At 66.6% G+C, this 57,671-nt stretch carries 56 protein-coding genes (1 of these 56 running past the window's edge); 20 read left to right on the top strand and 36 right to left on the bottom strand.

The window, feature by feature from the left end:
• The 4 genes from DMB37_RS30365 to recO all read right to left on the bottom strand — a co-directional run.
• A protein-coding gene (locus DMB37_RS30365; RefSeq protein WP_135235596.1) for an ABC transporter ATP-binding protein crosses the window boundary here: on the bottom strand, positions 1-559 show its 5' portion. It extends 407 nt beyond the left edge of the window; only the first 559 of its 966 coding nucleotides appear in the window; it begins with the start codon at positions 557-559; its stop codon lies beyond the left edge, outside the window.
• A gap of 81 nt (positions 560-640) precedes the next feature.
• Entirely contained in the window at positions 641-1,051 is a 411-nt protein-coding gene (locus tag DMB37_RS30360; RefSeq protein ID WP_167768983.1) for a hypothetical protein, read from the bottom strand.
• A gap of 14 nt (positions 1,052-1,065) precedes the next feature.
• Positions 1,066-1,875 carry an isoprenyl transferase gene (locus tag DMB37_RS30355; protein WP_135235595.1) on the bottom strand — a complete coding sequence of 270 codons (810 nt, stop codon included), beginning with the start codon at positions 1,873-1,875 and terminating at the stop codon, positions 1,066-1,068.
• 59 nt (positions 1,876-1,934) lie between these two features.
• A complete protein-coding gene (gene recO, locus DMB37_RS30350; RefSeq protein ID WP_135235594.1) occupies positions 1,935-2,687 on the bottom strand; it encodes a DNA repair protein RecO in 753 nt (250 codons plus the stop codon).
• A 141-nt stretch (positions 2,688-2,828) separates the two neighbouring features.
• Here recO and DMB37_RS30345 point away from each other — a divergent pair, with 141 nt between their 5' ends.
• Positions 2,829-3,209, top strand: coding sequence for a DUF1870 family protein (locus DMB37_RS30345; RefSeq protein WP_159080204.1), 381 nt, complete (start codon positions 2,829-2,831; stop codon positions 3,207-3,209).
• Between the two features lie 14 nt (positions 3,210-3,223).
• Here the strand turns inward: DMB37_RS30345 and DMB37_RS30340 are convergent, their stop codons facing one another.
• Both DMB37_RS30340 and DMB37_RS30335 read right to left on the bottom strand, forming a co-directional pair.
• Positions 3,224-3,823, bottom strand: coding sequence for a TetR/AcrR family transcriptional regulator (locus tag DMB37_RS30340; protein WP_135235593.1), 600 nt, complete (start codon positions 3,821-3,823; stop codon positions 3,224-3,226).
• Entirely contained in the window at positions 3,810-4,676 is an 867-nt protein-coding gene (locus DMB37_RS30335; RefSeq protein ID WP_135235592.1) for an alpha/beta fold hydrolase, read from the bottom strand. The genes DMB37_RS30340 and DMB37_RS30335 overlap by 14 nt, the downstream gene beginning before the upstream one ends.
• Positions 4,677-4,899: 223 nt before the next feature.
• Between DMB37_RS30335 and DMB37_RS30330 the strand changes: the two genes are divergently transcribed.
• Both DMB37_RS30330 and DMB37_RS30325 read left to right on the top strand, forming a co-directional pair.
• Positions 4,900-6,345: an amidase gene (locus tag DMB37_RS30330; RefSeq protein ID WP_135235591.1), complete on the top strand. Its 1,446-nt coding sequence runs from the start codon at positions 4,900-4,902 to the stop codon at positions 6,343-6,345.
• A gap of 213 nt (positions 6,346-6,558) precedes the next feature.
• Positions 6,559-9,735 (top strand): NACHT domain-containing NTPase, encoded by a 3,177-nt coding sequence (locus DMB37_RS30325; RefSeq protein WP_206055037.1) that lies wholly within the window; start codon positions 6,559-6,561, stop codon positions 9,733-9,735.
• Between the two features lie 32 nt (positions 9,736-9,767).
• Here the strand turns inward: DMB37_RS30325 and era are convergent, their stop codons facing one another.
• From era to DMB37_RS30295, 6 genes are all read right to left on the bottom strand, one after another.
• On the bottom strand, positions 9,768-10,685 hold the full coding sequence (era, locus tag DMB37_RS30320; protein ID WP_107654903.1) for a GTPase Era: 918 nt from the start codon (positions 10,683-10,685) through the stop codon (positions 9,768-9,770).
• Entirely contained in the window at positions 10,678-11,055 is a 378-nt protein-coding gene (locus tag DMB37_RS30315) for a cytidine deaminase (protein ID WP_135235590.1), read from the bottom strand. The genes era and DMB37_RS30315 overlap by 8 nt, the downstream gene beginning before the upstream one ends.
• Positions 11,052-12,410 (bottom strand): hemolysin family protein, encoded by a 1,359-nt coding sequence (locus DMB37_RS30310; protein WP_135235589.1) that lies wholly within the window; start codon positions 12,408-12,410, stop codon positions 11,052-11,054. The genes DMB37_RS30315 and DMB37_RS30310 overlap by 4 nt, the downstream gene beginning before the upstream one ends.
• Positions 12,407-12,961, bottom strand: a complete 555-nt coding sequence (ybeY, locus tag DMB37_RS30305; protein ID WP_135235588.1) for an rRNA maturation RNase YbeY — start codon at positions 12,959-12,961, stop codon at positions 12,407-12,409. Before ybeY ends, DMB37_RS30310 begins: the two co-directional genes overlap by 4 nt.
• 85 nt (positions 12,962-13,046) lie before the next feature.
• A complete protein-coding gene (locus DMB37_RS30300; protein ID WP_370465429.1) occupies positions 13,047-14,138 on the bottom strand; it encodes a PhoH family protein in 1,092 nt (363 codons plus the stop codon).
• Between the two features lie 129 nt (positions 14,139-14,267).
• Positions 14,268-15,203 carry a LysR family transcriptional regulator gene (locus tag DMB37_RS30295; protein WP_135235587.1) on the bottom strand — a complete coding sequence of 312 codons (936 nt, stop codon included), beginning with the start codon at positions 15,201-15,203 and terminating at the stop codon, positions 14,268-14,270.
• A gap of 141 nt (positions 15,204-15,344) precedes the next feature.
• Here DMB37_RS30295 and DMB37_RS30290 point away from each other — a divergent pair, with 141 nt between their 5' ends.
• Positions 15,345-16,562: an MFS transporter gene (locus DMB37_RS30290; RefSeq protein WP_135235586.1), complete on the top strand. Its 1,218-nt coding sequence runs from the start codon at positions 15,345-15,347 to the stop codon at positions 16,560-16,562.
• A 9-nt stretch (positions 16,563-16,571) separates the two neighbouring features.
• Here the strand turns inward: DMB37_RS30290 and DMB37_RS30285 are convergent, their stop codons facing one another.
• The 7 genes from DMB37_RS30285 to DMB37_RS30255 form a co-directional block, all read right to left on the bottom strand.
• Entirely contained in the window at positions 16,572-17,312 is a 741-nt protein-coding gene (locus DMB37_RS30285) for a 16S rRNA (uracil(1498)-N(3))-methyltransferase (RefSeq protein ID WP_135235585.1), read from the bottom strand.
• Positions 17,313-18,464 carry a molecular chaperone DnaJ gene (gene dnaJ, locus DMB37_RS30280; protein WP_107654897.1) on the bottom strand — a complete coding sequence of 384 codons (1,152 nt, stop codon included), beginning with the start codon at positions 18,462-18,464 and terminating at the stop codon, positions 17,313-17,315. It abuts the gene before it with no gap.
• A 141-nt stretch (positions 18,465-18,605) separates the two neighbouring features.
• On the bottom strand, positions 18,606-19,637 hold the full coding sequence (gene hrcA / locus DMB37_RS30275) for a heat-inducible transcriptional repressor HrcA (protein ID WP_107660156.1): 1,032 nt from the start codon (positions 19,635-19,637) through the stop codon (positions 18,606-18,608).
• A gap of 504 nt (positions 19,638-20,141) precedes the next feature.
• Positions 20,142-20,762: a hypothetical protein gene (locus tag DMB37_RS30270; RefSeq protein ID WP_135235584.1), complete on the bottom strand. Its 621-nt coding sequence runs from the start codon at positions 20,760-20,762 to the stop codon at positions 20,142-20,144.
• Between the two features lie 314 nt (positions 20,763-21,076).
• On the bottom strand, positions 21,077-22,216 hold the full coding sequence (locus tag DMB37_RS30265) for a DUF3558 family protein (RefSeq protein ID WP_167768982.1): 1,140 nt from the start codon (positions 22,214-22,216) through the stop codon (positions 21,077-21,079).
• Between the two features lie 170 nt (positions 22,217-22,386).
• Positions 22,387-22,812 (bottom strand): DUF4254 domain-containing protein, encoded by a 426-nt coding sequence (locus DMB37_RS30260; RefSeq protein WP_240771722.1) that lies wholly within the window; start codon positions 22,810-22,812, stop codon positions 22,387-22,389.
• 166 nt (positions 22,813-22,978) lie between these two features.
• Complete coding sequence (locus tag DMB37_RS30255) at positions 22,979-23,437, bottom strand: DNA-directed RNA polymerase subunit beta (protein ID WP_135235581.1); 459 nt, start codon at positions 23,435-23,437, stop codon at positions 22,979-22,981.
• A gap of 255 nt (positions 23,438-23,692) precedes the next feature.
• Between DMB37_RS30255 and DMB37_RS30250 the strand changes: the two genes are divergently transcribed.
• The 6 genes from DMB37_RS30250 (at position 23,693) to DMB37_RS30225 (ending at position 28,248) form a co-directional block, all read left to right on the top strand.
• On the top strand, positions 23,693-24,574 hold the full coding sequence (locus DMB37_RS30250) for a helix-turn-helix transcriptional regulator (protein ID WP_135235580.1): 882 nt from the start codon (positions 23,693-23,695) through the stop codon (positions 24,572-24,574).
• Positions 24,571-24,768, top strand: a complete 198-nt coding sequence (locus DMB37_RS30245) for a DUF397 domain-containing protein (protein WP_135235579.1) — start codon at positions 24,571-24,573, stop codon at positions 24,766-24,768. The genes DMB37_RS30250 and DMB37_RS30245 overlap by 4 nt, the downstream gene beginning before the upstream one ends.
• A gap of 229 nt (positions 24,769-24,997) precedes the next feature.
• A complete protein-coding gene (locus tag DMB37_RS30240; RefSeq protein ID WP_135235578.1) occupies positions 24,998-25,579 on the top strand; it encodes a DUF3558 domain-containing protein in 582 nt (193 codons plus the stop codon).
• Between the two features lie 41 nt (positions 25,580-25,620).
• Positions 25,621-26,100 carry a hypothetical protein gene (locus tag DMB37_RS30235; protein WP_240771721.1) on the top strand — a complete coding sequence of 160 codons (480 nt, stop codon included), beginning with the start codon at positions 25,621-25,623 and terminating at the stop codon, positions 26,098-26,100.
• A complete protein-coding gene (locus DMB37_RS30230; protein ID WP_135235577.1) occupies positions 26,097-27,308 on the top strand; it encodes a hypothetical protein in 1,212 nt (403 codons plus the stop codon). Before DMB37_RS30235 ends, DMB37_RS30230 begins: the two co-directional genes overlap by 4 nt.
• A 172-nt stretch (positions 27,309-27,480) precedes the next feature.
• Complete coding sequence (locus DMB37_RS30225) at positions 27,481-28,248, top strand: ESX secretion-associated protein EspG (RefSeq protein ID WP_135235576.1); 768 nt, start codon at positions 27,481-27,483, stop codon at positions 28,246-28,248.
• Positions 28,249-28,541: 293 nt separating this feature from the next.
• Here DMB37_RS30225 and DMB37_RS30220 read toward each other — a convergent pair whose 3' ends face one another.
• Positions 28,542-29,597, bottom strand: coding sequence for a DMT family transporter (locus tag DMB37_RS30220; RefSeq protein ID WP_135235575.1), 1,056 nt, complete (start codon positions 29,595-29,597; stop codon positions 28,542-28,544).
• 235 nt (positions 29,598-29,832) lie between these two features.
• A complete protein-coding gene (locus tag DMB37_RS30215) occupies positions 29,833-30,126 on the bottom strand; it encodes a hypothetical protein (RefSeq protein WP_135235574.1) in 294 nt (97 codons plus the stop codon).
• 182 nt (positions 30,127-30,308) lie between these two features.
• On the opposite strand from DMB37_RS30215, the gene DMB37_RS30210 reads away from it, so the two are divergent.
• Positions 30,309-31,586, top strand: a complete 1,278-nt coding sequence (locus DMB37_RS30210; protein WP_135235573.1) for a helix-turn-helix domain-containing protein — start codon at positions 30,309-30,311, stop codon at positions 31,584-31,586.
• 37 nt (positions 31,587-31,623) lie between these two features.
• On the opposite strand, the gene DMB37_RS30205 is transcribed toward DMB37_RS30210, so the two are convergent.
• From DMB37_RS30205 to DMB37_RS30190, 4 genes are all read right to left on the bottom strand, one after another.
• Positions 31,624-32,370, bottom strand: coding sequence for a histidine phosphatase family protein (locus DMB37_RS30205; protein WP_135235572.1), 747 nt, complete (start codon positions 32,368-32,370; stop codon positions 31,624-31,626).
• 604 nt (positions 32,371-32,974) lie between these two features.
• Complete coding sequence (locus DMB37_RS30200) at positions 32,975-33,184, bottom strand: hypothetical protein (protein ID WP_107654883.1); 210 nt, start codon at positions 33,182-33,184, stop codon at positions 32,975-32,977.
• 409 nt (positions 33,185-33,593) lie between these two features.
• On the bottom strand, positions 33,594-34,805 hold the full coding sequence (gene hemW, locus DMB37_RS30195; protein WP_206055036.1) for a radical SAM family heme chaperone HemW: 1,212 nt from the start codon (positions 34,803-34,805) through the stop codon (positions 33,594-33,596).
• Between the two features lie 125 nt (positions 34,806-34,930).
• Complete coding sequence (locus DMB37_RS30190; RefSeq protein WP_135235571.1) at positions 34,931-35,332, bottom strand: SgcJ/EcaC family oxidoreductase; 402 nt, start codon at positions 35,330-35,332, stop codon at positions 34,931-34,933.
• A gap of 330 nt (positions 35,333-35,662) precedes the next feature.
• On the opposite strand from DMB37_RS30190, the gene DMB37_RS42015 reads away from it, so the two are divergent.
• The 6 genes from DMB37_RS42015 to DMB37_RS30165 all read left to right on the top strand — a co-directional run bounded on the left by DMB37_RS42015 (position 35,663) and on the right by DMB37_RS30165 (position 41,848).
• Positions 35,663-35,755: an Ms4527A family Cys-rich leader peptide gene (locus tag DMB37_RS42015; protein WP_370465231.1), complete on the top strand. Its 93-nt coding sequence runs from the start codon at positions 35,663-35,665 to the stop codon at positions 35,753-35,755.
• Positions 35,756-35,890: 135 nt separating this feature from the next.
• Positions 35,891-37,702: a nitrite/sulfite reductase gene (locus tag DMB37_RS30185; protein WP_240771718.1), complete on the top strand. Its 1,812-nt coding sequence runs from the start codon at positions 35,891-35,893 to the stop codon at positions 37,700-37,702.
• A gap of 45 nt (positions 37,703-37,747) precedes the next feature.
• The gene (locus tag DMB37_RS30180) at positions 37,748-38,494 is read left to right on the top strand and encodes a phosphoadenylyl-sulfate reductase (RefSeq protein ID WP_135235570.1); all 747 of its coding nucleotides are present in this window, start codon (positions 37,748-37,750) and stop codon (positions 38,492-38,494) included.
• Positions 38,491-39,450, top strand: a complete 960-nt coding sequence (cysD, locus tag DMB37_RS30175) for a sulfate adenylyltransferase subunit CysD (RefSeq protein ID WP_228542176.1) — start codon at positions 38,491-38,493, stop codon at positions 39,448-39,450. The genes DMB37_RS30180 and cysD overlap by 4 nt, the downstream gene beginning before the upstream one ends.
• Positions 39,451-39,540: 90 nt before the next feature.
• Positions 39,541-40,836, top strand: a complete 1,296-nt coding sequence (locus DMB37_RS30170) for a sulfate adenylyltransferase subunit 1 (RefSeq protein WP_135235569.1) — start codon at positions 39,541-39,543, stop codon at positions 40,834-40,836.
• A 325-nt stretch (positions 40,837-41,161) separates the two neighbouring features.
• Positions 41,162-41,848, top strand: coding sequence for a sirohydrochlorin chelatase (locus DMB37_RS30165; RefSeq protein ID WP_135237909.1), 687 nt, complete (start codon positions 41,162-41,164; stop codon positions 41,846-41,848).
• Positions 41,849-41,870: 22 nt separating this feature from the next.
• Here DMB37_RS30165 and DMB37_RS30160 read toward each other — a convergent pair whose 3' ends face one another.
• Both DMB37_RS30160 and DMB37_RS30155 read right to left on the bottom strand, forming a co-directional pair.
• Positions 41,871-42,494, bottom strand: a complete 624-nt coding sequence (locus DMB37_RS30160) for a TetR/AcrR family transcriptional regulator (RefSeq protein ID WP_135235568.1) — start codon at positions 42,492-42,494, stop codon at positions 41,871-41,873.
• Between the two features lie 249 nt (positions 42,495-42,743).
• Positions 42,744-43,688: a YafY family protein gene (locus tag DMB37_RS30155; protein ID WP_135235567.1), complete on the bottom strand. Its 945-nt coding sequence runs from the start codon at positions 43,686-43,688 to the stop codon at positions 42,744-42,746.
• Between the two features lie 97 nt (positions 43,689-43,785).
• Here DMB37_RS30155 and DMB37_RS30150 point away from each other — a divergent pair, with 97 nt between their 5' ends.
• Together DMB37_RS30150 and DMB37_RS30140 are read left to right on the top strand one after the other, a co-directional pair.
• Positions 43,786-44,193, top strand: a complete 408-nt coding sequence (locus DMB37_RS30150) for a VOC family protein (protein ID WP_135235566.1) — start codon at positions 43,786-43,788, stop codon at positions 44,191-44,193.
• A gap of 483 nt (positions 44,194-44,676) precedes the next feature.
• Positions 44,677-44,883 carry a hypothetical protein gene (locus tag DMB37_RS30140; RefSeq protein WP_135235565.1) on the top strand — a complete coding sequence of 69 codons (207 nt, stop codon included), beginning with the start codon at positions 44,677-44,679 and terminating at the stop codon, positions 44,881-44,883.
• Positions 44,884-44,952: 69 nt separating this feature from the next.
• On the opposite strand, the gene DMB37_RS30135 is transcribed toward DMB37_RS30140, so the two are convergent.
• The gene (locus tag DMB37_RS30135; RefSeq protein WP_240771717.1) at positions 44,953-45,747 is read right to left on the bottom strand and encodes an HAD family hydrolase; all 795 of its coding nucleotides are present in this window, start codon (positions 45,745-45,747) and stop codon (positions 44,953-44,955) included.
• 164 nt (positions 45,748-45,911) lie between these two features.
• The gene (locus tag DMB37_RS30130) at positions 45,912-47,831 is read right to left on the bottom strand and encodes an Hsp70 family protein (RefSeq protein WP_167768977.1); all 1,920 of its coding nucleotides are present in this window, start codon (positions 47,829-47,831) and stop codon (positions 45,912-45,914) included.
• Between the two features lie 553 nt (positions 47,832-48,384).
• Between DMB37_RS30130 and DMB37_RS30125 the strand changes: the two genes are divergently transcribed.
• Positions 48,385-49,155, top strand: coding sequence for a glucose 1-dehydrogenase (locus tag DMB37_RS30125; RefSeq protein WP_240771716.1), 771 nt, complete (start codon positions 48,385-48,387; stop codon positions 49,153-49,155).
• 78 nt (positions 49,156-49,233) lie between these two features.
• Here the strand turns inward: DMB37_RS30125 and DMB37_RS30120 are convergent, their stop codons facing one another.
• From DMB37_RS30120 to cysT, 7 genes are all read right to left on the bottom strand, one after another.
• A complete protein-coding gene (locus tag DMB37_RS30120; protein ID WP_135235563.1) occupies positions 49,234-49,611 on the bottom strand; it encodes a hypothetical protein in 378 nt (125 codons plus the stop codon).
• A gap of 805 nt (positions 49,612-50,416) precedes the next feature.
• Positions 50,417-52,000 (bottom strand): FAD-dependent oxidoreductase, encoded by a 1,584-nt coding sequence (locus DMB37_RS30115; RefSeq protein WP_135235562.1) that lies wholly within the window; start codon positions 51,998-52,000, stop codon positions 50,417-50,419.
• A gap of 1 nt (position 52,001) precedes the next feature.
• The gene (locus DMB37_RS30110) at positions 52,002-53,006 is read right to left on the bottom strand and encodes a diiron oxygenase (protein WP_135235561.1); all 1,005 of its coding nucleotides are present in this window, start codon (positions 53,004-53,006) and stop codon (positions 52,002-52,004) included.
• Positions 53,007-53,247: 241 nt separating this feature from the next.
• Complete coding sequence (locus tag DMB37_RS30105) at positions 53,248-54,417, bottom strand: Hsp70 family protein (RefSeq protein ID WP_135235560.1); 1,170 nt, start codon at positions 54,415-54,417, stop codon at positions 53,248-53,250.
• Between the two features lie 568 nt (positions 54,418-54,985).
• Positions 54,986-55,981 carry a sulfate/molybdate ABC transporter ATP-binding protein gene (locus tag DMB37_RS30100; RefSeq protein WP_135235559.1) on the bottom strand — a complete coding sequence of 332 codons (996 nt, stop codon included), beginning with the start codon at positions 55,979-55,981 and terminating at the stop codon, positions 54,986-54,988.
• Positions 55,978-56,784, bottom strand: coding sequence for a sulfate ABC transporter permease subunit CysW (cysW, locus tag DMB37_RS30095; protein ID WP_135235558.1), 807 nt, complete (start codon positions 56,782-56,784; stop codon positions 55,978-55,980). Before cysW ends, DMB37_RS30100 begins: the two co-directional genes overlap by 4 nt.
• A complete protein-coding gene (cysT, locus tag DMB37_RS30090) occupies positions 56,781-57,641 on the bottom strand; it encodes a sulfate ABC transporter permease subunit CysT (protein WP_370465428.1) in 861 nt (286 codons plus the stop codon). The genes cysW and cysT overlap by 4 nt, the downstream gene beginning before the upstream one ends.
• Positions 57,642-57,671 lie beyond the last annotated feature (30 nt).

Raw genomic sequence — 57,671 nt, 5'->3', positions numbered from 1 at the left:
CCATGCCGGTGGTCGGCTCGTCGAGCACGATGAGGTCGGGATTCGGCAGCAGCGCGAGCGCGAACCGCAGGCGTTGGCGCTGCCCGCCGGAGCATTTGCCGACCATGCGGCCCGCGATCTCGGCGATGCCCGCCCTGGCCAGCACCTCGTCCACCGGACGCGCGCTCGCGTGCAACGCGGCGACCATCCGCACGGTTTCGCCGACGGTGAGATCCGGTAGCAGCCCGCCGGATTGCAGCACTGCCGAGATCCGGCCTACCGCAAGCGCTGCCGCGGGCGAGCCACCGAACACCTCGACCGTGCCGGAGTCCGGCATCGCCAACCCGAGGATCATGTCGAGGGTCGTGGTCTTACCGGCCCCGTTGGGCCCGAGGAACGCGACGATCTCGCCCGGCTCGATGACGAGATCGAGCCCGTCGACAGCCCGGACCGCGCCGCCATTCGGTACCGAGAAACTCTTACGCAGATCGTGCAGTTCGATCGCCGGCGTCGCCGCGCGCCTGGGCCGCGAACCGCCGGCCGCGGCGAAGACGGCCGCGGTTGTCAGTGCTGATGTCATGCCCTAACGTTCGCGCACCAGCGCTCCGAAAACCCCGCACGCATGTCACGAGAATCCCATGACAGTTGTCATGGGGCGGGGTCAGGGCAGCAGACCCTGGCGAGCCCGCCCGGCGCCGGACAGCACGAGAACCAGCATGGTGGCCAGCGCTTGGTCATCGAGTCCGGCGGCGGGGAAGGTGTAGCGCAGGATGATGTCGGCGAGTTTGTCGTGCGCGATGACGGTGAGCGAGCCGAACTGCAGCGCGTTGTTCCGTTCGGCGACCCGCTTGTGCAGCTGCGGTTTGATCGGGCGGTCCCAGGCGAGCACGCAGGTGAGCGTGAGCACGTCCAGGCCGGGCGCGAGGCTCACCGCGCGCAGCGAGCACAGCGCACCCTCGTACTCGAACCCGATCGAGCCTTCGGGGTCGACGCGCACGTCGATGTCGTAGAGCGACAGGCAGGCGCCTGCGCGGGCTTGCAGTTCGTGCTCCGGGGTCACCGATGATTCCATGTCCGCGCCGCCGTTCATTTCGTGCCGCCGAAGCGGCGGTCCCGCGAAGCGTACTCGAGGCACGCGGCCCACAGGTTGCGCCGGTCGAAATCGGGAAACAGGGTGTCCTGGTAAACGTATTCGGCGTAGGCGGACTGCCAGATGAGGAAGTTCGAGCTGCGGAACTCACCGGAGGGACGCAGGAACAGATCCACGTCCGGCATGTCCGGCTCGTCCATGTACTTCGCCAGCGTCGCCTCGGTGACCTTCTCCGGGTCGAGCTCTCCCGCCGCCACCCGTCGCGCGATTTCCCTTGCCGCGTCGGCGATTTCGGCGCGCCCACCGTAGTTGACGCACATGGTGAGGGTCATCACGGTGTTGTCCTTGGTCAGCTCCTCGGCGACCTCGAGTTCGTTGATCACGCTGCGCCACAACCGAGGTCGCCGCCCGGCCCAGCGCACCCGCACGCCCATCTCGTTCATCTCGTCGCGGCGGCGCCGGATCACGTCACGGTTGAAGCCCATGAGGAAGCGCACCTCCTCGGGGCTGCGCCGCCAGTTCTCGGTGGAGAAGGCGTAGGCCGAGAGCCACTTCACGCCGATCTCGATACACCCCTCGACGGTGTCCATCAGCACGGCCTCGCCGCGTTCGTGGCCCGCGGTGCGCGGCAGTCCGCGTTCCTGTGCCCACCGGCCGTTGCCGTCCATCACCAGCGCGACATGGTTGGGCACCAGCACGGCCGGAATTTCCGGCGGACGCGCGCCCGAGGGGTGCTGCGAGGGCGGACGAACAGTGCGGGGTGCGCCCGACTTGGTCGCGGTGGAGGAGTCTCGGCGGAGGATCACGGCCCCTATCCTGCCTGATGGTTGTGGAGGCCTTGTGAAGGTCTCCGCCCACCCGGGGATCAGGCGGGCGAGCGCACCGGGCTCGACCGCTCGATCAGCGGCAACGTCCGCAACTGCCGTTCCAGGTGCCATTGCAGATGCGCGGCGACCAGGCCGCTGGCCTGCCTGCGCACCCCGTCGGGCACCGTCTCGATGTAGGCCCATTCCCCGCGCAGCAGCGCGACGAGCAGATCGAGCACCCCCGCGGCCGGTGTCGCCGCACCCGGCGGGCGGCAGTGAACGCACACCGCTCCCCCGGCCGCGACATGGAACGCCCGATGCGGGCCCGGCGTCGCGCACTTGGCGCATTCGTCCAGCGCGGGCGCCCAGCCCGCGAAACCCATGGCGCGCAACAGGAATGCGTCCAGGATCAGCTCATGGGGCCGTTGCTTGGCGGCAATGGCGCGCAACGCGCTCGCGGTGAGCGCGTGCAGTCGCGGCGCCGGGGCGCGCTCTTCGCCTGCCAGCCGTTCGGCGGTTTCCAGCACCGCGCAGGCCGTGGTGTAGCGCCCGTAGTCGTCGATGATGTCGGCGGCGAACGCCTCCACGGTGTGTACCTGGGTTACCACGTCCAGCGTGCGTCCCGGATGCAGCTGCACGTCGATGTAGGCGAACGGCTCCAGTCTGGCCCCGAACCTCGATTTGGTGCGGCGCACCCCCTTGGCCACCGCGCGCACCAATCCGTGCTGGCGCGTCAGCAACGTGACAATGCGGTCCGCCTCGCCCAGCTTGTGCTGGCGTACCACCACCGCCACATCTCGATACAAACGCACGCCTCATCCTCGCACGAGGACCCGACAGCCTTCGGCAGGCGCGGCATCACCTCTGCCACTTCCCCGACGAATCCCCCATGCTGCTCGGCGCACTGACCTATTCTTTTTCTCTACCGCACTGCTGGGGAGGGGTTTTCGGATTTGGACGACCTACTTGGTACCGGAACCGCCGCCGGGTTCCGGGCCACTCGCGAACTACTCGGTCTGCCGGTGCCCTGGTGCGCCCGGCTCTTCGCCGTCGCCGAACGCACCGTGGAACGGTGGGAACGGGGCGCCTTCCAGATCCCGGACACGGCGGCCCGCGAGCTGGCCGAGATTGCCGACGAGACCGAACAGGTGGTCGAGGCGATGGTCGACGCCATCGGCGCCGGCGAGATCTCCCCGCGCCTGCACACCTATCGGACCAACGACGACTACTGCAGGCACGAGCCGGACACCCGCTATCCGGCCACCTGGCATCGGGCCGTCTGCGCCCGGGTCATGGTCGAATTACCGCAGGTAGAACTACAGTTCGTGGAGTAGAACGCGGTGCGGATTCAGGTCTGCACGATGCCGGAGATGAGCAGCAGCACCGACTGCTGGGCTTCGGCGCGGGCACGGTCCGGGTCGTCGGCGTGCGCGACGATCAAAGCCGACTCGGTGAGCGCGCTGAGCAATAGCTGAGCAAGAACCTGAATGGGAACGTCGGCGATCAAGCCCGCGGCGCGAGCGCGTGCCAACTGCGCGGTGATCATGCCGAGGCCGTGCTGATTCTCGAATTCACGCCAGGCCTGCCAGCCCATCACCGCGGGCGCGTCGGTGAGCGCGATACGCAGCATGGCGGGGCGCTGGCAGATCTCCAGGAAGACGCTGAGGCCCACTGCCATCCCGGCCATCACATCGTCGGGATCGACTGCTGCGATGGCTTTTTCGATCTCCTCGGTGGTCTCCACCTCGATCTGTTCCAGTACCGCGAGGAACAGTCCGCGCTTGTCGCCGTAGTGATGGTGCAGCGCGCCGCGGGTGACCCCGGCCTCGGTGACGAGTTCCTCCGCCGAGGTGGCCGCGAAGCCGCGCTCGGTGAACAGGCGCCGTCCGGCCTGTTCGAGCGCGGCCCTGGTGGTACGGGAGCGATCCTCCTGGCTACGGCGTGGCATGCAGCCGAGTGAACTCCAGGATCGACTCGGTGAGCAACTCGGGCTGGTCTTCCGGCAGGAAGGTGTACGAGTCGTCGATGACCTTCAGCGTCGCGTGCGGCAGGTCCCTGGCCAGGCGTTCGGCGTAGGACATCGGGAAGATCTTGTCCTCGCGCGCCCACACCAGCAGCACCGGGATATCGACCGACGGAAAGCGGGACGCGGCTTCCAGCGTGTAGCGCCGGTGCGCGTTCTTCAGGAACAGCCGCAAATCCTTCCGAACGGCGCCCGACTGCTGTGGGCCCGCCAGATAGGAGTCGGCGATCTCCGGCGGCACCCGGCGCTTGGCGACCATCCCGAACACCAGTGGCGTCTGATGCAGCGCGCGGATGCGCGCCAACTCGATGACCGGGCGCATCGAGCCCGGGATCCGCGCCAGCCAGGACAGCAACGCGAACGGTTTGGGGAGGAAGCCCTCGTAGCTGTCGACCGCGGCGAGCACCACGCGGCCGAGCCTGGCCGGATGGCGGGTCATCAACACCTGGGTGATCGCGCCGCCGGTGTCATTGGCGACCACGGTGACGTCGGTCAGGTCGAGTCGTTCGAGGAAGGCTGCGACGAGGTCGGCGACGCCGGACGGGGTGAGGTCCGCATCGGGCAGCGCGATCTGGTGGGCGCCGAGCGGCCAGTCGGGGGTCAGGCAGCGGTGGCCTGCGGCGGCGATGCCGGGGACGACTTTGCGCCACAGGTCGGAGTTGACGAGCAAGCCGTGCACGAAAACCACCGGGGAGCCCTGGCCGGTGTCGTGGTAGCGGATGCGGCCGCCGGGCAGGTCTACCTCGTGGGCGGGGCCGAGTTCGGTGCTGATTCCCATTGTTCCTCCAGAGCGTTGCGGTGGGTTCACCTTTACATACATTCCGTATGTATGTCTACAGCTGAGCGGACTACCCAGCGGAAATCAGTCACGCCGCCCTTGGTTCCCTCTCCCCACAGAGATCGCCTGGACGAGCCCTGCCGCGGCGGCGCGAACGAGGAACTAGTCACTTGACCAGGTGCGCGATACCGTCTTCCGAAAGTGCGACGAGACGGAGCTCACGATGACGGTGCCCGACCCCACTCGGCAGGCGGCCGAGCCGCAGACCGGCGATCTCGGACTGGCCGACCATGCCGCCGCCCTCGCGCAGGGCACGATCAGCTCCGTTGCCGCCGTCGGCGCCGCCCTCGATCGCATCGAGGCGTCCCAGCCGACGCTCAACGCGTTTCGGATCGTGCGCCGGGAGCGCGCGCTCGCGGAGGCGGCCGACGCCGACCGTCGCCTCGCGGCAGGTGAGCGGCTACCGCTACTGGGTGTGCCGGTCGCGGTGAAGGACGACACCGACATCGCCGGTGAGCCGACGGCATTCGGTTGCGGCGGCAGCTTCGCCCCGAAAACCGAAGACGCCGAATCGGTTCGGCGGTTACGCGCGGCCGGCGCGGTGATCGTCGGCAAGACCAACACCTGCGAGCTCGGACAACTGCCGTTCACCAGCGCGGCCGCCTTCGGCCACACCCGCAACCCGTGGTCGGCCGACCACACGCCCGGCGGCTCCTCCGGCGGATCGTCGGCGGCCGTCGCGGCCGGATTGGTCCCTGCCGCACTGGGTTCCGACGGGGCGGGCTCCATTCGCATCCCCGCATCGTGGACCAACCTCGTCGGCATCAAACCGCAGCGCGGCCGGATCTCCACCTGGCCGCACGCCGAAGCGTTCTACGGACTCACCGTCAACGGGCCGCTGGCCCGTACTGTCGCCGACGCGGCCCTGCTGCTCGACGTGGCCGCAGGACCGCATGACGGCGATTTACACACTCCCGCACCGATTTCCGCAAGCGCAGCCGTCGGCCGCGATCCCGGCAGACTGCGCATCGCACTCTCGCTACGCACCCCGTTCACCGCGACAAGGACCGCACTGGACCCCGAGGTAGCGGCGGCGGTGCGACGCATCGGCGACACCCTACGCAAGCTGGGCCACTCCGTGACCGTCGCCGACCTGCACTATGGACTGCTGATCGGCGCGTCGTTCCTGCCGCGATCGATGGCCGGTATCCGCGCGGCACACCAGAAATTCCCTGGCGCCCAGGTGGATCCGCGCACTATCGCCAATACCCGACTGGGCAAACTCCTCGACGGACCCGTCCTGTTCGCCGCCCGCCAGGCAGAACCCTTGCTGCACAAGCGCATCGGCAGCTTCTTCCACGACTACGACCTCGTCCTCGCCCCCACCACCGCGACACCTCCCCCGCGCGCCGAGGACATCGACGGCATCGGCGTGCACGCCACCAACAACCTGATCACGGCCGCCTGCCCCTACACCTGGCCGTGGAACGTCCTCGGCTGGCCGAGTGTGAACGTGCCCGCCGGGTTCACCGAGGCTGGACTGCCGGTCGGCGCCCAGCTGATGGGCACGGCCGCCACCGAGCCACTGCTGATTTCCGTTGCGGCGCAACTGGAATCGGAGCTGCATTGGGAACGGGAACGCCCCACCCCGTGGTGGCTGTCTCACTGAACCGCGGACGCACCCCGCCTCCGTTCTCGAAACGAGAACACCCCGCAGGCCGGCACAGCGCGGTCCACCGGATTCGGGCCCTACCGCCGATATGAAAAGCCGCACCCATATTCGGGATCCGCACTCGCTTCAGTGCCCTTGAAGTCAGTGCGGATCCCGAGCAGAGGTGCGGGTCGCGAGTTCGGCGGTCACGCTGGGACGTATTTGCTCGAGGTGTCGGACAGCGATGGCATCATCGAGGACTACGAGGTGGATCGGGAAGCGCATCCTTGCGACAGGGGGCACATGAGCGCGGAACTCGTTGCGGTCAGGCTCGGTACCGCGCTGGTGGGGCGGGCGGCGCAGCTGCTGCTGGCGAAACAGCAAAGCGACCAGGCCCGGCGCTCCGATATGGACGAACTGATCCGGCGCCACATTCCTGGCTTTCGCCCGCAGCGCAGCGTCAAGCGACAGTTCGAGCAGATCGCGGACGCGGTGGCCGAACGGCTCGAGCCCATGCTCGCCCATGAGTTTCGCGGGATGGACGAGGGCGAGCACACGGCGGTCGTCGATGCGGTGGTGGACACCTTCGAGCAGGCCGATCTGTCCGATGCCGCGATCTTCGCGTCGAATGCCGATCCGGCGCAGTTGGCCCGGCGGATGCGCGAAACGGTGCGGACGCCGGATTGGCTCAGCGCCGCGGGATCGGCGCTGTATGAACAGCTCGTCGCGGAATGCTGCGACTGTTACGTCCAGATCGTGCGCCACCTGCCGGTCTTCGTCGAGCGGGCGGTGCCCGAGTTGCTCAGGCGCGTCGACAGATTGGGTAGTGATGTCGGGCAGGTCCTCGAGCGGCTGCCCAAGCGATCGCTGTACGCACCGGACGGCAGCGACCAGGACGCGGCCTTCCGCCGCGAGTACCTCGAGCTGATCAGCCGGACCCTCGACGAGGTCGAACTGTTCAGCTTCGCGGTCGAACAGCCTTTGCGGACAAAACTTTCCGTTGCCTATGTCAGCCTGCGAGTGGTCGGTCAGAACTACCTGTGGTTCGGTGACAGGCGCCAGGCCGACGAACAAGGACTCGGCGGCGGACGAGTCGAGGCAGCGTTAAGCCGAAAGCTGCGAATCCTGCTCCGCGGCGAAGCCGGATCCGGCAAGACGACGCTGCTGCGCTGGTTGGCGGTCACCGCGGCCCGTGCGACGTTCACCGGCGACCTCGCCGCATGGAATGGCCTGGTCCCCGTGCTGCTCAGGCTGCGCAGCTACACCGCTCGCGAGCTGCCCAAGCTGCACGAGCTGCTCGATGACGCGGCGGGACCACTGACGAGCCACATGCCCGAGGCCTGGGTTGATCGTCAACTGGCGAGCGGCCAGATCCTGTTGCTGGTCGACGGTGTGGACGAACTCGTTCCCTCAGATCGCGACAAGGTCCGGCAGTGGATCACTCTGCTACTCAACGCCTACCCGCTGACCAGAATGGTGGTTACCTCCAGACCAGCTGCGGCCCACAATGATTGGCTCGCCACGACCGATTTCACACCGGTCGAGCTCGAACGAATGACACAGTCGGATCTGAATGCCTTCGTCCGCCAATGGCATCAAGCCGTCGGCGAGAGTGGACAACGTCTGCCGTGCGCACCGACGGAACTGCCCGACTACGAACGCGCCCTGACCGCCAGTATCCGGGATCGCCCACATCTGCAGGCGTTGGCCGCGAACCCGCTCCTTGCCGCGATGCTGTGTTCGTTGCACCTGAGGCGTAAGCGACAGCTGCCGCGCAATCGCATGGAGCTGTATCAGATCGCGGTTGATCTGCTCGTGCAGCGGCGCGATGCAGAGCGGCATATCCCCAGCGCGCAAGGGGCTTCGCTCAGCTTGACCGACAAGGTCACCGTGCTTCGTGATCTGGCCTGGCGTTTGTCGGACAACCATCTCAATGAAGTCGACATCGACAGGGCCGCAGGATATGTCGCAACGAAGATCGCGTCCATGCGCCATCTGGAGGTCGATCCGCGGGACGTATTGGACTATCTGCTCAATCGATCGGGCATCCTGAGATCCCCTGCCGACGGCCGAATCGACTTCGTGCACCGAACCTTTCAGGAATATCTCGCGGCAGCCGAGGCCGCCGCGCAAGATCGCATCGGCAACCTCGTCGGACGCGCTCATCTGGACGTATGGCACGACACGGTCATCATGGCGGCTGGCCACGCCAACAGCAGCCAGCGCGGTGAGCTGATCACCGGCCTGCTCGACCGCGCGACCGACGACGACCGTAACGAGCGACACCTACGGCTGCTGGCCGCGTCGTGTTGGGAAACGATCGAGTCGCTCTCGGGTGAACTGGCCCAGCGGCTGGACGAGACGATCGCCGGGCTCGTCCCGCCGCAGGACCTCGATGAGGCTGCTTCGCTGGTTGCGGTCGGCGAACCGTTGCTGCGATATCTGCCGAAGAATCTCGAGGACGTTCCCGATGTAAGCGCGATGACGACGGTGCGGACGGCAGCACTCATCGGTGGGCCTGTCTCATTGCGGTTGCTGGGCGGCTATACCGAGGACACGCGAGAAGAAATACGACAGGAGCTGATCGCCACCTGGGACTACTACGACCCGACCGAATACGCCGATGAAGTACTCGCCAACTTCCCGCCGGAACCCGGTCTCGATCTCTGGCTGTTTCGTCCGCGCCAGTGGAAGCCGACCGTTCGGCTCGACAACCTCCGATCCTTGATCGTGGAATTCCCCTCGAGCATCGGCACACTGGCAGCCGACGGACTACCGGCAGCCCCTCTGCTCTCGTTGTTCCGGCTGACCGGAGTCAATGATCTGCGGGCGCTTGCCGCTGCGCGCGACCTCGGCTACCTCCGCAAGCTGGTGCTCGCCACGAATGACCATCAGGCAGTGCTCGACGGCCTGGACGGGCTGGCAGCATGCACCGGCCTTCGCCACCTTCAGTTGGTGGGCTGGAAGTCGCTGCCGCAGTTGACCGCAGCATCGCTACCTGTTCAGCTGCGATCGCTCGGCCTCGAGCCGGTTCCGGCGGACTACGACCTGACCTGCCTCGTAGATCTGAGCGAGCTCACTCTCAGCGGCGAGGGCGCACCCACCGCACTCACCACGGTCGGCGGAGCATTGCACCTCGAAAACCTGACCCTGGCCGATTGCGATCTCGTCGACAACCTGCCCACACTGGCCGCCACGCTGCCCCAGCTCCGATCACTGGAGTTGGCTGCGGTCACTCTCCCGGATGACCTCACACCCTTCGGCGATTTCCCACTGCTGGAGACGATTTCGCTGAAGGACTGTGCCGGGGTGGATGGCCGCGCGGTTGATTTGGCTTCCATCCCAGAGCCGAAGGCGCCCCGGCGATTGATCGTGACGCCCATGGCACGGCGACGACGGGAACGGTGATGCCGAAGGCGACACCGTTAGTCGCCCGACTCTCAGAACCCTAGCTTCCCCAACTGCTTCGGATCCCGCTGCCAATCCTTGGCCACCTTCACATGCAGATTCAAATAGATCCGCGTCCCGAGAATATGCTCGATCTGCTGCCGAGCATTCGTCCCAACCTCTTTGAGCCGAGCCCCACCCTTACCGATGATGATCGACTTCTGACTAGGCCGCTCCACATACAAAATCGCATGCACATCGAGCATGTCCTCCCGCTCCTCGTACGGCAGGATCTCCTCGATCACCACCGCCAACGAGTGCGGCAGTTCGTCCCGGACACCTTCCAGCGCCGCCTCACGAATGAGCTCGGCCATGAGGGTCTCCTCGGGCTCGTCCGTGAGCTCCCCATCGGGGTAGAACGCAGGCCCCTCAGGCATTTTCGAGGCGATGACATCGACGAGCACCTCGATCTGCTCACCTTTGACCGCGGACACCGGCACCACGTCGGCGTCGGGGCCGAGCAGTTTCGACAGGGCGAGGAGTTGTTCGGCGATCTGGTCCCGGCTCACCTTGTCGATCTTGGTGACCACACCGAGCACGGTGGTCTTGGGCGCCATCTGCTTGATCTGCGACACGATCCACTTGTCGCCGGGACCGATCTTCTCGTCGGCGGGCACGCACAGCGTGATCACATCGACTTCCGAATATGTATCGCGCACAAGGTCGTTCAGTCGCTGGCCGAGCAGGGTGCGCGGGCGGTGCAGGCCGGGGGTGTCGACCAGGATGAGCTGGGCGTGGTCGCGGTGCACGATGCCGCGGATGGTGTGCCGAGTGGTCTGCGGGCGCGAGGAGGTGATCGCGATCTTCTGGCCGACCAGGGCATTGGTCAGCGTCGACTTGCCGGTGTTCGGGCGGCCGACGAAACAGACGAAGCCGGAACGGAATTCGGCGTTACCCTGGCCGTCAGCCACCGTGCACCTCGGCTGACTCCGCGTCGACGGCGAGCTGCGAGTCGTCGACGATCTCGAAGACCGCACCGTCGCGGTCGGTGAAGATGATCTTGGCTTCGGGCGACACTTCGCGGACCGCCGTGACCCCGTAGTCGGACAACCGTCCGCCGACCACCACGGCCGCCTCGAATCCCTCTGCGCCACTGGAGATCGCGGCCGCGACCGCCGACTGCAGCGCGGTCAGGCGCAGTGCGGTCAGGCTCACCTCGCCCGCCGCGTAGGTGCGTCCGTCGGTGTCGCGGATCGCCGCGCCGCTGGCGCCGCCGGTGCGGCCCATCGCGCCGCGCGCCAGCACCAGTAACTTGTTGTCCTCGGGATCCAATTCGGTCATTCGGTGTCTCCGTCCTCGTGTCGACCGGCCGGGACTTCCCGATCCGATCCATTGCCCTTGTGTGTGCCGTTCGACTTTTCGCCGTCGGCGTTCTGCGCCTTGTCCGTCACCTTGCGCACCACCACGGTGTGCACCCGCACCCGCCCTCGGGTGTCCGCGCCGCCCTCGCCACGCAACATCAACCCGTGCACCACGACCTTCGACCCGGGCAGCGGCACCCGGCCGAGCTCGTGCGCCATCAACCCGCCGACCGTGTCGACGTCTTCTTCCTCGATGTCGAGTCCGTACAGATCGCCGAGGTCTTCGATCGGCAGCCGCGCCGAGACCCGATAGCGGCCGTCGCCGAGGTCTTCGATGGGCGGCGTCTCGTCGGTGTCGTATTCGTCGGCGATCTCGCCGACGATCTCCTCGAGCACGTCCTCGATGGTCACCAGCCCGGCGATGCCGCCGTATTCGTCGACCAGCAGCGCCATGTGGTTGCGCCTGCGCTGCATCTCGTCGAGCAGGCTGTCCAGCGGTTTGGAGTCGGGCATGAACACGGCCGGGCGCATCACCTCGCGCACCAGCACCTTGCGACTCCGTTCGGCATAGGGCACAAGGTCTTTCAGGTACACCACGCCGAGGATGTCGTCGACGTTCTCGCCGATCACCGGGATACGCGAGTGCCCGGATCGCACCGCGAGCGACATCGCCTGTGCCGCAGTCTTATCCGCCTCGATCCAGACCATCTCGGTGCGCGGCACCATCACCGCGCGGGCGGCGGTGTCGCCGAGTTCGAAGACGGACTGGATCATTCGGCGTTCGTCGTCGGCCACCACGCCGCGCTCGCTGGCCATCTCCACCACTTCGCGCAGCTCGATCTCGGAGGCGAAGGGGCCGTTGCGGAAACCCTTACCGGGCGTGATCGCGTTACCGAGCAGGATGAGCACCCGGCTGAGCGGGCCGAGCAGCGCGCCGATGAACTGCAACGGCAGCGCGGCGGCCAAGGCGATCGAGTACGCGTGCTGGCGGCCGAGGGTTCGTGGGCCGACCCCGATCACCACGTAGGACACCAGCACCATCACCGCGGCGGTGACCAGCAGCGCCCAATTGTCGTCCCAGACCGAGATCAGTGCCGCGGCGAGCAGGACGGTGGCACCGATTTCGCACAGAATGCGCAGCAGCACCATGAGATTCACGTAGCGGGCGCGGTCGGCGACGATCTTGCTGAGCCGGACGGCGCCGGGGCGGTCGGCGCGCACCATATCGTCGACGCGGGCCGGCGAGATGGTGTTCAACGCCGAATCGACGCCCGCGAATACGCCGCCGACCGGGACGAGCAGGACGGCAAAAGTAATCAGGGTCAGCGAACTCACGCGGGTCCTAATGCGTCACCAGGTGTGGTGAAGCCCGCCTTCCCCAGCAGCCTGGCGTCGCGGGCGGCTAGTTCGGCCCGCCGCTGTGCTTCGCGCAGGCTCTCGTACCACTCTTCGAGCAGTCGGGCCTGCAGCGCGAACATTTCCTTCTCCTCCTCCGGCTCGGCATGGTCGTAGCCGAGCAGGTGGAGCACGCCGTGCACGGTGAGCAGCGCGAGTTCGTGGTCGAGCGAGTGACCGGCCTTGCGGGCCTGGCCCGCGGCGAACTCGGGGCACAGCACGATGTCGCCGAGCATGGACGGGCCGGGTTCGGGGCTGTCGGGGCGCCCGCCCGGCTCGAGTTCGTCCATCGGGAAGGACATCACGTCGGTCGGGCCGGGTAGGTCCATCCAGCGCATGTGCAGGTCTGCCATGGTGTCGAGATCGACCAGCACCATCGACAGTTCCGCGGCGGGGTGCACATCCATCCGGGTGATCACGAAGCCCGCGACACTGACCAGATCTTCTTCGGGTACGTCGATACCCGACTCGTTGGCGATCTCGATACTCACCCGGTCAGCCTATGTCACGGCATGCCGCCGTCCGGCTGACACCCGGCGTCGCGGGATGTCAGCCGGACGGTGTCGAGCACGCGGCTCAGCGCCGGTCGCCGCGGTTGGCGGCGCGACGCTGGGCCCGGTTGCCCGGATAGTGCGGGCCGACCTGCGGCCTGGTCTCCGACTCGGCGCGGTCGTAGGCGTCGACGATATCCGCGACCAGCCGGTGCCGGACCACGTCACTGCTGGTCAGCTGCGAGAAGTGAATGTCGTCGATGTCGGTGAGGATCTCGCTGGCCGCGCGCAGCCCCGACCGCGCGCCCGTCGGCAGATCGACCTGGCTGACGTCGCCCGTCACCACGATCTTCGAGCCGAACCCGAGGCGGGTGAGGAACATCTTCATCTGCTCGGCCGTGGTGTTCTGCGCCTCGTCGAGCACGATGAACGAGTCGTTGAGCGTGCGACCACGCATGTACGCCAGCGGCGCGACCTCGATGACGCCGGCTGCCATCAACTTCGGAATGGCTTCGGGATCCATCATGTCGTGCAGCGCGTCGTAGAGCGGGCGCAGGTACGGGTCGATCTTCTCGTTGAGCGTGCCGGGCAGGAAGCCGAGCCGCTCCCCCGCCTCCACCGCGGGACGGGTGAGGATGATCCGGGTGACCTGCTTGGTCTGCAACGCCTGCACGGCCTTGGCCATCGCCAGATACGTCTTGCCGGTGCCTGCGGGGCCGATGCCGAACACGATGGTGTTGGCGTCGATCGCATCGACGTAGCGCTTCTGGTTCAGCGTCTTGGGCCGCACGGTCTTGCCGCGCCGGGACAGGATGTCCAGGCTGAGCACCTCGGCCGGGGACTCGGAGGAGCCCTCGGTGAGCATCGACACGGTGTGCCGCACCGCTTCCGGGGTCACCACTCGATTCCGGCCGGTGAGCGCGACGAGCTGTTCGATCACCCGCTCGGCGAGGGCGACGTCGGCCGCCTTGCCGGTGAGGGTGACGGAATTGCCGCGAACATGGATGTCCGCGTCGAGCAGCTGTTCGAGTTCACGCAGGTTCTGGTCGGCCGAACCGAGGAACGGGAACACGGATTCGGGAGCGAGTTCGATACTGGAACGCACGGTGCGTGCTGCGGGACCCGAGCTGGTTTCGTCGGCGCCGATACCTGTTGCGGAAGTCGTCGGGTCGCCGATCTCGCCTTGTGTTCTCAAAAGTGGCTACAGCCTGCTTTCCGGTCTCGACGTGCTGCTGTGTTGATGAAAGTTTAACGCGCCCCACCGACACCGCCCAGTGAATAAGCCGCTAACGGAGGGACCGGGTCTTCACGGGATTCCCCCGCGGCGCTGGGCCCAACCCTCGGCGAAATCACGAAAACGTCGCGCCGCCCCCGGCGCGGACGTCGAGGCCGACCACACCAAACCGACCTCCCGGGTGGCACCGGCGTCCGCCAGCGGGATCAGCACCGGCCCGGCCAGCCGTCCGTCCGCCTTCGCACCGGCCACCCGGGCCGAGCTCGCCGGGCCGAGATCTTCCTCCGGCAGCACCCCGACGCCCAGACCTGCGGCGACCAGGCCCGCGACGGTGACAAGATCGCTGGCCTCGAAGGCGATGCGCGGGCGAAGATCGGCGGCGGCACACAGTTCGTCGACGATTCGGCGCATGCCGAAGCCCGGATGCATGGCGATGAAGTCCTCGTCGGCGACCTCGGCGAGGCGTACTTGCCTGCGGCCGGCCAGCCGGTGATCGGCGGGCACGGCCAGCGCGAGCCGCTGCCGCAGCAGGCCGCGCCAGCCGATGCCCGGCACGCTCGGACGCGGCGAGACGATACCGAGATCAGAGGTGCCGTCGAGCACATCGGTGGCCACCATTTCGGCGGGTCCTTGGCGCAATGCGAAAGCGATTCTGGCCGAGCCGCGGCGGAATTCGCCGACCAGTTGCGGGACGAGCCAGCCGCCGAAGGAATGCAGAAAAGACAGGCGAACAACACCGTTGGCGGGACTGTTCAGATCGGCAATGGACTTGGCTGCGGTGTCGAGTTCGGCTTGCGCGCGGCGCGCTTGTTCGTAATAGATGCGGCCGAACTCGTTGAGGATGATGCGTTTGCCGCGGCGGTCGAACAGCTCGACGCCGAGCCTGCGCTCCAGCCTGCCGAGCATGCGGGACAGAGTCGGCTGGGCGAGGTGCAGGCGTTCGGCGGCCGCGCCGACCCGTTCCAGTTCGGCGAGCGTGATGAACCATTCGAGGTCTTCGCTCAGCACGAGGCCCACCCTTTCCGGTGACACGTGTCACAGCGCAGCTGAGAGCGGCCTGGACTGCTCTCGCTATATGCGCTCAGTGCATCAACTCGACCATTATTATTCATTTCCCTTCGGAAGGGTTCGCTCGCGATCCTCAAAGCCATGACCTCGACGAAGTCCGGGCCCGCCGCCGCAGGCCGCACGGCACACGAGCGCCGGATCACCACCGCGCTGTTCGCGGCGGGGCTCGCCACCTTCGCGACGATGTACAGCGCACAGGCCTTACTGCCCAGCCTGTCCGTCGCCTTCGGCGCGACCCCGGCCCATGCGGCGCTTGCGGTTTCGCTCACCACCGCGTTTCTCGCGCTGGCGATCATTCCGGTGAGCGCGCTGTCCTCGCGGATCGGCCGCACCCGCGTGATGATGGTTTCCGCGATCGGGTCGGCGGTGATCGGCCTGCTGCTGCCGTTCAGCCCGTCACTGGAGGTGCTGTTGACCGGGCGAGCGCTGCAAGGACTCACCTTGGCCGGGGTGCCTGCCGTGGCGATGGCCTATCTCGCGGAGGAGATCGGCACGTCGGGGCTCGGGGCCGCGATGGGTGTCTATATCGCGGGTACCAGCATGGGCGGGCTGGTCGGGCGAGTGATTCCGGGGTTCGTGCTCGGTCTCGGCTCCTGGCGCTGGGCCGAGGCGGTCATCTCGGTGGCCGCCGCGGTGTGCACGGTGTGGTTCGTCCGTAGTCTGCCGCCGTCGCGTGGTTTCGTCGCCCGGCCCGCCGGAATCCGTACCGTGCTTGGCGATCTCGCCCTTCAGCTACGCCATCGCGGGCTGCTCGCGCTGTTCGGGCTCGCGCTGGTGCTGGTCGGTGGTTTCGTCTCGCTCTACAACTTCCTCGGTTACCGGCTGACGCAGCCGCCGTTCGAATTGCCTGATGCAGTAGCGGGTTTGGTGTTTCTGCTCTATTTCGCCGGCACTGCGGTCGCGACGGTTGCCGGGCGGCTCGCCGATCGGGTCGGCCGTCATCGGGTGCTCGCCGGCGCGGTGCTGCTCATGGGTGTGGGGTTGGTGTTGACCGTGCCCGACAATCTCGTGACTCTCATCCTCGGCATGGCCCTGTGCACGGCAGGCTTTTTCGGCGCTCATACGGTCGCGAGTGCTTGGGTCGGCGTGCTGGCGACCGGGAACCGGGGCGCTGCTTCGTCGCTGTATCTGTTCTCGTTCTATGTGGGCAGCGGTGCGGTCGGCGGTGCCGTGGGTATCGCCTATACCCACCACGGGTGGGCGGGACTCGTCGTCTGCGTCGCCGGTCTGCTGACGGTGGCATTGATACTGGTGTCCACGTTGGCGTTTCGGGCGCAGAATCTCCGCGTAGCGGCCTGATGTCGGTCGCTACCAGCGAGGCGTCATGGCGCCGAGCGCACCCAGGGCGACGGCTGCCGCGGTGGACGTGCGAAGCACGGTGGGGCCGAGCAGGACGATGTCGGCACCGGCCTCGGACAGCGCGGACAGCTCGGAGTCATCGAGGCCGCCTTCGGGTCCGACGATCAGCACTACTTCGGGCACGTCTGCGAAAGAGAGCTCGGTGAAACGGCCCGCGCCGGATTCGTGCAGCGCGGCGACGATCGCGCCGTCCGCCTTGGCTTTACCGATCAGCTGGAGAAGGTCGCGAGTGCGGTGCAGATCGGCGACCTCGGGGATGTAGGCGCGGCGGGATTGCCGGGCGGCCGCCCGTGCGGCGGCGCGCCATTTGTCAACGGCCTTGCCCGCCTTGCCTTCCCAGTTCGCGATGCAGCGGGCAGCCTGCCACGGGACGATGGCGTCGGCGCCCGCCTCGGTCATCAGCTCGACGGCCAGCTCCGAGCGATCCGATTTCGGTAGCGCTTGAACGACCGTCACGCGCGGCGCGACAGCTTGCGCGACGGTGCGATTCAAGACCCGCAGCTCCAGCCGATCACGCTGCGCCGCAACTACTTCCGATTCGGCGAGCACCCCGCGTCCGTCCGACAGGGTGATCGGCTCACCGACCCGGATGCGGCGCACCGTGGCGGCGTGCCTGCCCTCCGGGCCGTCGAGTACGGCGACGGCGCCCGGTCCGGGCACCTCGTCGAGGTAGAAGACCGTCGCGGCCAATTAGCGTCCGCTGAACGAGGCCCGCAACCTGGCGAACAGGCCGCTGTTGTGCTCGGACTGGGTGGACATGACCTCGGCGCGCTCGCTCGGGCGCATGCCCTTGTACTTGCGCAGCAGGTCGGTCTGCTTGCTGTCCAGCTTGGCGGGGATCACGATGTCCAGGTGCGCGAGCAGGTCGCCGCGCGCGCCGGACCGCAGCCGCGGCATGCCGTGGCCGCGCAGTACCGAGACCTCGCCCGGCTGGGTGCCCGGCGCGATGGTCAGCTCGGTGGGGCCGTCCAGGATGGTGTCGATCACCACGGTGGTGCCCAGCGCGGCGTCGACCATCGGCACGCGGATGGTGCAGTGCAGGTCGTCGCCGTCGCGGACGAAGACGTCGTGCGGCTGCTCGACGATCTCGACGTACAGGTCACCGGCGTGCCCACCACCCGGGCCGACTTCGCCCTGCGCGGCGAGCCGCACCCGCATGCCGTTCGCGACACCGGCCGGGATCGGCGCGGCGATCTCGCGACGGGCGCGCACCCGGCCGTCGCCACCACACTTGTGGCACGGATCGGGGATGGTCTCGCCGGCGCCGCGGCAGGTCGGGCAGGGGCGCGAGGTCAGCACCTGGCCGAGGAAGGAGCGCTGCACGGACTGCACTTCGCCCGCGCCGCCACAGGTTTCGCAGCGCACCGGCTTGGACTTGCCGTTGGTGCCCGCGCCGGTGCACACGTCGCAGAGGATCGCGGTGTCCACGGTGAGATGCTTGGTCACGCCGACGGCGCATTCGGCCAGGCTGAGCCGGGTCCGCAGCAGCGAGTCCGCGCCGGGCTGCACCCGGCCACGCGGCTTGCGCGCGCCACCCGAGGCATTCATGCCGCCGAAGAACGCTTCGAACACGTCCCCGAGTCCGCCGAATCCGGCGCCCGAGAACCCGCCACCGCCGCCACCGGACTCCAGCGGGTCGCCGCCGAGGTCGACGATGCGTCGCTTCTCCGGATCCGACAGCACCTCGTAGGCGGCAGACACTTCCTTGAACCTGGCCTGCGCCGTCTCATCGGGGTTGATGTCGGGATGGAGTTCGCGCGCCAGCTTGCGATAGGCGCGCTTGATCTCCTGGTCGGTCGCGTTCTTCGCGACGCCGAGCAGTCCGTAGTAGTCCCGTGCCACTTGAGTTCTCTAGTCCTTGGTCGTTCTCGACAGTGCCGACGGTGCTTCACCGCTCCAACCGCATGCTGATCGACAGCATTAGTCGGATGCACTCAACTTTATCCGGCCGGAACTACGAGCGTATCAGCGGCATCGGAGCCGTCAGCGTTCGGCGAGGACCTCACCGATGTAGCGGGCAACGGCCGCGACCGAGGCGATGGTTCCCGGATAGTCCATCCGGGTGGGGCCGAGCACACCCATGCCGCCGAGGATCGCCCCGGACGTGCCATAACCGGTCGACACCACCGAGGTACCACGCATCTGCTCGACCTGGGTCTCCTCGCCGATGCGCACCGTCACGGTGCCGGGCTGCTGCGCGGCGGCCAGCAGCTTGAGCACGATGACCTGCTCCTCCAGCGCCTCCAGCACGTCACGCAGCGAGCCGGGGAACCCGAAGTCGGCCGCGTTGCGGGTCAGGTTGGCGGTTCCGCCGAGCACCAGCCGTTCCTCCGGATGCTCCACCAGCGTCTCGACCAGCACCGTCGACACCCGGATCAGCACATCGCGCAACCGCGGCGGCGCCTGCTCGGGCAGTTCGGCCACCGCCGCCGACGCCGCGGCCAGCCGCTTGCCGTCCATCGCGCCGCCGAGCATGCCGCGTAGTGCAGCCAGATCGTCGTCGTTGATCAGCGCGCCGAGCTCGACGAGTCGCTGGTCGACGCGGCCGGTGTCGGTGATCACCACGAGCAGCAGGCGTGCGGGATTCAACGCGACCACCTCGATGTGCCGCACCGTCGACGCGGACACCGACGGATACTGCACGACCGCGACCTGCCTGGTCAGCTGGGCCAGTAGTCGCACACCGCGGCGGAGCACGTCGTCGAGGTCGACCCCCGACTCCAGGAACTCCATGATCGCCCGCCGCTCCGCCCCCGACAGCGGCTTCACCTCGGCGATCCGATCCACGAACTGCCGGTAGCCCTTGTCGGTGGGGATGCGCCCGGAACTGGTGTGCGGCTGCGTGATGTAGCCCTCGGCCTCCAACACCGCCATGTCGTTGCGCACTGTTGCACTGGAGACACCCAGATTGTGCCGTTCCACCAGGCTCTTCGACCCGATCGGCTCCTTGGTCGCGACATAATCCGCGACGATCGCGCGCAGGACCTCGAACCGCCTGTCCTCGGTGCTCGACATCGGCCCCACCTCCTCGCTTCCGTCCTCGGGTACGCCGCCGTAGGCCGTCGGCGAACCCGCCACATCGCACAACTTCATGCGAATCCCGGTCCGTCTGGTTAACCAGTCTAATTGCCTATACCCGAATCGCCGCTTGCGCGCCACGGGTGGCGGGGCTGGACTGCGGCTGGATACTGGTGACGGAACGGGGAGACGAGCGAGACCGTCCGGACCGACCAAGCGGAGGATGGGATCTTCCGGGCCGCCGCCGGGCGGATCATCGGTCGGGCTCACCGCGAGAACAGTTGGCCGCAGCACGGAGTGATCGCCTCGTAGACCGCGGGGTAAGGACCACTGATACGCCCAAGAGATCAAGCCCCGGAGCCGCAGGGCGACCTGCGGCCCCGGGCGAGGCGGAACACACGGATGCCCGATACCCCTGCGCAGTGCTGAATCAGCAGCAGAACCAGGCCGGACCGTGGCCCGATCGGCCCTGTCCGCCGTGGAACCAACGATTACGAGGAATTAGTCCTTGTCGTCCTCGTCTGAATCCTCATCCCAGAGTTCTGCCCACTCCGGGTCTTTGATGCCGCGTCGCTCCTGCTCACCCTGCAGCACTGCCTTCATCTTGGCCATTTTGTCGGCATACAACTCCACTTTGTCGGCATACAACTCCACGATTTTGGATTCTTCGTCGTATCCCGGTTTCATTCTCTTGCCATACTTTTCATCGAGCGTCTTCTTCAGGTTGCTCCATTCAGACTTGAATTCAGCACTGTTGCAGACGTTCGCACGCCAGTGCAGCAATCTGTCCCAGTCGCTGGAGCCGAGCGGTGGCGCATACTTGCCGTCCGGGTGCAGCAGAATGCTGCGGCCCACGTCAAGCGGGTCTTCGACGAGTTCCAAGGGCGACATCCGATACGCATCGTCGTACGCCATCAGCCCCTCGTAGCTGAACTGCTCGCGCGCTTTCGCCTGGCTGGTCTTGGGACCGACGGCATCTTCCCCCGGCTTGATATGACAGTAGGTCTCGGAGATCTTTTCCCACTTGTCCAATTCGTATTGTGCATGCGCCGGTGCCGCAACGTTGACGCACCCCACCGAGAACCCCAATGCAAGCATCGCAGCTATGCGTTTGATCATCATTCTCCTGGTTGGATACGCCTTGTGTGCTGCTGACCGTTGTCGCCATCACCCGTGCCAGTACACGACAGAACGACGCAGAATTTCTGCCTCAGAATCGGAGGCGAGCTTTCGCTATATCAGCGCAGATGAAGACAGAGTCGAGTCAGCCTCAGTTAGTTCGGTGCGGCGGCGTCGTTGGCTGTGTCCGACATCGCCTGCGACACGGGCACAACCTGCGCGCATGGCACCGCGACCGCATGGGGGCGGCGAGTACCCGTCGATACTCAGTCGAGCGGGACTGGGCAAGCGTCGGCAATGCGACAGCTCGGCCGGAGTCAGGGGATCGCGCGCAAGACCGTGGGAGCGACTTGGACGACTTGGGTGCAAGCGTCGAACGGGAAGGGCGGGGTGGCCGGGGCGAGGTTGACCGAGACGCGCAGCAGGTGGGCGTTGCTGGCGGTGGGTGGGTCGGCGCGGCGGTAGTTCAGCGTGATTGCGCAGGTGGAGTTTTCCCGCGTGGGGTCGGTGGATTGGACCGTTCGGAGTTCGGTGCCGGTGAGTCCTTCGACGTTGGTGTGGCGCGCGTATTGGATGGCCTGTCCGCCGTCCAGGCCGGAGGGCAGGCGGTTGACCTCGCCGGTCTTGACCATCTGCTCGTTGCTCTGGTCGAAGGAGACCTCGACGGTGGCGCGGTGGGCGCCGCCGGTCTGGACGAGGGTGATCGCGCACTTGTAGGCCTTGGTCCAGCCGACGGAGGTCAGCTGCCAGCCGGTGAACTGGGCAGCGATCTGGGAGGTGGCCCCGCACGGGTTGCGCTGGCGCAGTGAACGGCCGGCAGGTTCGTCGATGACATGGGGCGGCAAGGCGGTGAGGCCGTCGATCGTCGCGGCGAGGTATTCCCTGACGAATCGGCAGGGCTGAGACCACGGGACCGGTGTCTTGGTCGGGCCGGTCATCTTGGCGACGCTCAGATGGTGCGCGAATCCAGTGTCCCCGGCCGGGATTCGGTAGTCGCAGCCGTACGCCTCGGGTCTGTCGTCGCTGCTCGCGCTGCGGTACACGGTGCGGCCGTTGACCTGCTCGGTCCGGTCCGCAGCCCGCTGGGACGAGGTGTAGAGCTTGTCCAGTTCCAGATTGAACGAGTAGTAAGCATCATCGGGGGCATTGAGTATCAATCCGCAACCGGTCCAACCGCCGCCGCGTTCCAATCCGGGACTGCGATCGTAGCGCTGGAAAAGACCTAAGCGCTCGGCGAATTCGCGATTCAACAGTGCGCACGGGTCGGTGGCGCGGATGCGTGCCATGAGGTCGGCCGTGCCGGGCGCGATTGCAGCCAGCTCCTGCGAACCCGGCGTGCCTGCCTGCGCTTTCGCTGCTTTCGGGGCGGTGGATTCGGCGCTCGGGCGCACCTTCGCCTCGGTGGAGATGGTGCCGCACGCGCACATGATGAGGACGACCGTGGCCAGTGCTGCCATGGCCGCCCAGCCCCGCCTGCCGCCTGAGATCAACGGCAACTCCCTCGGCTTATCGAACGATCCACGGCAGGTTAACCCAATAGCGGCGGCTCCCTTATCGGTTCTCGAATACCCGGTGAATCGTGACCTAATCAGTGTCGGAAACCACGTCACACGAACAAAACTCATGATCAGCACCCGCTCGGCAGCCGGCGGCGGCCTGCGGACAGTTCGGTGATCAGGTCCTCGTAGCCGACCGCTAGTTCGGCGAGGCGTTCCCAGGCGAACCAGAGCTCCCAGTCCGATTCGCCGGCCAGGGATGCATAGGCGCTCGCGGTGAGTCGGGCAAGGCGATCGAGGATCGCGCCGAGGGTTTCGGTGTGCACATAGGCACCGCCGTGTGCCACGGGGAGGTGCGCGGTGACCCACCGATCAATGTCACGGACCTCCCGAGCACGATATTCGTCTATATGGCAGGCGGATTCGTGCGGAGTGGACAGCCGGTGTTCGTGCAGTGCGGTCAACTCCCGCACCGCGCGTAACAACGGATGGTCGTCAGTGTCCTCGCCGCGGCACGCGCGCAGCACTTGGCTTCTCGTCGGCAACGAACCATTCACGCGATTACCTCCCCCGGTGCATGGGCTGTATTGCACACCCTTTGTAGGAGCTGCACGCACCGCGTAATGGGTGCGCGGCTCACAGAAGGGGTGTGAGGATCCAACAATGGCTGCGGCGTTCGCACGCAGTGTGTTTGGGGCGCTTGGATTTTCGTAGGCTGCGGGGTCAACGGGCAGGCCTCTTGGTGCAGGCGCGCAGGTAGTCGATGATGACCGCGCAAGAGGGGCGGAAAGTGTCCCGCGGCAGGACGACCCAGGCGCGGGACGGGGTGTGCGAATCCGCTGGGGACGGAAGGGCGATCTCCCCGCCGAACGGCACGATGGCGACGTCGAGACGGAATAGTTCGGTGCAGAGGCGGGGGTCATCGGGCACGTCGGGTCGGCACAGGAAAGTCCAACGGCGGGAACGGATATGGGCCATTATCGGGCCGACGGGGCAGCCGCGGAACAGCATGTCGTCCCGGACGCGCTGGCCGAGCCGGGCGGGCATGGTGATCGCGCCGACCAGGCCGACCTTGACGACGATTCGGCCTGCTTCCGGTTGGATTCCGGCCGGTAGCCCGCAGGTGCGGCGGTAATAGGCACAGCGCGAAAAGGGGGTGTCTTTGAACGTTGGGTCATGCATATCGAACCTCGACTCACCTCGATCGATCGGTTGGTGCCCCCGGTTCCGAGTGGACCTGAACCCGCTCTCGCCGATAAGGTTTCAAGTCTTCGATGACACGGACCGGGGCGCGCGTTCAGTAGAGCACCGGAAATGATCGGCGGGAACGTTCCCAGTAGTGGAACCAGGGGAAAATTCGCAAGGTTCCAAGGATTCCCGTCCATGCGGTTCCAGTTGCATACCTGGCCAATAGTGAGGCTACGAAAGGGAATTGCCGTGACCCCCACCGGATCCACCCTCCCCCGGCGCATGCTGGCACGTCAGCTGCGCGAACTCCGGGAGAATTCAGGCGTCAGCGCGGAAATCGCGCGCCTGGCGATTGGCGTTGGCAAACAAACACTGTGGCGGATGGAGACCGGGCAACCCGTGCGGTTGAATCCGTTGTTCATTCAGCGGTTGTGCGAGGTGTACGGTGCACCCGAGGACGTGACGACGATGCTGCTCGGATTGGCGGAAGAATCGCATCGCACCGGATGGTGGCACGCGTACGGGGACGCCGTGCCGAAGCAGTTCGATTTGTTCATCGGGTTGGAAGAGGCTGCGAAGAGGGTTGCTTCGTATCAAACGGTGCTGCTGCCGGGGTTGTTGCAGACCGATGAATATCGGAGGGCGATGATTTGGCTGAAGTCACCGATGATGCCGACTACGGAGGTAGAACGCCGCATCGAAATGTTCAACCGGCGCAAAGCCCGCCTGACCGACTCGGCCGAACCCCTCACACTCGACGCCGTCGTGGACGAGGCGGCGCTACGGCGAGCCATCGGTGGCCCCGCCGTCATGATGGGACAGCTGAAATATCTCGCGACAGCCGGCGAGCTGCCGAACGTCTCGGTGCGCGTCATCCCGCTCAGCGCAGAAGCGTATGGAGCGTTGAACGTCGGGCCATTTGTTCTCCTTGAATTCCCAAGGCACCCAACGGCGCATCTCACCGAACCACCTGTCGTGTACATCCAGGCGTATACCTGTGCGCTGTATCTCGAGAAGACCGACGAGGTACAGCAGTATCAGCAGGCGTATGCCGACCTGCAATGCTCGGCACTGGACGAGGCTCGCAGTCGGTCACTCATCCACAAGATCGCGAAGGAGTCCGCGACGTGAACAGGAACCCATCCGACGCGCCCTGGTTCAAGAGCAGCCACAGCAACGCCGACCAAGACTGTGTCGAAGTGGCGTTCCTCGGCGACATGGTTCGTGACTCGAAGAACCCGAACGGCTCCGCGCTTGTTTTCAGCTCCAGTGCATGGGGGGCCTTCACCGCCGGTATTGCCGGTGTGGTGTTCGATCTGCGGTAAGGCTGTGCCGAGAGGGTGAGCCGGGGCTGGGACTTCGCTCTGCGCGAGGTCCCAGGCCCCACCTCGGGCAGTACTGACCGACCCGTCACCGATGGCTGCCGACCTGCGACGCGACTCGCTTGCACCCAGGTATACGCATCGGTAGCGTCAGCATGAGCTGAAGCGGGGGGGCGGAGAAGCCGGTCCGGACCCGCGCGATCGATTCGAGCACCGGCGGGCGAAGGATCCGATGACGAGCAGGTCTCTCTCGTGGAAGGTGTCTGGTCTCGTTCTTGGTGCCGTGTTTGTGTTGGCGGGGTGCGGGCCTGCGGACGATGGGAACGGGAACCCAACGGGAAGCGCGAGCAGCCCGGCCACTTCCAAGGCAAGTCCCGCTGCGGATGTCCCCTCCGGTTTCAACGCCTGTAATGACATCCCACAAGCCGTGCTCGATTCCGAAAAGCTCTTGGACAAGACGCCGAACGACTCCAATGCCAACGGTGGCATCAAATGGCGCGGCTGCCTCTGGGCCAAGACGGATGGATATGCGGCGAGCATCCAAACGACCAACATCACTGTGGACATGGTCCAGGACAAGAAGTTTCCGGACAGCCGCGAGTTCACGATCGGCAATCGACGTGCGATCTCGACACGTCAAATCGCTGATCGCCCCGATGAAGCGTGCACCGTCAACGTAGCGATGAAGGGCGGCAGCCTCGAGCTCAACCTCACTAATCCAGCGTCAAGCAAGGCCACGGGACACCTCAACACGTGCGACTTGGCGCGCGGACTGGCCGAGAAGGTTGCACCGGCGATGCCCGCCACGGCCTGACGCACGCTTTGACGGTCGCATTTATCGGGAGGGAGAACCACATGGGTGACGACACAACGCCTACGCCTCGGCCAATGGCGAACTTGCTCAGTGCCGTCCGGGAGGGCCAGGCAACAGTGGAGATGAAGCCCGAGGACTTTGTATACATCGATCGCGATTGCGAATACTTCAAACGTTTGATCCGACGGGTCCAGGGCATCGCAGAGCAGATCTCGCGACAAGATAGCTGGGGCCTCGGCGAGACGACCAAGGACATGGTGTCGGGGCACACCGTCGTCGACCGATTCAAACAGAAAGCCAAACAAGCTTCCGACGGAAACGATGTGCACACGATCATGGAACAGCACTACGAGATCGTGGAAGACATTCAAGAAGTCCATAAGTTGGCTCGCGAGCGAATGATGCAGGCGGACAGCAACTTTGCCAGTGAGTTCACACATTTGAACGAGACACTCCCCCAGCGCCCACCCGCGCAACTGCCCGCCGGCCCGTACCTCCTCCCGGATGGAACGGCCCGATGAGCGGATACGAACCCCCACGGATTCCGGGCGGCGGCGAGCATACCGACAGCTGGGATCACCCCGAGATCAAGAATGCATTCGATCCGCTCGACACCACCAACGCGATCGATCAGGCCGAAAAGTACTGGCAGATGCATCAACTGTGGGAGCAGGGCGTGGCGACCTTTGCCCGCTCGATCCAGAACTCGATCTCCCAAGCCTGGTCCGGACCGGCAGCCGAGGCTTCGAAGAATTCGATCCAGGCGTACACGACCGACGCCCACACGCTGACGCCCGCGTTGGCCGAACTGCACACCCGGGTGCGCGACGCGGCGACCGCGATCGTCAACACCAAGAAGGCGATTCCCGATCCCGTCGAGGTCACCTGGACGTCTTGGGCGTGGCCGCCGCGCCGGTGGGACTTGCAGCGCGACCAGACCGAGGAGACGCAGAAGGCGCGCGTCGCGATGAACGAGCACTACGTGCAGCCGTTCAGCCAAATCGACGGCAAGATCCCCGTCCTGCCGACCCCGACGAGTCCCACCAAGGCTGTCGACATCACGCCTCCGCCGGGCGGATACAGCACCGACACCAGCGGCACCGGCGGTCAGCCGAATCAACTCACGTCGACTACCACCGACCCAGCTTCGAACAACTCCACTGTTCCCGGCGACAAAGACGGCGATGGCAAGCCCGACGATCCGTCGACCCAGAACCCGAAGTCGGCCGACAACCCGAAGGCCGAGCAGACCGCCCCTGCCTCGACTAACCCGGCAGGCACGCAGACCACACCGGCCGGCACGAACCCGACGACCACGCCGGCACCGAGCAACCCCACCTCCACCGATCCGGCGAAGACCGCGCCGACGGGCACCGGGACGCCGTACTCCCCGAGTGGTCCCGGCAGCCCCAGCAGAACGGGCAGCCCGAGCAGTCCGGGTTCGCCGAGTTCGAAGGCCCCGCAACCGGGCCGCAGTATCCCCGGCAGTCCCGCCGTTCCGGGCACCACCTCCACCCCGGCGGCAGCGGCCGCGGCGGCCACCCGTGGCGCGAGCGGTGCCCCCGGCATGGGCGCTCCGGGCATGGGCGCGCGCGGTGGTAAGTCCGAGGATGACTCCGAGCACAAGGTCCCCGACTACCTGATCACCCAGGAGAACACCGACGAACTGCTCGGCGATCTCCCGAGAACGATCCCGGGCGGGGTAATCGGCGGCGACAACTCCACTTAGACCGCGACGCCGCGCCGAACGGGACCGCACGGCGGAGCCACTCGCGTTTCACCGCCGCTATATCCCGCTCGCGGCGGCGGCACTCGGCTGGGGACGGGTGCGGTTCGGTGGCGTGAACACGGCCTTCGATGGCGCTCAGAAGAAGAACGAACACGGAGAAGATCGGACCGAGATGACTGAATGGACTTGGGAACCAGATGATTTCGCTGCACTCTGGTATTCCGATGCCCATGATCGGTTCCCCGGTCCGCTGCGCTACACGAGCCGGTTCGCTTTGCGTGACGAGTTCGCGGCACACCGCCGCGCCGTCCGCGACCGCTATACCGCCGATGAGCTGGAGGAGATCCAGCTAGCGCTGCATACCCTGGGCACATCCGATGTGCGGATCGAAATCCTCGGCGGCACAAACAAACACAAGAAGAGCACCGGCCGCGATGACCTACGCGAGTATCGAATCATCGGTGCCCGCAACGCCTATCACGCCGTCACCCTGATGCAAGCGGGCACCGCCACCGAGCACGGTCCGATCCGCGTCCGCATGTTCCGCCCGGAAAGCCTTGCCGCACGCACCGTCCAGGCCCTGCCCGCCTGCCCGCCCGGCACCGCCGCGCCGGCCACCTTCCACCCCGACGACATCGCACCGCGCCGCGACGGCTATTTCGAAGACGTTGCCCGCCAAACCCCGCGCGAGCAGTACCAGCGCCTGATCGGTCGCCCCGCCGACGGCGGCGGCACCGCCGTCCTCATCGCCGCCCCGCTGCACACTCTCGCTCAACCCTGGCACGTCGTGCAGTGGCACGACATCACCGACGACGGCCGCTACACCGAAATCCGCGGCCCGCACATCACCATCCGCCCCACCACTCCCACCGACCTGACCAGTCACTTCACCACGTGGATAACCCAGGCATTGAATCGCCTCGAAGAAGCCAGTTGGTAACCAACTACTTGACGTAACAATTGCGAGCGCCTGCACATTGATGCCTGCCGCTTCGAATCGCATTGCGGCGTTCGGGATATTGCGTTCACAGGCGCCGCAAATTATGCGCACACAATTAACAGTCACCGATTAACCTATTTCTGAAGAGAAATATTGCTGACGCTAAATAACTCCGTCGCTAGTGAAAGCGAATTGTGGTCGACGCTCTCGAGAAAGCCTGCGACCTGCGGCGCAACAAACTCCCGATAACCGTGCCGCGGCAGGCCCAGAGCGACGCTGTGCGCGAATCTTCGTCAACTGGCCGCAGACCGCTGACCTTGACCACTCGCCGAGTCCCACGTCCCGATCCACGAGTGGCTCGCCGCCAGTTCCTCCGCACGCTGCGGGTGCAGGTGATCGCGTCCGTCCGGCAGGTACATCCGGAGCACCGGCGGCGCCTGCTCGGCCGCGGCCAGCGCGAGCTCCGGTTGCTGCGCGGTCACCGGGTCGTCGCCATCGGGCTCAGTGGCGGTCTCGGTGCCGCGCCCGTCGAGCATGTTCAACGCCAGCGCGCACAACACGATCAATGCTCCGCCGATGATCCCACTCCACGTGGGCACCTGGCCGAAGAAGATCAGCCCGAACAGCAGCCCCCACACGCACTCGACGGTCAGCATGTTGCCGCTGAGCACGGGGTCTACTCGTTCGAACGAATAGTTGATGAGGAAGACGTTCAGCACGCTGAGCAATCCGCCGATACCGATTGCGGCCCAAAGCATTACCGCCGACGCGCCCGCCTGGACATGCGGCAGGCCATCTCTTTGCAGCAGCGAGGTCAGCGCGACACCCGCCGCGCCGACACCGAGGGTCAGCGCGGTGAGTTCGTGATTGTTCAGCGTGCCGTCGTGCAGATCGCGGCCGAGGTAACTCAGCGAGATCGCCACCATGGCGACCAGCGCGAGCAGGTTGCCGTAGTTCAGCGAGCTCGACGCGTTGCCGCCGAATCCCGACAGGATCGCGACACCAATGGCGGACCCACCGACGAACACGATCCGCACGGCAGACACGCGCACGCTGCGCAGCAGCATCCCGAGGGCCGCGACCAGCGGCAAGGCGGCGATGAACGAAATGTCGCTCACCGCCGTCATCCCGGCGGCCTTCGCGAACAGTGTGGTGCCGACTACGTACAGCAGGATGGTGCGTCCGATCACCACGCACCATTCCCGCGCGCTGATCCGCAGCACGGTGCGCCAGCGGATACATCGGCTGAATGCGATTATCGCGATGAAGAACGCCAGACCCGTACGGAGATAGACCTGTTGGGGCGCGGTGAAACCGCCACCGAGATAGCGCGACACCACGGTGAGCATGGCAAAAGACGCGGTTAGCAGAACCAGCGCTCCGATACCGCGCAGGTCAGTGAAATGTCTGCTTTGTACGATCTCGGACCCGTTGATATCGCTCACATTACCGATTTGAGCGACACCCAGGTTCCGTACTCCCGGGTATTTTTTCGCGACTTGCCGCAGCTACAACGGTACGGGCTGAACGACTCCCGCTACGGCGTCACGTATCCGGTGTTGCCTAGGTCAGGGCGACATTCGACTAGGCGGTACCCCCTGCCGCAGTATGCAGCCGGGCGTGCTTTCGATCATCACGACAGTGACAGCGGCGGCCGCGAGCCAGCCAGCCTGCCACCACCCAGGCTCCTGCCAGGGCCGTCACGGCCAGGGTGTTCATTTCCGAGGCCGCGGTCACGAAGGTGGCCAGAGCGGTCACCACAGTCGCGATAGGCGTCATTACGTGCACCATTTTGTGGGCGAATGACACGTGGTCATCCTCGTCGGCGGCACACTCCGGGTTTGCCAGGACCCTGCCGACGATGACGATTTTTTTCATACCCCCAGCGTGCCGCTGACCGGGGCTTGCGGCCAGGGATTGCCCCGCTCTTGCACGCCTTACGCGCAGAACCACGACTTTTATGGACGAAGTCGTAGGGCAGGGATACCGTCGAAAGCGCGGACGTCGCAGATACCTACGCGTGTCCCGACTATCAGAAACACCAATGATCTGGAGATGTTGTGGGTGGGCAGCACAGCATTGCGTGCGGAAGACGAGTCGTACGCGAATACGAGGCCGCAGGTGGGTCGACGTGGGAGCAGGTACACGCGGTGCGATCGCATTGCGGGGTTTCCTTGCTGCGCGCTCATCGCATCGCGCATGGGTTCACGCTCGTCGATGTCGCGCAGCGACTACAGCAGATCGTCAGCGCCGACGGGTCGTCGTGCCGGGGGTTATCCCATCAGAGCGTGTCCCGCTGGGAGACCGGTCTCGACATGCCGACCTATCAGTTCCTCGACGCCCTGTGCCGGTTGTATCGCACGCGACCGGACCGGCTCGGTTTCGGACACGACTACACCGACGACGAAATCCCTTCTCCCGCTTTACCCGGCCGCTTGGTCGTCGCTCCGGCTTCGCATGTCGGCTCCACCGCGCGGGATACCGTCCGGGCACTGGAGGAAAGCCTCGAACTCAGCGGCTATCTCGTATATGTCCTTCCCCCTTCGGAATACATTCCCGCGCGGATGCGCGACCTGGCTCAGGTCCAGCATGTGAAGCTGACCGATCACTCCGCCGATCTGCACCGACGGCTGCACCGCATCGAGGCAATTCTGGCGGGCCTCATCGCTTTTCGACTGAACGACGTCGCCGATCTGCACGACACGTTCATGTGGTTCGCCAAAGCGCGCCGGGCCGCCCGGCATGCCGGCGACCCTTCGCTCGAGGCCTGGTTGGCCGGGCACATGGCGCACACCCACGAGTGCTATCGGCACGCCCTCGATCAAGGATTGGCCGCAGCGCGTTCGGCGCAGGCGACCAGCGGACGGACGCCGACCGCGGCGGGTGTGTTCGGGTTGCTGGCCGAGGCGGGGATTCAGGCGAGAATCGGGCGGCGGCGGGACGCACTGGAGGCGGTGAATGCGGCGGAGCGGATGTTCGACGCCCTGCCCGAGACCGCGACGACCGACGACAACCTCGGCACCTCCGAATACATTCTGCGGTGGCATCAATCGCATGCGCTGAGTTCGATCGGTGATTGGCGGGCGGCCGAGGCGATCCGCGACCGCATGCTCGAGTTACCGATGGCGGAGAAAGACCAGGTCGGTCGTGCGCTGCTCGACCTCGACATGGCCGCCCTGTGGACTCGCCAAGGGGAACTGGACCATGCGCGCGAGCAGATCCGTCAGGTGTGGCAGTCGCTGCCGCCGGAACTGCGGGTGGGTCAGGTGCGCAGGAACGTCTCGCAGCTCGTGGTCGGACTGCCACCGGCGGTGCGGGACAACATCATCGAGCGGTGACGGTGGGTCATGTTGCGCGCGCAGGCAATTGGTGGGGTCAGGTTTCAGGTAGATGGGTGCGCTGGTCGTAGGTCAATAGCCGATAGCCGTCGGCGGCGCACTGCCAGCTGGTGATCGAGCCGTTGCCCGCGAGACCCTCTTCGGCGAGCGCCAAAACTGCTGTGTCGGTGAGGTTCTCGAGGATTTGACGAAGGAAGAGTACGACGGCGTCGTGCGCCACGATCAGCACGCGGCGGTGCCGGTGCTCGGATCGGAGATCGGACACGACGCCGCGGAGGCGCTCGGCGACATCCTTGAACGACTCGCCGCCGGGTGGGCGGTAGCCGAGAGGGTCGCGAGCCTCTTTCGCAGGTTCGTCGGGAAACCGCTCGCGCACAGCGGCCGGCGGGAGGTGTTTGAGTCGGCCACGCGATCGGTCGTGCAACCGCTGATCGATGCGATGGCACGGAAGGGTGCGATTCGCCGCAAGCAATTCCTGTTCAGCGAGTTGCCAGGTCTGCACGGCCCGCAGGTATGGCGAGCAAAGCACCAGGTCGGGCAGCTGATCAGGGTCGAGAGAAGCCAACCATCGGCCGAGAGCAGCAGCCTGCCGCTGCCCCAACTCGGTCAGTTCGATAGTCATGTCGTCGGATTCGATGAGTTCGTCGGCGGCCAAGGCAACATTCGCAGTGCTCTGCCCGTGTCTGACCGCGTACAGCAGGTCGACAGATCCCGAATTGTCCGTATGCGAGCAGGTCACCTCGAATCCACCCCGCCCCCAACCATTTACATCATCAGTTCCCACGCCATCCCCTTCGTGATCACCCCATTATGCGCCCCTCCGCCGCCTACCCAGCTGCACCGCTCCGCCCGCCGAGGCACGGTTTTCGCCATGCGAGGCTTGGCGGCGGACTTGCGCCCGGGGTTGCTGCACGTCAGCCACACAACAATCCGGGCGACGGCGCGACTGCGATGATCGCGCCGCCGCGGACAAGTAGTGAGCCAAGTCCCGCTCGGCTTTGGTGGGCGAGGCCGAACCATCTCGGCGTCCCGATCGGTCTTTCGGGCAGCACGGCATATCAGAGCGGCCGCAAACCACACGGAGTCTGCTGGTGCCGACTGCGGTTCAGCTAACCGGAGCGATGCCTACAGCTGGGCGAGCGTTGCCCTGATGCCCGCCGCACAGGTCGGTTCCGCTGGCACGGCTGCAAGCAATCACCCTGCACGGCGAGACGCCTGCACGGCGGCGGAGTCCATCCGACCTACCGCGCACACCGACGCCAGACACCGCACGATCGCAATGATCGCGCGGCGCTGTGGTTTTCGTAACCCGTCGCGTGTCGTCCAGCGCTTCCGCGCCGCGTACGGGTGACACCCCGCGAATGGCTTTCGCCGGCGGGGAGGTTTGGTTAGTCGCAGACCCTGGCTTGTTTGCCGGCGAGTGCGTCCAGGCCGAGCATCGCCAATAGGGATTGGCAATCATCGGCGTTCTGTGAATAGCTGGCAACGGTGCGTGCGGCCACCGCGCTCTGTCGCGCAGTTTCGGCCTTTTCATTTGCCCGCGCCTCGGCGAATTCGCCCGGTTCGTGGATGAGAGTGATGTGTCGTGCCGGGGACATGAATCTCCTTGGGGTTGATCGAAGCCTACAAGGCGCGCTCGCTCCGCGACAGCCGAACCGACCCGGCAGTTCGCTGAACGAGGTCTCTCGGGCGGCACGATGCCGACAATTCGACGGGTGGCGGGGCGCGCCGAAGGGGACCGAGTTCCGCCGCCTTCCGGGGTGGTCGGACGCCTGCGCGCGCCCCGGAGCGGGAAGGGCCGCCGAGGCTACCGAACGCCGCCGAAGGTGGATTTGTCGGCGCGGATGGGCCTGCGGCCGCACACTCGATCCAGATCGAAGCACGATGAGTGTTACGTCACATGATTGCGGGGATGAGCCGCGCGGCACTTCCAGCCGGCCACGTCAGACGAGCTAGCGGGGGTGCGAAAACTAGGTGTCGACCCCTCTCGACACCGCTGGACTCCGGCTACGGGACGAGTAGCTGACGGACCACTCCGTCGGCCAACAACCTGCCTCGATCGGTGAGGACGAGATGGTCTCCCGCACGAGTGGCGAGACCGTCCGCGATGACGCGGTCGGCAGCCGCGGCACCAGCGGTGTCCAGTTCGGCGAGGGGCAGCCCCGTGCGGAGGCGGACGGCGAGCATGACGCGCTCGGTGTAGCGCTCGTCGGGAGTGAGGGTTTCCCACCCTGCGGCGGGCAGGCCGCCGCCGGCGACGCGGTCGGCGTACCGGGCGGGGTGTTTGACGTTCCACCAGCGCACGCCGCCGACGTGGCTGTGCGCGCCGGGACCGGCACCGAGCCAGTCACCGCCGTCCCAGTAGCCGAGGTTGTGCCGGCAGGCCGCGGCTTCGCTTGCAGCCCAATTGGACACCTCGTACCAGCTCAATCCCGCGGCGGTAAGGCGAGCGTCGATGCGTTCGTAGCGGGCGGCAAGTACGTCGTCGTCCGGCGCGGGGAGTTCGCCGCGGCGCACCCGGCGGGCCAGCGCGGTGCCGTCTTCGACGATCAGCGAGTAGGCGGAGACGTGGTCGACGCCCGCGTCGATGACCGCGTCGAGGCTCTCGTCGAGGTCGCTGTCGCGTTCGCCGGGGGTGCCGTAGATGAGGTCGAGATTGACGTGATCGAAACCGGCGGCGCGGGCTTCTCGCGCGGCGGCGACGGCCCGGCCCGGGGTGTGGGTGCGGTCGAGGACTTTCAGCACGTGCGCGGCGGCGGACTGCATGCCGAGCGAGATCCGGGTGAAGCCGGCGGCGCGGATCCTGTCGAAGAATTCCGGTGCGGTGGATTCGGGGTTGGACTCGGTGGTCACCTCGGCGGACGCGGCGAGCGTGAAATTGTCGCGCACGGCATCGAGGACCGCGGCCAGTCCGTCGCCGCCGAGCAGGGACGGGGTGCCACCGCCGACGAAGATCGTCGCCACCTCCGGCGTTGCCGTCGGCAGGGCCGCGAACTGCTCAGCCGCCGTGACCAACTCACCGCGCAGCGCCGCCAGCCAGGACTGCGGCGACGCGGAGGTCCCGAGTTCGCCTGCGGTGTAGGTGTTGAAATCGCAGTATCCGCAGCGTGTCGCACAGAACGGCACATGCACGTATATCCCGAACGGGCCGTCCCCGAAGTCGCCGAGCACCGGGCCGGACGTCTCGGTGCCGACAGGGATAGCCGCAGGTGAACTCACCCCTCCAGTGTGCAGGTCGCCCCGCAACCGACACTCGACGCCTCCCCCGCTTGGACGAATGATCATGGGGAACTGATGCTGTTCGCTACTCGGGCGATGCCAGCATCAGTTCCCCCGCACCGATCTCAGGATTCGGCGATGACGGTGTTCTGGTTGGCGGTGAGCAGCCAGTGGCCGTTCTCTTTGGACATGACGTACATCGGGGAACCTTCGCCGGTGAGCCGGCCGTCGTTGGTCAGGTAGCGCTGGCGGACCTTGACGGCGGCGACGTCGGGCCGGATGAACAGGACGTGCTCGATCTCGTAGGTGGCGGTGCCGTCGCGCATGGCGCCGGGCAGGACCTTCGCGGTGAACTCGGCGATCGCCGCGCGGCCGAACAGTCGCTTGCCGCCGCCGGTGGTCCAGATGGCGTCTTCGCGGAACAGTCCGACGAACTCATCGACCAGTTCGTTCTGCTGGGAGTGCTGGATGGTCGCAACTACCGTGCGAATCGCGTCGAGCTCGGTGTCGACAGGTGCGGTACTCATGCCGCAGAGTCTGATACCCGAAGTGCACTTAAGGTCAACTGGGCTGGTGGACAAAGTGCTGCGGTCGGCAGGAAAGTGCCCAGCAAGAGTCGCGCGGTAACGAGACGAAAGTCGGCCTGACGCGACGGCGGCGGGCATCACCCGGGGCGGACTCAGTCAGAGTGGCACAGTTCACTTTTGGCGAGCCGGACGCATCACCGGCCGCCATGGACGGATGACCTATGACCACCGTCACAAATCCACCGAACGGTCCAGGGGATTCTCCGCACTTTTGCGGAAAATATCGATCTACGGTCGGAAGCCACCCGTTGAGGTGGCACAATAGGCTGCATGCGCGCATCGGGAGTACGACTTGTGGCACGTCGCCACGTCGACTACAAGCGCGTCTGTAGCGCCAGCTGTCTGCCCGATTCCCCTCGGTAGCTCAGCGACGCCCATCCCCGGGTCCTCCCGGCGATCCCGATATTCGACTTCATCGGTCCGCTGACACCGCAGGTGCGAGTCAGCCCCTCGCGCCTCCAGCACGGATGTATCACCCACCCCGCAGGAGCGACCCTCATGACGTCGAGCACCGACGCCGGTCCGATCGATCAGTCCGGCCCTGAATCCCGGCCAGGTCACCACCCACGCCCCGAACGCCCCGCGGCCGAACGCCGCGTGCGCCCCGACCGCCCGCGGCCGGAAGCCTCGGCAGGCCCGCGCGCCCGCACGGGTAAGCCGGTGCGCCGCAAGGCGGAGGGCCAGTGGGCGCTCGGCTACCGCGAACCGCTGAACCCGAACGAGCAGTCCAAGAAGGACGACAACCCGCTCAACGTCCGCGCCCGGATCGAGAACATCTACTCCAAGCAGGGCTTCGACAGCATCGACAAGGGCGACCTGCGCGGCCGCTTCCGCTGGTGGGGTCTCTACACCCAGCGCGAGCAGGGCTACGACGGCAGCTGGACCGGCGACGAGAACATCGACCTGCTCGAGGCCAAGTACTTCATGATGCGCATCCGCTGCGACGCGGGCGCGTTGAACGTCGAGCAGCTGCGCACACTCGGCCAGATCTCCACCGAGTTCGGCCGCGACACCGCCGACCTGTCCGACCGCGAGAACGTGCAGTACCACTGGATCGAGGTGGAGAACGTCCCCGAGATCTGGCAGCGGATCGAGGCGGTCGGGCTCAAGACCACCGAGGCGTGCGGCGACTGCCCGCGCGTGGTGCTCGGCTCGCCGCTGGCCGGGGAGTCGCTCACCGAGATCATCGACCCGACCCCGGCCATCGACGAGATCGTGCGCCGCTACATCGGCAAGAAGGAGTACTCCAACCTGCCGCGCAAGTTCAAGACCGCGATCTCGGGCCAGCAGGACGTGGTGCACGAGATCAACGACGTCGCGTTCGTCGGGGTGAACCATCCCGAACACGGGCCCGGCCTGGACCTGTGGGTCGGTGGCGGCCTGTCCACGAATCCGATGCTCGCGCAACGGGTCGGCGCGTGGGTGCCGCTCGACGAGGTGCCCGATGTGTGGGAGGCCGTGGTCTCGCTCTACCGCGACTACGGCTACCGCCGTCTGCGTACCAAGGCGCGGCTGAAGTTCCTGGTCAAGGACTGGGGCATCGAGAAGTTCCGCGAGGTGCTCGAGGAGAAGTACCTGAAGCGCAAGCTGATCGACGGTCCGGCGCCGGAGCAGCCGACCAAGCCGATCGACCACGTCGGGGTGCAGAAGCTGAAGAACGGGCTCAACGCAGTGGGGTTCTCCCCCATCGCGGGCCGGGTTTCGGGCACGATCCTGACCAAGGTCGCCGACGCGGTCGAGCGCATCGGGTCCGACCGGATCCGGTTCACCCCGTACCAGAAGCTGATCGTGCTCGACGTCGCCGACGACAAGGTCGATGAGCTGATCGACGAGCTGGCACCCCTTGGGCTGCAGGCGCGTCCGTCGCTGTGGCGGCGAAACCTGATGGCCTGCTCGGGAATCGAGTTCTGCAAGCTGTCGTTCGCCGAGACCCGCAAGCGGTCCCAGGCGCTGGTGCCCGAACTCGAGGAGCGGCTCGCGGATCTCAATGCGCAGCTGGACGTTCCGGTCACCATCAACATCAACGGCTGCCCGAACTCGTGTGCGCGGTCGCAGATCGCCGACATCGGGTTCAAGGGTCAGCTGGTCGACGACGGCACCGGGAATCAGGTGGAGGGCTTCCAGGTTCATCTGGGTGGCAGCCTCGGCTTCGACAGCGCCTTCGGACGCAAGCTGCGTCAGCACAAGGTGACCAGCGAGGAGCTCGGTGACTACATCGAGCGGGTGGTGCGCAACTTCATCAAGCACCGCGAGGATGGCGAACGATTCGCGCAGTGGGTCGTTCGTGCCGACGAGGCGGATTTGAAATGAGCCTCGCTTGCGCAAGAGCACTGCTCAGGTGATGGGAGATCAACTGTGACAACCGAACTGGTGGCGAAGCTGACCGAGGACGAGCTGCGGGCCATCGCGGACAAAGGCGCCGCCGATCTCGGACCGGACGCCTCGGCGCTTGATCTGCTGCAGTGGACCGAGGACAACTTCGGCACTGCCGCCGCGGACCCGCAAGCGCCCGGTGGCTACATCGTCGCCTCGAACATGCAGGACGGCGTGCTGGTACATCTGGCCGCGCAGGTCCGCCCCGGAATCGATGTCCTGTTCCTGGACACCGGCTACCACTTCGCCGAGACCATCGGCACCCGGGACGCCGTGGAGGCGGTGTACGGGGTGAACGTGGTCAATGTCCGGCCGGAACAGACTGTCGCCGAACAGGACCAGCTGCTCGGCAAGGATCTGTTCGGGCGCGATCCCGGCGAGTGCTGCAGGCTGCGCAAGGTCGTTCCGCTGAAGAAGTCGTTGAGCGGTTACAACGCGTGGGTCACCGGTATCCGCCGGGTCGAGTCGCCCACCCGCGCCAACGCGCCGCTCATCTCGTTCGACGAGGCGTTCGGGCTGGTGAAGATCAATCCGATCGCCGCCTGGTCCGACGACGAGATGCAGGACTACATCGAACAGCACGGCATCCTCGTCAATCCCCTTGTGGAGGAGGGGTATCCGTCCATCGGCTGCGCTCCGTGCACACGGAAGCCGGAGCCGGGATCCGATCCACGAAGCGGGCGTTGGGCCGGCCTCGCCAAGACCGAATGCGGGTTGCACCAGTCATGACGGAGACCATTAACGTGAGCGAACGCGTGAGCGACCAATCCACCGAACGCGCCTTCGGCATCAGCGATTTCGATACCCTGGCCGCGCTGGAGTCGGAGTCGATCCACATCTTCCGCGAGGTGGCAGGTGAATTCGAGCGGCCGGTGATCCTGTTCTCCGGCGGCAAGGACTCCACCGTGCTGCTGCACCTGGCGCTCAAGGCGTTCTGGCCCGCGCCGCTGCCGTTCGCGCTGCTGCACGTCGACACCGGGCACAATCTGCCCGAGGTGCTGGAGTTCCGGGACAAGATCGTCGAGCGGTACGGGCTGCGGCTGCACGTCGCCAAGGTCGAGGACTACCTCGCCGACGGCAGGCTCACCGAACGCCCGGACGGCATCCGCAATCCGCTGCAGACCGTCCCGCTGCTGGACGCGATCACCGAGCACCGCTTCGACGCGGTGTTCGGCGGCGGGCGCCGCGACGAAGAGCGGTCCCGGGCCAAGGAGCGAATCTTCTCGCTGCGCAACGCCTTCGGGCAGTGGGATCCGAAGCGGCAGCGGCCCGAGCTGTGGAACCTCTACAACGGGCGGCACGCGCCGGGCGAGCACGTGCGGGTATTCCCGTTGAGCAACTGGACCGAGCTGGACATCTGGCGTTACATCGCTCGCGAGGACATCGACCTGGCGAGCATCTACTACGCGCATCAGCGTCCGGTATATCAGCGCGACGGTATGTGGATGACGCCCGGCGTGTGGGGCGGACCGCGGGAAGACGAAGTGCTGGAAACGCTTTCGGTGCGATACCGCACCGTCGGCGATGGATCTTCCACCGGCGCGGTGCTTTCCGATGCGGCCGACAACGCGGCGATCCTCGCCGAGGTGGCCGCGTCTCGGTTGACCGAACGTGGCGCTACTCGCGGCGACGACCGAGTGTCGGAAGCCGCGATGGAAGACCGTAAGCGCGAAGGCTATTTCTGATGCCGACGCCGCTGAACCTGGTGCGCGGTATGGGCAACGCCCCGGCGGCCGCCGCGCGGAAAGAACGTAAGCGAGAGGGTAGTTTCTGACATGTCCGACCTATTGAGGCTGGCTACCGCCGGTTCTGTCGACGACGGTAAGTCCACTCTGGTCGGACGTCTGCTGTACGACACGAAATCCGTGCTCGCCGATCAGATCGATGCCGTGACCCGCGCCTCGGTCGACAAAGGTCTTGCCACACCGGACCTTTCGTTGCTCGTGGACGGGCTGCGCGCGGAGCGTGAGCAGGGCATCACCATCGATGTCGCCTACCGCTATTTCGCTACGCCGCAGCGCTCTTTCGTGCTCGCGGACACTCCCGGGCACGTGCAGTACACGCGGAATACGGTGTCCGGTGCGTCGACGGCGCAGCTGGTGATCCTGCTCGTCGACGCACGCAAGGGCGTCATCGAGCAGACTCGCAGGCACGCTGCGGTTCTCGCGCTGCTCGGCGTGCCGAAGCTGGTGCTCGCGGTGAACAAGATCGACCTGGTCGATGACGCGGCGACCGTATTCGCCGAGATCTCGGCCGAATTCAACCAGCTCACCCGCACCCTCGGCTGGTCCGACGACGACGTGCTGGAGATCCCGGTCTCCGCGCTGCACGGCGACAATATCGCCACGCGCTCGGACAGCACCCCGTACTACACCGGGCCCTCACTGATCGAGCACCTCGAATCGGTACCGGTCGATGCCGACAGCACCGGCAATCACACACTGGGACTTCGTTTTCCGGTGCAGTACGTGATCCGGCCGCGCACCGCCGAGTACCCCGACTACCGCGGCTACGCCGGTCAGATCGCGGCCGGTGCGGTCGCGCCGGGCGACGAGGTCGTCGTGCTGCCGTCCGGGATTCGCACCACCGTCGAACGGATCGACACCCCGGACGGTGAACTCGCGGTCGCGCAGACCGGCCGCAGTGTCACGCTGATCCTGGCCGACGACGTCGACATCTCCCGCGGCGACACCATCGCCTCGGTCGCCGACGCCCCCGACCCGATCGACACCTTCGACGCCACCGTCTGCTGGCTCGGCGACAAGCCGCTGCGCCCCGGCGCCCGCCTACTGCTCAAGCACGGCACCCGCACCACCCAGGCCATCGTCGGCGCCCTGCTGGAACGCTTCGACGAGCAGCGCATGATCGCCGACCCGAACCCGGAATCATTGGCCCTCAACGACATCGGCCGCGTCTCCCTGCGCGTCGCCGAACCGCTCGCCGTCGACGACTACCGAGTGAACCGGCACACCGGCAGCTTCCTGCTGATCGACCCGTCCGGCGGCAACACCCTCGCCGCCGGCCTCGTCGGCGACGTGCTGTCGGCGGTCGAGGTCGGTACCGGAGTCTGAGATGACGGATCCGTCCGGCATCGAAACGGTGCGGCCGGTCGCCGCCGCCGGGGTGTCCGCGCCCGGGTCTGCGACGGCCGACCTGTCCGGCCTCGCTACGACATGGCCAGTTGCCGCACCCGCAGGGCTGGGGCCGCTTGGAGCCGCTTCGACCGTGCGGGGCGTTGGTAGCACGCGAGCCGTCCAGGCGGCCGTGCTGCCGCACGCTATCGGGGTGCCGAGTTTCACGGCGACGCCGCTCGGGAGCGAGCCGGCATCGACGCTCGGCCGCCCCGCGCTGATCGCGGTGGCGCACGGGAGCCGGGATCCGCGGTCGGCTGCGACGATGTCGGCGGTTGTCGCCGACCTGGCGGCCGCGCGGCCGGGTTTCGATGTGCGGCTGGCGTTTCTCGATCTCAATGCGCCGTCGGTGGAGCAGGTCGTGGATGCTGTTGCGGCCGAGGGGCATACCCATGCGGTGATCACGCCGCTGTTGCTGGGTAGCGCCTTTCATGCGCGGGTGGATTTGCCGGGGCTGCTAGCTGCCGCTCACGCTCGGCATCCTCAGCTGCAACTGACCCAGGCCGGGGTTCTCGGACCTGATGCCCGGCTGATCGCGGCCCTGCGGGATCGCGTGGCCGAGGCGTCCAATTCCGTGCCCCTGGTCGCTCGGTCGAATCGCCGCTTGGGGATTGCCGTTGCCGCCGTGGGTTCCTCCTCCCCCGCTGCCAACGCCCGCACGGCCGAGGTGGCCCGCCGCCTTGCCGCGCTCACCGGGCACCTCGCCGAGATCTGCTTCGCGACCACCGAACCAACACTGCCCGAGGCGATTTCCCGTCTGCGCACGCGTGGCGCCGAGGACATTCTGGTCGCCCCATGGTTCCTGGCCCCCGGCCTGCTCACCGATCGGCTCGTCGCTGCCGCACCGAATGTGCTGCACGCCAACGTCATCGGCCCCCATGCAGCACTGACTGACATCGTCTGGGACCGCTACGCCGCGGCGATCGCCACCACTCTCACAATGTCGGCCTGACAGCGCTCCGCGAAGACAGCGCTCAACTCAGCAGATTGTCGACGATGGCCCTGGCCGTCGCGACTCCCCACTCGTTGTCCATCTGACGAGCGGTGTGGGCGGCCGATATGACGGCGTCCAGCTCGAAGGCGATGATGTCGGCGTTGCGCTCGCCGAGGTGGCCTTGTTCCTGGGCGAGGCGGATCTCCTTGGACAGGAATGCGAGGAAGTCGCGGTGGTCCGCCGCGATGGCGTCACGGACCGGGCCGGGGCGGCTGTCGAACTCGGCGAGGGTGGCGACGCGGAAGCAGCCGCCGGGGAAGGCCGGTTCGGCGACCTGGCCGAACCAGTGGTGCACGATGGCGCGCAGCCGGGGCATGCCGCTGGGTTCGGCCAGGCTCGGCGTGATCACCTGCTCGATGAAGACCTCGCGGGCAGTCTTGACCGCGGCCAACTGCAGACTCTCTTTGCTGCCGAACAAGGTGGCGATGCCGCTTTTGCTGAGGCCTAGATCGGCGGCGAGCTTGCCGATGCTCACGCCCGTCAGGCCCTCGACGGAAGCCACGTCGGCGGCGTGCCTGGCGATCGAAGCCCGGGATCGCGCGCCCTTCGCCAAGCGCTGATCAGTGCCTTGCTGCTGGTCGGCAGGGGTGGTGGGCTCGGGCATGGCTCCATTCTTCCACGAAAAGTCGCATACAAGAACGTACGGTCGTTCTTTGATGAACGAGCGATCGTATGCATTTGTGCCCGCTCAGCGGACCTCCTCCGCCGCACCACGTGCAGGCACGCCGTCCTGGCCGCTGAATCATCCGCGCACTCAGGCACGGATCCCGCCGACCATCCGTGCCCCGGGCCGATCACCCCATGGTGTGCCACTGGACGACCGCCACGACCGCAGGAGCGGAAAATTCTCGCATCAGGAGTGGTAGCGCTCGAGGAGTTCGGTGCCGATCCGGGCCAGTTCGATGCGAACTTCCGGCGGATCGAGGACTTCGATGGCGGCTCCCCAGCCGGCCAGTTGCTGGGCGAGCATCCAGGCGGTGGGGGCGGTGACCTGGACTCGGATGCGGCCGTCATCGATCGGGCCGTCGACCACGCAGTGCCTGCCCTGCTGATTGCGCAGGATCGGCAGCAGTCGTTCAGAGATGAGGACGGTGGCGGCGGTGGCGGCGCGGCGCTGCTCGAGCTCGTCCACCACCTCGTTCCAGGTCGCGGAGAGGTCGAAATCGGCTGGACGGTGGGCGGTTTCGTCGGTCACGACGGCCTCGGTGATGCGGTCGATGCGGAAGGTGCGCTGGCCATTGTCGGTGCCCGCGATGAGGTACCAGATGGCGTCCTTGTCGATCAGGCCCCACGGGTCGACGAGTCGCTCGGTGTGCTCGCCCTTCTTACTGGCGTAGCGCAGGCGAACCTTGTTGCGCTGCACCACCGCTCGTTGGAGCAGCGCGACCACCGGCGGCAGCTCGCGGTCGGTCTGACCCCAGCGGGCCGGATCGATCACCACGGCATCGGCGGCCGCGGCGGCGTCGGTGCGAAACGGCTGCGGTAAGGCGCGAACCAGTTTGCGCAGCGCCGATTTCACCTCCGGCACCGCGTTCGCCGACGGCCCCGCCAGCAGAAACAACGCTCGCGCCTCGCCCGCCGTCAGACCGGTGAGGTCGGTGCGCGCGCCGCCCACCAGTGACCAGCCGCCGCCGCGACCCGGCTGTGGGTAGACCGGGACGCCCGCCATCGACAAGGCCTCCAGGTCGCGGCGCGCGGTGGCGACCGAGGTTTCCAGCTCCTCGGCGACCTCGGCCGCTGTCACCCGTCCGCGCGTCTGCATCATCAGCAGGATCGCCACCAGTCTGTCCGCTCGCATGCGCACAATTCTGCCCGAAAAAGTGCTCATTCATTGAGCACTTTAGGGCGGATGATGGTTTTCAACAGCAAAGAACGAACCGAAGAAGGAGATTGAAATGCTGCGAGGAATGGCGACGAGCACGTTCTACGCCGACGATCTGGAGGCCGCGAAAGATTGGTACAGCGAGTTCCTCGGCGTCGAGCCGTACTTCCACGTCCCCGGCGGCTACTACGAGTTCCGCATCGGCGACTACCTGCACGAATTCGGCATCGTCAACCGCGCATACGGACCGGCGGGCGCCAACAACGCCCCCGGCGGCGCGATCGTCAACTGGCACGTCGACGACCTCCAGGCCACCTTCGACCGGCTGCTCGAACTCGGTGCCAAGGAATACGACCCGATCACCCCGCGCGGCAACACCGGGTTCGTGACGGCGTCGGTCGTCGACCCCTTCGGCAACGTCCTCGGCCTGATGTCGAACCCGCACTACCTCGAGGTGCTGGCCAAGACCGGACCGGCGTAGTCACCCGCCCGACCTCGTTGTCGCCGCTTAACAATCCGACCGAGTGCCCCGCGGTCCGCGACGGGGCACTCGGTCGTAAGCGACCCGGCAACCGGGCGACCCGCGAACCCGCGAACCCGCGAACCCGCGAACCCGCGAACCCGCGAACCCGCGAACCCGCGAACCCGCGAACCCGCGAACCCGCGAACCCGCGAACCCGCGACGAGATTGTTTGCCAAAGGCGATCGGAGATGCAATGCCCCGCAGAGCATTCCAGATGATGCCCCAGGTGATTGCTCGGCCTGTGCCTACGGGCAGTGACCCGCGGAGCGGACTGCATACCGACCGCGGACGGGGTGGCCCGGACGATGCAACATGGGCCGTCATATGATCTGGGCCACATCAGGCCGTGCCAATGCGAGCGGCTTCGGGCTTGGAAGGACACCTATGGCCATATCCGCTGGAGCGGCAGACGATGCGAACGGTGCTATGGAGGCACCGGCGTTGCGAGATCGAACCCATGACGAGACCGACCGGCCGTCGGCGGACACGCTCGGCCGAACCCAAATGATCCCGGCCGTCAGCAAATTGGAGCAGACCGCGATCATGCCGCCGCTGGAAGGGTTGTCGGACAACGACTCTCCGGCGCCCCGCAGCCAAACGGGATGGACCACGCGGGTCACCGGTTTGTGGCGGCGGTTGCGCCCGTAGCGGATGCCCGCCAGCGCAATAGTGCCGGCTACAGATGCTGCCGACCGTCCTGACACCTGGTCGTCCTGCTCAGGGACGGAACCACCGCTCGAGTACCGTGGCGACGCCGTCTTCCAGCACGTCCCCGGTGACCTCATCCGCCAGATCCCGGACATCTGCGGGGGCATTCGCCATAGCCACGGAATGCGCTGCCCAGCGCAGCATTTCGCGATCGTTGTAGCCATCGCCGATCGCCAGGGTGGCGGTGCGCGGCACCTGCAAAGCCAGGCGAAGACGCTCGAGTGCCCAGCCTTTGGAGACGCCTTGACGCGAGACAGTGAGCCAGGGACCGAATTCGCCGTGCACCCAGCTCGCGCCCGGGACCTGGAGTTCTGCCAGTAGGCGCAGCATCTCCGCCAGTGAACCCTGCGGCCACCAACCGTTGAGCCGCGGCGTGCGCTCGCTGCTCAGCGCGGAGTGGTCGACGAGCAGGTATTCACCGAGCGAGAACTGTCCAGGGCTGACGCCGGTGGCCCAGTAGCCGACGCCGACCTTCTCCACCGCGAAGATCATCTCCGGGATCAGGGCGCGCAATGCGACGACCGCGGGCGCCGGGTCGAAATCCTGCACGGTGAGCGGCTGACCTTTGGCGACGTCGACGTGCACCGCACCGTTGGAGCACAGCGCGTGCCCTTCGACGAGGCCGAGCTCGGACAGTACCGAACGGGTCGCCAAGACGGTTCGCCCGGTGGTCACGACGACGTGCGCGCCCGCCGCGACGGCCGCGCGCACAGCGGCGGCGACGCGCTCGCTCACCGGGCTGCCGGTGTCGAGCAGCGTGCCGTCCACATCCAGCGCGATCAGCTGGGGTCCCCCGGTTGCCACCAGCCCATTGTGCCCCGCAGTAGCTGCGCTCGTCCCCCGATCAACCGCACCGAGACCGACGGCTGTCAACTGAACTTCCAGCTCCGTTGCGGTAGATGACTCGGCTGGGGAGGTCAACCCCCGCATCCGAGGAGACTATCGAGTCGACTGCGGACCGCTGGTGGCTAGTGGCTGCTCGCGGAGTCGCCGCCGGAAGTAGAACCGCCGGAGCTCGATCCGCCGGAGGTGCTGCCCGAAGAAGTATCGGACGTGCTGCCGCTGGTCGATGTGCCGCTGGAGGTTCCGGCTGAGGACGTGCCACCGGATGTGCTTCCGCCCGACGTCGTTCCGCCGGAAGTGCTGCCGCCCGTCGCTGTACCGCCGGACGTGGTTCCGCCGGACGAGGTGTCGGAGGTGCCGCCGGTCCCGGAGGTCGCACCACTCGAGGTTTCCCCGGAAGACGTACCGCCGGTACTGGACTCGCCGGATGTTCCACCGGAGGTGCTTGCGCCGGAAGAGGTACTTCCCGAGGTAGTGCCGCTCGTGGTCTCGGAAGGTGTTGTGCCGGTCGCGGTACCGGCGCCGGATGTCGGACTGTTCACCGCGCCGCCAGTCGCCGGGGCGGCGACCGGCTCCGGTACCGACGGTGTCGGATTGGCCTGCGGCGCAGCGGGTATCGTGCCCGACGCGGGCGGTACTACGGGCGCTCCCGCGATGGGCGACACCGGATGGCCAGGAACGCCCGGAACCGAAGGCTGCCCCGGCAACAGCACAGGCTTACCGAATGGCAGCGGGTTGATGAAGTGGGCCGGGTCGGCGTAGGTACCGCCGGGTCGCGTCGCGCCGCTGTGGCCGGCGAGTTCGTCGTGCGAGTCGCTGCGGGATTCCGCGATGCTCGGACCGAGTGTGCTGGCGCGCGCCACGGGGGTGATGAACAGCCCGTAAGCGGAGGGGCTCGGCGCACCCAGGCCGGCCGCGATGGCTCGCGATGTCCGCCATCCTGCGGGTGTGGCTACCCATGCCTCGTGCTGACCGGCCGATTTGTCCGCGCCGACGTCGTAGAGCAGGGTGTCGGTCGACGGCGAGTCGAGGCCCGGGTAGTGCTCGAGCACCGGTGACGCGGCGGGGCCTGCGGGACTGCCGAACACGGTCACCGCCGACATGGCGACGGCGGAAACTACAGCGGCGCTGGAGAATACGGCGACGCGCGGCGCATGCTCCTTACCGCCGGACCCAGCAAGCGCCATGGTGCGCGCGGCCATGAGGGCGGCGCCCGCGGCGATGGTGTGGCCCGGGTCGGCCGAAACGACCAGGGGGCGGCCGAGTTCGGCAAGCGTGCGGGCGACCTCGGCCGGCCGCGACGCTCCGCCGATCACCAGGATGCGGCTGATGTCGGAGAGCGTGAGGTCGGCGGATCGGACGGCGGCCCGCACCACTTCGAGGGTGTCGTGTACGTGCGCGGTGCGCAGGCCGTCGATATCGACCATCGACAGCAGCGACATGGGCGTGGTCGCACCGGGCCCGGTGTCGTGGGCGTATCGCGCGATCATCGCGCCGAGCGGCCTGCCGCCGAAGTCGTAGCAGCGCACCGGCTTTCCGACCATCGGATGGTTGTCCCAGTCGGAACCGACCCGCACGACGGTGACATCGAGGCTGGTCCCGCCGAGGTCGTAGACAAGCACGAAGCCGGGCTCGAGCGGACCGTGTTCACGCTCAAGCCATTCGGCGGCGGCGACCGGTTCCGGCACCAGCGCAACATCACTCGCACCCGACAGGTCGAGGGCCTGCCGCAGCAACGACACTTGCTTGTCTGAATACATTGCGGGATAGGTGGCTACGGCACCCGACTCGGCCGCGGTGGGCTCGGCCGCGCGCAGTCCGTTCACCACCGCCGCGACGAGGTTGGCCGGCGACCAGATGCGCCCGCCGACGATCATCGGTTCCGGATCGCGGCTCAGGTCGGCGAAATCCGTGACAGCCATGCTGAATTGCGGGATGCCGCCGATGCGCAACCCGCCCGCGCTGTCGAAGGTCACCGCGGTGCGTCGACTGCGCACGACGGGCCGGGTTCGTGCACCGGTCACCGAAGCCGTCACAGAGTTCACTGCACCGATGCTGAAACCCAGACCTGTGGTCATATGCTATCCCGTCAACGTACCGAGACCACGTCCATCACACAGAGAACCATGTGGCCGCGGTCGTCTTCCAAACAGCCAGCACAGATTAGCTGTTGGGTTCGCTGGAAGGATGTGGAATTGACATGAACGGGCCGAGAATGGCGTGAAACGTTTAGCTCCCGACGACAATGATCCGCGTCACCTGCGAGTATGTTCACGCATCAGATCGTCCAGCCCTCTCGACAAGGGCCGATTTAGATACCGGGCGGTGCAATCCCGTTACCTCACAGCGATTCGGACAATGCTCCGATACCCGAATTTCCGCCGACATCGAGCAAAGAATGACAAGTCACATTATGACACTGACCGGTCGGTAACTAAAGCATTGCCAGTTAACGCATTTCGCGCATCGGCACGCCATCCATCCGACTGATGACGTATCAACTCCACGTCTGTTTCCCGCCAGCGCCACCACTCGGTTCCGGCTTGACTTGCTTCCACGACCCACCAGCAAGGTGAGATCGCAAGAAGGAGAAGGGAAATGGAGACCATGGCTACTCGGTTCGCAGAGAAGGTCGTGCTGATCACCGGCGCCAGCTCGGGCGTCGGCAAAGCGGTGGCCCTGCGGGTCGCGAGCGAAGGCGCCGCCGTGGTGCTCGGCGCTCGCGGCAAGGACGCGGGCGAGCAGCTGGCCGCCGAGGTCCGCGCGACCGGCGGGCGGGCAGTATTCGTGCCGACCGACGTCACCGTGGAGGACGACGTAGCGCGGCTCACCCAGGCGGCCATCACCGAGTACGGGCGACTCGACGCCGCGTTCAACAACGCGGGCGCCGTCAACGCCTTCGGACCCATCGGCGAGATCGATGAGGCGGGCTGGCGGGCCGATCTGGAACTCAACCTGACAAGCGTGTTCTACGGACTCCGCCACCAGGTGCCCGCCCTGGTCGCCTCCGGCGGCGGCGCGATCCTGAACAACGCGTCGAACCTCGGCGTGGTCGGGATGGGGTCGGTCGCGCCGTACGTGGCGGCCAAGCACGGCGTCGTCGGGCTGACCAAAGCCGTCGCACTCGAGGCCGCCGCGCAAGGGGTCCGAGTGAACGCGATCGCGTCCGGCGCGGTCGACACCCCGGCATTCCGCAATTCGATGGGTGCGACACCCGAGGGTGAGGCGATGATCGCCGGGCTGCACCCGCTGGGCCGGATCAGTCGGCCCGAGGAGATCGCGGCGTTCTGCGCGTACCTGCTCAGTGACGAAGCCAGCTTCATCACCGGCGCCGCGCTCGCGATCGATGGCGGTTTCACCGCGCAGTAGGTGCACAAAAGAGGGCTCGGACGGGTCGCCGCGCGCGACCCGTCCGAGCGGAAGCGGGACCGACCCGACGTGGTCCCGCTAGATCACCAGGCAGGAACTCCCACCGTTGATTCCGGTGCCGACCTGCAGGCCGATCGTCTTGGACTCCCCGTTCTGAGTAACCAGGATGGTGTGCGGACCCACGGTCTGCGGAGTCCAGCTGGCCACATGCGTCTTCGGGTTCGGACTCCCCTCCGTGGCGGCGAACCAGACGCCGTTGTCATAGAAATCCATGCCCGCACTCGAATTGCCGGTAGCGACCACCTGGTAGGCACAGCCGGTACCGAACCCATTCGTGAGACCGCCGCCCGCGATCACCACGCGCGCCCCGATCTCGGCCGACGCCTGGGGCGCGCTCAGCACCAACCCGGCGGCGACCGCGATCGCGATCGGAACTGAGTTCCGCAGACTTCCCATCAAGTACCGACTCCTCAGGTTGCACCAAGTGACTTTCCAACACGCAGCCGACACAGACCCCCGGCTACCTACATACCCCTCTATCGTTCGGTCCCACCCGCACCACCACAAGGCCCCGAAAGTGGGGTCGCCACGCATAATCCCGGGCAATTGCCTACGCCGCGAGCAACGAGCGTGCCGGGACGACACCGCACGGTGCCGGACGCGGGAAGGACCGGGCGCTTCAGCTCATCGAGAGCGCACAGCCAGCAGCAGAATCAGGTGCACCACTCGCTGATCAGTCAACATGTTTGTCCGGAGTAGCCGAGGCGCACGCATTACCGAGCGTGCACAGGGGCGAGGCGGTGGACGATAGCACCGGCCTTGGAAGAACGACCACCCCTGGGCCGCAAACAAATTCACCCCACAAGGCCGAGTCGACCGGCAGTGATCAATTCGCTCGGCCCGAGCGACCGACGCGGCAGCGACCCCGCGTGGCCGAGTCGACCGGCAATGCACGTTCGGGCCGGCCGCGCTACCTCGCACAGCACAGCAAGACGCGGGAGGCAGCGGACGGTCGTCTCGGCACAGCAAGTACGAGCGCCCTTACGCCGCAGATGATTTCATCCCTTGCGGCCGAGTCGGTCGGCACGCGCACGGACGCGCAAGAACGGCCCCGCTCGTCACCGGCGCGCCGATCGACTCGATAACCCTGCACCGAGCACGGTCACGCCCTCATCGCGCGACCGGTACGGCAGAGCACCATCGACGGCGTCGTTGACGTCGATGGTGAGGCTCGCGGGGCACTCGGCCCCACGAGAGACTGTCAGGAGCGAGTCAAGAGGCGGCGGACCGTGGTGCGGCGCTTGGTGGCGCCGGCGGTGCGGACCGCAGGTTGGCGTTGCCGGACCAGGCGATCGAATTCCGTTGCGGTGCCTGCGGGTTCGGCCAGGCGCCCGGCGTTGAAATCGTCGGCGAGCTGCTGCACCGTCTGCTGGGCGCAGGACTTGTTGGTGCCGATGAAGCCGGTCGGTCCGCGCTTGATCCAGCCGGTGACATAGGTGCCGGGAAGCACCGCGCCGCCGAGGCTTTCGAGGACCCGGCCGTCCAGGTTCGGGATCACGCTCGATGCGGCGTCGAACGGCAGGCCGGGCAGTGGCACGCCGCGGTAACCGACCGAGGTGAGCACCAGGCCCGCGTCGAGGCGTTCGGTGGCGCCGGTCGCGACCGCACGGGTGCGGCCGTCTGCGTCGGTGACGAGCTCGTTGCGGCTCACCTCGATACCCGCGACCCGGTCGGTACCGAGGATCTCGGTGGGCGAGGCGAGGTAGCGGAAGACGATTCGCTTGCGTTCGCCGAACGGCCGGTTGCGCACGCTGTGCAGCAACCGCAGCTTCTGCTCGACCTGATACGGCAGACCATCGGTCAGCTCGGGCAGGTCGCCCTCGATCGCGATGTCCACGTCGGCGCCGAGCAGACCAACGAATTCCGGCACGGTGAAGGCGGATTCGAGCGGACCGCGGCGACCGAGGATGACCACCTCTTCGATCTTGCTCTCCCGCAACGCCCGCAGCGCGTACGGCGCGATGTCGGTGTCCGCCAACGATTCCGGATCGCTGGTGAGGATGCGTGCGACATCGAGGGCGACGTTGCCGTTGCCGACGATCACGGCGCGCTGCTGGGTCAGGTCGAAGATGCGGTCAACGTGATCGGGGTGCCCGTTGTACCAGGCGACGAAGTCGGTGGCGGAGATATTGCCTGCCAGCCCTTCGCCGGGGATGTCGAGCTTGCGGTCGGCCGAAGCACCGACGGCGTAGATCACCGCGTGGAAGTGATCGAGCAGCTCCTCGTGCGAAACATGCGCGCCCACTTCGACATTCAGGTACGAACCGAATCCGGGCTGGGCCGAGATGATGTCGAACAGGTCGCTGACCTTGCGGGTCTTGTCGTGGTCCGGCGCGACACCGTGGCGGGCCAGCCCATACGGCACCGGCAGCCGGTCGAACACGGTCACCGACACGTCGGGCTGGGTCAGCAGTTCGTCGGCCGCGTACATCGCCGACGGACCCGACCCGACGATCGCCACCCGCAGGGGCTGGCGCTCGGTGTGGATCGCGGCCGCGGGCACCGGCTTCGCGAGCAGCGGCCTGGGCCGGCTCTGCCGGTAGAAGTTCGCGTTGATCTCGATGAACGGCTTCTGCTCATCGGTCAGCTTCTTCGACGACACGATCGCGTCGACCGGGCACGCGGTGGCGCAGGCGCCGCAGTCGACGCAGGCCTGCGGGTCCACGTACAGCATGTCCGCGGTCAGGAAGTCCGGCTCATCCGGCGTGGGATGGATGCAGTTGACCGGGCAGGCGTACACGCAAGACGCGTCGCTGCAACAGGATTGGGTGACGATGTAGGGCACGTCAGCCGGCCTTGACCGCGCGCAACGGCTCCGAACGGTAGCGAGTGGTGTGGCCGTCGATCTTGAGCAGCTTCCAGACCGCCTTGGAGATCGGGTTCATCAGGCCGATGTCCTTGGCCAGCGTGCGCACGTCGCCGAAGAAGTCGCTGAACTCCTGCTTGGACTCCTTCGACCCGTAGAACAGTTCCTTGCGGACGTAGTCCGGGATGTCGAACTCGCGCCAGAACGACCGCGGCGGGGTGAAGATCGAGCGGCCGAGGATGTACATGACGATCGGCATCGCGATCGACAGCACGAACTTGCTGCCTGGCTTCGCCTCCGGCACATGGATTTTCAGGAACTCGTGGGCGAACGAGATGTGCCGCGCCTCCTCGGCGACGTGAATCGCCATCACGCCGCGCATGATCGGGTGCACGTCCTCGCCGGAGCGCAGAATCGCCTTCTGGATGTGGTCGATCGGCTCCTCGCCGGCCAGCACCGCCATGAAGAACAGATTCGGGAACAGCGCGGCCACGGGCGCGCCGAGGTACTTGAACTTCCGGACGAGCGGGCCCATGCCCGGTACGTCCTCACCGATCCGGTTCACCATCTCCTGGAACATCAGGGTGTGGTTGTGCTCCTCGATCATCTCGTGGGAGCAGTAGCGGAATTCGGGGGAACCGTTGGGCAGGCCGAAGTTGTGCGTCACCATGCCGCTGATCAGGATCGTCTCGAATTGCAGACCGACCTTGGCGACGTTGGCCTGGCGGTACTTGCCGATCGCGATCTTGCGCTCTTCGGACTGTGCGAGGTACCACGGGTGGCGACCGAGGGGGTCGGCCGAGACCGGCAGGATCCACCGCTCCGGTCCCGCATCGGGGGCGAAGTCGGGGTTGTCCCAGTCGATGTCCTCGAAGGGATCGAAATGCTTGTTGACCGAACCCTCGGAGAGCAACAGAAGCTTCGAGGCGTACTCCTGCGCCTTCTCCAGATCGGAATCGATCGGGGGCGTCACGGCTGTAGACATCGTCGTCGCTGCCTCTCCTAGTAGAACGTTTACCTGTTTCCCATAGTTACACCTACAGAAGGTCACGTCAACCCACGAAGACACATCTGGACGAACGATCATGGGGGAAACGGCGGCGGAGAAACGCGAAGAGGCCGCGACCGCCGGTCCCCTACATAGAGGAAGCAGGCCGTCGCGGCCGCAACGTTCAGCGGATCCGGTGGCGGCCGCCCTCGTCACCGCCGCCACCGGATCGCCCCGTTTACCGCAGCCCGAGCTGCGCCAACCCCACGATCACCCCGTCGGCGGGCAACGCGAGCGCCAGGCCGACACCCGCGACGGACAACCCCGCCGCCGTCGCGACCTTGGTCAGCCGCTGCTTGGTCCGCTGCGACAGCACCAGGGCCCGGGTGGCCGCTCGATGCGCGCCGCCAGCGCGCCGCTTGCCATGGTGCTTACCCGCGGCCTCCTCGGCGGCGACGGCGGCCCGGCGGCCGATGATCGCCGCTCCGTCGGCGATCGTGCGCTCCGGATCGGGCGCGGTGATCACCGGCCGGGCCAGCTCGCCCGCCAGCACCTGGGCCACCTCGACCGGCCGCGCCGCGCCGCCGACCACCAGGACGCAGTCGACGTCGGCCATGGTGACGTCCGCGACGCGCAGGCATCGGTAGACCAGTTCCAACGACGAGCGCACATGCTTGGTGCGTAACTCGTCTGCAGTCGTACCGGTGACCGAACCGGAGATCGAGGCCGAGGGCAATCCGTGCCCGGCCCGCGAGGCGACGAGCGCACCGAAGGCCCGGCCGCCGAACTCTGCGGAACGCATCGGCTCGCCGACAATGGGGTTGATCGGACAGCCCGCGCCGACCCGGACCAATGTGACGTCGAGACTCGCGCCGCCTAGGTCGTAGATCAGGGCGAGCCCCGGCATGAGCGGGCCGCGATCGGCTTCCAGCCAGGTCGCCGCCGCGATGGGCTCGGCGACCAGCGCGACATGATCGAGACCGATGGCGTCCAGCGATGCCCGCAGATCTTCGACGTGCGACTCGGTGTAGCGCGCCGGGTAGGTCAGCGCGATACCGACATCGCTGCCGTGCCCGTCGCAATGCGGATGATCCAGCAGAGTTTCGGTGATGAGACTCTCGGCAACCACCGCGACCAGGTCCGCCGGGGACAGTGCGCGGTGACCCACCCGCGCCGACATGATCGAACGCTGGGTGAGATCGGCGAATTCGATGATCGCGCGCCCGTGCCGCGGAATCATGCCGACCCGGGCCAGGCCCGTGCTGTCGAACGTGAGAGTTGTTCGGCGGGTGATGGATTGGGAGCGCTGGGCCCATCGGCGGCCCGGCGGCGCCTTCGCTGAACCTTCCTCCGCGAGAGCGGAAACCGTGTTCACCGTGCCGATGCTCAAACCCAGACCAACCGCCATCGCAATCCACCTGATCGCCGATCCGATTTGCTTCGAACTCCGTCCACGCAACCACTCCGCGACTCGCCTGCCAACCACCGGACACCCTGTTGTCCGCAGCCCGCCTGTTTTGGCACAGGTTGCATAGCACAAGCATCCATCCTGGTCACCTGCCCTGGACGGCGGCGAATGCGGCGACGGCCGGATCTCACTGCGACACGCCGATATTCGCGGGTGTCCCGTCCGTGTTTGCGGAGACCCACAACAACCGTGTGAACGTCGGGCACCTGGCGCGAATACACGTTCTCACATGCTGTGATAGCCCCTAACAATCTCCCGAAGTCCGGACAGATGACCGCCGGAGGCGGATACTGTCCCGACCCGCGGGTGCGAGAAACGCGAGACTCTCACCTCAGCCCTCTCGGGCACGCGGGCAGATAAGGCGCCCCGCCCGTTTGCAGGCCTTGACACGATCCACTTCCGGCGGCACAAACGACGGGATTTCCGTGGGCCAGCACAAGATCAGCAACGCTCCAGCAGCCGGATGATCTACCGCGCAGGCACAGCCCGAATCGGACTGCCGCACCGATCAGTGCGCAGGCAACTCCGGAATCCGCGTCGCCCGTGCGTAAACCGTCTCGCCGTCGGCCAACCGCAACGCCTCCGCGTCCCCACGAGTCACCTGCGCCGCGAACAGATCACCGGTCGCCGCATTGCGCAGTTCGACCCGGACCTCGAAGCCCAGATGCACGACCCGTTCAACGGTCGCCCTGGTAACACCTGCGGATTCGGCAGTCCCCTCGTGCTCGGCCAGCGACATACTCGGCTCCCGCCCGACCCGAATGTCGTGCGGCCGCACCAGATGTCCGTTGAGCCGCGCGACCGCACCGAGGAAGGACATCACGAATTCATTTGCAGGCCGGTCGTATACATCCTCCGGCGTGCCGATCTGCTCGATGCGCCCCTTGTTCATCACTGCGATCCGGTCGGCCACGTCCAGGGCCTCCTCCTGGTCATGGGTGACCAGCACGGTGGTCACGTGGACCTCTTCGTGCAGCCTGCGCAGCCAAGTACGTAGATCGGCACGAACTTTGGCGTCCAGCGCGCCGAACGGCTCGTCGAGCAGCAGCACCTGCGGGTCGACCGCGAGCGCCCGAGCAAGCGCCATCCGCTGCCGCTGACCGCCGGACAGCTGCGCCGGGTAGCGGTGCTGGAAGCCGTCGAGGCCGACGATGCCGAGCAATTCGTCTACCCGCTTGGCGATTTCGGCCTTGGGCCGCTTGCGGATCTTCAGACCGAACGCCACGTTGTCGCGGACGGTCATGTGCTTGAACGCGGCGTAATGCTGGAAGACGAAACCGATGTCGCGTTTCTGCGGCGGCACCCTGGTCACGTTGTTGCCCGCGATCAGCACGATGCCGGAGTCGAGCGATTCGAGTCCGGCGATCGAGCGCAGCAGCGTCGATTTGCCGGAACCGGAGGGCCCGAGCAGCGCGGTCAGCTCGCCGGAGGGGATATCGATGGTGACGTCGTCGAGCGCGGCGAACGAACCGTAGTTCTTCTTCGCATTGGTCACGGTGATCATTTAGTGCCCCGCTTGCGTTCGAGGAGGGTCATCAACAGGAGTGTCACGAGGGCCAGGCCCATCAGCAGGGTCGCGGCGGAGTAGGCGCCGAAGGTGTTGTGGTCGTTGATGTATCGGCCGTGCACCAGCAGCGTCAGCGTCTGCGACTTGCCGGGCTGCGCGGACGACACCATGATCACCGCGCCGAATTCACCGAGGGCACGGGCCACGGTGAGCACCACGCCGTAGGTGAGGCCCCAGCGAATGGCGGGCAACGTGATTCGCCAGAACGTCTGCCACCGGGTGGCGCCGAGGGTGGTGGCGGCTTGTTCCTGCTCGTCGCCGATCTCGTGCAGCACCGGCTCGACCTCACGCACCACGAACGGCAACGTGACGAAGATGGTGGCGATCACCATGCCGGGCAGGCCGAAGATCACCTTGAAGCCGGCGCTCTCGAGCCCGCCGAACCAGCCGTTGGCACCCCACAGCAGGATCAGCGCGACACCGACGACCACCGGCGAGACGGCGAACGGAAGGTCGACGATGCCCTGAACCAGAGTGCGGCCCGGGAACTTTCCGCGCACCAGCGCGAGCGCGGTGAAGATGCCGAAGATGACGTTCAACGGGACCACGATCGCCACGATGATCATCGACAGCTGGAACGCCGAGATGGCCGCCGGCGTCGTGATCGAGTCGATGAACGCGCCGATGCCCTTTTCGAAAGTGCGCAGCAGAATGATGATCAGCGGCAGCACCAGCAGCACGAACAGGTAGCCCAGCGCGACGACACGCAGCGAAATCCGGGTGGGCCAAGACAGATTCATCGTGTCTCCTGCTCTTTGCGCACACTGCGCTCGGCGAGCAGGCGCAGCACCAGCAGCGATACGAACGAAATCGCCAGCAGCGCAACCGAAACCGCGGCCGCGTTGATCGGGCGATCGATCTCGATCTGCTTCTGGATGTACTGCGAAGCCATCTCGGTCTCGCGCGGGATCGCCCCGCCGATCAGCACCACCGAGCCGTATTCGCCGATGGCACGGGCGAAGGCGAGCCCGCCGCCGGAGATGACCGCGGGCGCCAAGGTGGGTAATACGATGCGCCGGAAGGTGGTCCAGTTGTCCGCGCCGAGGGAGAGCGCGGCCTGCTCCACCTCGCGGTCGGCCTCGATCAGCACCGGCTGCACCGAGCGAACCACGAACGGCAGCGTGACGAACGCCAGCGCCACGACCAGCCCGGGCTGAGTTGCGTTGAGGTGGATGTCGATCGGGCTCTGCGGGCCGTACAGGGACAGCAGCACGATGCTGGCCACGATCGTCGGCAAGGCGAACGGCAGATCGATCAGCCCGTTGACGATGCCCTTGCCCGGGAAGTCGTCGCGGACGAGCACCCAGGCGATGAGCGTGCCCATCACCACGTTGATCACCGCCACCACCACCGAGACGAGCACGGTGATGCGCAGCGAGTCCAGCGCGGCGGGCGCGGTGACCGCGTCCCAGAAGCCGGACCAGCCGTCCTCGAAGGAGGTGACGGTCAGCGCGGCCAGTGGCAGCAGCACGATGATGCTGAGCCAGAGCACCGCGGTGGCGATGCCGAGCGGGCCCACCGAGCCGGTCACGCGCAGCCAGGACCAATTCCACCGGCCGGTGTTCGGGGTACCGCCGGATGCGGGCTTCGTGCCGATCCCGGCGGTGCTGGTGTCAGTCACAGTCGT

Origin of the sequence: Nocardia sp. CS682 (genome assembly GCF_004634405.1) — a bacterium.
In the GTDB taxonomy this organism is placed as follows: domain Bacteria; phylum Actinomycetota; class Actinomycetes; order Mycobacteriales; family Mycobacteriaceae; genus Nocardia; species Nocardia ninae.
This window is presented reverse-complemented; position numbering and strand designations above follow the sequence as displayed.

Bases quoted from the DNA above. Each gene is read 5' to 3' on its own strand.
- DMB37_RS30110 (WP_135235561.1), bottom strand. From the start codon at position 53,006: ATGTCTACAGCCGTGACGCCCCCGATCGATTCCGATCTGGAGAAGGCG.
- DMB37_RS30270 (WP_135235584.1), bottom strand. From the start codon at position 20,762: ATGATGATCAAACGCATAGCTGCGATGCTTGCATTGGGGTTCTCGGTG.
- DMB37_RS30120 (WP_135235563.1), bottom strand. From the start codon at position 49,611: ATGGGAAGTCTGCGGAACTCAGTTCCGATCGCGATCGCGGTCGCCGCC.
- DMB37_RS30105 (WP_135235560.1), bottom strand. From the start codon at position 54,417: ATGGCGGTTGGTCTGGGTTTGAGCATCGGCACGGTGAACACGGTTTCC.
- DMB37_RS30240 (WP_135235578.1), top strand. From the start codon at position 24,998: ATGACGAGCAGGTCTCTCTCGTGGAAGGTGTCTGGTCTCGTTCTTGGT.
- cysD (WP_228542176.1), top strand. From the start codon at position 38,491: ATGACGGAGACCATTAACGTGAGCGAACGCGTGAGCGACCAATCCACC.
- DMB37_RS30160 (WP_135235568.1), bottom strand. From the start codon at position 42,494: ATGCCCGAGCCCACCACCCCTGCCGACCAGCAGCAAGGCACTGATCAG.
- DMB37_RS30360 (WP_167768983.1), bottom strand. From the start codon at position 1,051: ATGGAATCATCGGTGACCCCGGAGCACGAACTGCAAGCCCGCGCAGGC.
- DMB37_RS30330 (WP_135235591.1), top strand. From the start codon at position 4,900: ATGACGGTGCCCGACCCCACTCGGCAGGCGGCCGAGCCGCAGACCGGC.
- DMB37_RS30100 (WP_135235559.1), bottom strand. From the start codon at position 55,981: ATGATCACCGTGACCAATGCGAAGAAGAACTACGGTTCGTTCGCCGCG.
- DMB37_RS30125 (WP_240771716.1), top strand. From the start codon at position 48,385: ATGGAGACCATGGCTACTCGGTTCGCAGAGAAGGTCGTGCTGATCACC.
- DMB37_RS30235 (WP_240771721.1), top strand. From the start codon at position 25,621: ATGGGTGACGACACAACGCCTACGCCTCGGCCAATGGCGAACTTGCTC.
- DMB37_RS30225 (WP_135235576.1), top strand. From the start codon at position 27,481: ATGACTGAATGGACTTGGGAACCAGATGATTTCGCTGCACTCTGGTAT.
- hrcA (WP_107660156.1), bottom strand. From the start codon at position 19,637: ATGTCGAGCACCGAGGACAGGCGGTTCGAGGTCCTGCGCGCGATCGTC.
- DMB37_RS30170 (WP_135235569.1), top strand. From the start codon at position 39,541: ATGTCCGACCTATTGAGGCTGGCTACCGCCGGTTCTGTCGACGACGGT.
- DMB37_RS30220 (WP_135235575.1), bottom strand. From the start codon at position 29,597: ATGCTCACCGTGGTGTCGCGCTATCTCGGTGGCGGTTTCACCGCGCCC.
- cysW (WP_135235558.1), bottom strand. From the start codon at position 56,784: ATGAATCTGTCTTGGCCCACCCGGATTTCGCTGCGTGTCGTCGCGCTG.
- DMB37_RS30255 (WP_135235581.1), bottom strand. From the start codon at position 23,437: ATGCATGACCCAACGTTCAAAGACACCCCCTTTTCGCGCTGTGCCTAT.
- DMB37_RS30230 (WP_135235577.1), top strand. From the start codon at position 26,097: ATGAGCGGATACGAACCCCCACGGATTCCGGGCGGCGGCGAGCATACC.
- DMB37_RS30315 (WP_135235590.1), bottom strand. From the start codon at position 11,055: ATGACCGAATTGGATCCCGAGGACAACAAGTTACTGGTGCTGGCGCGC.
- DMB37_RS30215 (WP_135235574.1), bottom strand. From the start codon at position 30,126: ATGAAAAAAATCGTCATCGTCGGCAGGGTCCTGGCAAACCCGGAGTGT.
- DMB37_RS30200 (WP_107654883.1), bottom strand. From the start codon at position 33,184: ATGTCCCCGGCACGACACATCACTCTCATCCACGAACCGGGCGAATTC.
- DMB37_RS30335 (WP_135235592.1), bottom strand. From the start codon at position 4,676: ATGGGAATCAGCACCGAACTCGGCCCCGCCCACGAGGTAGACCTGCCC.
- DMB37_RS42015 (WP_370465231.1), top strand. From the start codon at position 35,663: ATGCGCGCATCGGGAGTACGACTTGTGGCACGTCGCCACGTCGACTAC.
- DMB37_RS30190 (WP_135235571.1), bottom strand. From the start codon at position 35,332: ATGAGTACCGCACCTGTCGACACCGAGCTCGACGCGATTCGCACGGTA.
- DMB37_RS30290 (WP_135235586.1), top strand. From the start codon at position 15,345: ATGACCTCGACGAAGTCCGGGCCCGCCGCCGCAGGCCGCACGGCACAC.
- DMB37_RS30150 (WP_135235566.1), top strand. From the start codon at position 43,786: ATGCTGCGAGGAATGGCGACGAGCACGTTCTACGCCGACGATCTGGAG.
- DMB37_RS30165 (WP_135237909.1), top strand. From the start codon at position 41,162: ATGTCGGCGGTTGTCGCCGACCTGGCGGCCGCGCGGCCGGGTTTCGAT.
- DMB37_RS30155 (WP_135235567.1), bottom strand. From the start codon at position 43,688: ATGCGAGCGGACAGACTGGTGGCGATCCTGCTGATGATGCAGACGCGC.
- DMB37_RS30185 (WP_240771718.1), top strand. From the start codon at position 35,891: ATGACGTCGAGCACCGACGCCGGTCCGATCGATCAGTCCGGCCCTGAA.
- DMB37_RS30340 (WP_135235593.1), bottom strand. From the start codon at position 3,823: ATGCCACGCCGTAGCCAGGAGGATCGCTCCCGTACCACCAGGGCCGCG.
- DMB37_RS30265 (WP_167768982.1), bottom strand. From the start codon at position 22,216: ATGGCAGCACTGGCCACGGTCGTCCTCATCATGTGCGCGTGCGGCACC.